This is a genomic window from Mesorhizobium sp. B2-8-9 (assembly GCF_006439475.1).
Taxonomy (GTDB): domain Bacteria; phylum Pseudomonadota; class Alphaproteobacteria; order Rhizobiales; family Rhizobiaceae; genus Mesorhizobium.
The window spans coordinates 1-55,650 of record NZ_VFTQ01000013.1; the positions used below are offsets into that span (position 1 = coordinate 1).

Sequence of the window (55,650 nt, forward strand, 5' to 3'; positions counted from 1 at the left end):
ACGACGTGGTTGTTGGTGACGAGATAGCCGTCCTCGGAGATGAAGAAGCCCGAGCCCTGAGCGATCGGACGCGGCTGGCCATTGCCATGGTCGCGGTGGTCGAAGCGGCGCATACCGAACTGGCCACCCTGGTCACCGAAGCCACGGAATTCCTTGAAGAAGCGGCGCAGCTGCGGATTGTCCGGCAGGTTGTCGAAACCGTCCTGGTCGTCGGAACCATCGTCGGCCGTCGGCTGGATCTTGGCCTTGACCTTGACGCTGACGACCGCCGGCGAGACATGCTCAACGACATCGGCGAAGCTCGGCACCTGCGGGGCTTCGACTCGCACGGCATCGGCCAGCACGGGGGCGGTGCCGGTGGCAAGCGCGCCCGCGCCGACCGCACCGATAACGGCCAGGGAAGCGACGGCGGCCAACAGGCGCTTGCGGGTGCTGGAAGACATGCTAGGGGAATTTTTCATGATCTCGTATCCTCTTCAAGATTGTGCCCTGAAGGGCGTCCTGTCTAAGAAGAATAGAGAGGGGAACATTACGATGTCATTTCCAGTGCATGAATCTTTAGTAAGGTTTGGCTGTACAGTACGGACCTTAAAATGGTCTGGTTGCTGTCATCCATGTAGGGATCGGAAGCTTCGATCTCAGACAAAGCCCGTTCATCAGCGGCTCTTACGCTCTAATCTCCTGCCTCTGGAATGAAACGTAGGCGATGGTGAACAGCACCAGAAGTGCTGCGATCATGCCGGCGAGCTGCGGCCAGATGAGGGCGACGCTCAGCGAAAAGGGCAGGGGGGCGCCCATCAGTGCCCCGCTCAACTGATCGGTAAACAGCAGACCGAGCGAACGCGTTGCCGGATTGAGCAGGGCCAGCGTGGTTTCTCCGTAGAGGGTGTTGGGCGAGATGCGTGCGATGGCCTGCTGAACATCGATCTGATGAACTGCCGTCAAGGGATCGAGCTGGTCGACCGGCGCGACGGCTCCGGCAATGAGCGGCGCCAGCATGGGCCAGAACACCGTGAACAGCAGCCATGCCGTGAGCGCGCAAAGCGCCGACGTTGCCGGCGATTTGACGATTGTGGAGAAGGCCATCGCTACCGCCAGCCAGACGCCGGCGTAAACGAATGTAGCGAACAGGAAGGCAAGACCCCGGGTGATCTCCTCACCGCTCGGTGGCAGCCCCAGCAGGAGCATGCCAAGACCGGTCACTAGCAGCCAGAGAGCCAGCAAGCATATGGCGATCACCAACAAACCGCCCATGAACTTGCCGGTAAGAAGCGCGTCACGATAGATCGGCTGTGACAGGACGCGCGACAGCGTACGGCGATTGTATTCGCCATTGATGGCGTCAAAGCCAAGCGCAATAGCCACCAGAGGCACCAGGAAGCCGAGGAAGAATACGAAGGATGGCAATGGTTGTTGCGCGGTGGTGAAAAGGCGCAGGAAGAGGAACTGGTCCTCACCGACTGTGGCCTTGATCTGCCCGATCGCGGCATAGACCGAGCCGATGGCGGTGAGGAGCACCAGGACCATTACCAGATGAATGCGAATGCTGTTCATATGATCGGCTGCTTCCTTGAGCGCGATCGTCGACAGGCCGGCAAATGGCGATCCTTCACGCCGCGACGTCATGGTTTTCTCCCTCGAAAAAGCGAACATAGACCTCGTCGAGAGTGGCCTGGCGCATGGATATGGAATGAAGTACTCCGCCGGCGCCAACGATATGATGCGCGACGTCTGCCCTCACATCCGCGTCGGCGTCGATGCGCCAGCGGCGGTCCTGCAAGGGCGTCAGGCCGGACACGTGCCGCACCCCGGCCAGGACCTTCACCAGATCCGCATTCTCGGTTTCGACTTCGATCCTGAACGTGCCGCCGAGGACGTTGGCGGTCAGATTTTCGACCCGGCCGACGAGGCCGACTTGGCCCCTACGGAAAAGGGCCACCCGGCCGCAGATCGTCTGCATCATCGCGAGTTGATGGGAGGACAGCACGAACGTCACGCCCTCGCCCGCCAGCTCGCGGATCAAGTCCAGCAGCTCCTGCGTCGACTGGGGGTCGAGACCGGAAGTCGGCTCGTCGAGAATGGCGATCTCCGCCTTTTTGACCAGCACCTCCGCCAGCCCGAGCCGCTGGCGCATGCCGCGCGAGAAGGTCGCGACGCGGCGATTGGCGACCTCCTCGAGCCGCACCCTGCCGAGGGCGCCGGCGATGCGCCCGTCGGCCTCTTTCGATATGACGCCCGCAAGCCTTGCGGTGTAGGCGAGATTTTCCCATGCAGTCAGATGATCATAAAAGCCGATCTGGTCCGGCAGGTAGCCGACCCGCGTTTTGACGGCCAGCGGCTGGCGCAACGGATCGAGTCCGAGCACACTGATCGAGCCCGCAGTCGGTTCCGTGAGACCGAGAAGCAAGAGGATGGTGGTGGTCTTTCCTGAGCCATTAGGGCCTAGCAGGCCGAACACCTCGCCCTTCTCGACCGCGAGGTCGATGCCATCAACCGCCGCGAAACGACCGTAGCGCTTAATAAGGCCGCGCGCTTCTATGACCGTCGTCATCGGCGTCCATACCGCGTTACGGCAAAGGCGAGCATCAGCGCAGAGGCGCCGATAACCCCGAGGCCAGTCACGCCCCACAGCGTGGATGTGCGCACCGTCACCCGGAAATTGGCGCTATCGGATGCGCCATCTCCATTGGCGCGGACCGAGACCATATAGTCGCCGGCGATCGCCTGGTTCGAAGGTGTCATTGAGACGCCGACATCGGATGTTCCGCCTGGTGCGATCTCGTCGACTTTCTCAGGATTGAAGGTGACTTTCCAGCCAGCTGGCGGGCTTGCGGAAAGCTTCAGATCGCGGGCAGGGGCCGACCCGCTGTTCGACAGTGTGAATGTGAAGGTGCGCTCCTGACCCGCCGTGGCATCGCCCGAAAGCCGGCCCTGGGGACCTGAAAGAGAAACGGATGGCCTGCCGCTGATGTCGAGCAGCAGTCTGGTATCGGCGCTGGCGGCGCCGCCACTGGCGGCTACGGCCACCGGATACTGGCCCGCCTGGGCGTTGTCGGGCGGCTGGACGCTGATGGACAGCGTTTTCGATTCTCCCGCCTTCAACGGCAAACTGGTCAGTTCCTGCGAGCCGTAGCCCTGCTTGAAGGTCACCTGGAAGCCGGGTGGCGCCTTCGAAAGCAGGTTGACGGTCGAATCCTCCTGGCCGTCGTTCTTGATGTCGACCTGGAAGTCGAAAGCCGATTTGGCGGTGCCGCGCAACGCCGGGAGCTTGGGTTCCAGCGTCAGCTTTGCAGGCTCGGTCTTGGTGAGCGTCATCGCCATCGGCAATTTCAAAGCCTCGGCGGAGGTCTTGCCGGACACGGCAAAATTGACCCCTTTGCCGATATCGCCTTCAGGCGGCGTCAATTTTAGCGTCAGGCCCACCGTGCCATCAGGATCTGCGATTGCCGCCGTAACGGGTTTGCCGCCGCCGTCGATCTCCCACTTCCAGCCACCGGGCAGGCCATCGACTCCGAACTCGACGCGTTGAGGCGGCAGTTCGCGGTTAGCCAGCTTCAAGGGCACGCTGACGTTCTTCCCGGCCTGGGCCGAGAACTCCGGATAGGGCGTGGTCAGCCATAAGCCGGTCGGCGACTGAGCAGCGGCACTCGCGGCGGACTGTGCGTGTGCCTGGGGCACAGTTGAAGCCAGGCCGATTGCCGTCAGGCCTGCTGCGATCCAAGTTGTTGGGGTCGAAAAGGGCGCGCGAATACCCGCAGGAATCATGCATACCTCCCGCTCATAAACCGAAAATTCTGTTTTCCTTGCAATGCCTTGGAGGCATTTCGCGGGGAGAAAATTGCAGCCGCCAATGTGGCGCGAGTTGGGCGATTTCAGCCGATCAGGCTGTGTTCACGCATTTGTGCCCTTTTGTAATAACTCGTGATGACGCGACCAGTGTCGCTCGCGGCGAAACGGCGGTCCAACCGGCCGTGAAGCAGATACTGCGCAATGACGAACGGCGATCTCGGGAATCTTGGCAACGTTTCCACGGACACGGCATAGTCGCGGGATATTCAAGCTGGGTCGCTCGACCGTCCGACCCATCGGTTCGGTCAAAATTGCGCTACGCAACACAAGGTAGGAACGTTCCGTTTCCCCAGGCATTTCTTTAAGTCTACGTATCATCCACTCCTACTCGCCGGGGCCCGGAAAATTGTCAGCCACGGAGCATAAGCTTGCGAACCCTGACGCCGGTGAGACCTCGATCGTCGCTCTCATTCCTGCCTTGCGGGCTTTTGCGCGAACGTTCTGTCGGGAGGCCTATGACGCCGACGATCTCGTCCAGGAGACGTTAACCAAGGGACTTGCCAACCTGGACAAGTTTGAACCGGGCACGCGCCTGAAGTCCTGGCTCTTCACCATCATGCGAAACACGCACTACACGCGTGTCAAGGCGGCGGCCAGGGAGGCGCCCGGGCTGCTCGACTGCGCCTCCAGCCGGCCGATTTCGGAACCGTCCCAGGATTGGTCCGTGCAAAGCAGGGAAGTGCATCAAGCCATCCAGAAGCTGCCGTCCCATCAGCGTGAGGTTTTGATGCTGATCGGCGTGCTGGGCTTCAGCTACGAAGAAACGGCGGAGATCTGCGGTTGTGCCGTCGGAACCGTAAAAAGCCGGCTTAACCGTGCCCGTGCCGGTGTTTTGGAATTCCTGGGGGAAAACTCGTCGCAGGAGCTGATCGAGCGACGACGTCAATTTTCGGAGCACCATTCGGATACTGGCGCGCAGGACGCCAAGACCGCCGAAGTCTACCTGCGCTGAGCTCCCCTCATTGCCTTCCCCTGTCTCATCAACGAGGCCCAGTTCAGGCCGAGCAGAGAAACAAGTTCGAGCGCATGCGCTTGGGTGATACCCGCCTTTGCGACGTAGGCACAGTGGCCCGGCAATGCCGTTCAAAGTTGTTCGTTGCCATCTCCAGCCGCCCAGGCATGGCGCAACGAGGCGGCGGACTGTATTGGGCGCCCAAATCCCCGCAGCCGCTGCGCCACGGTATCGACCAGAACCGCATTCGATGCCGCCATCGAACCGTCCGGCTGCAGGAGATTGTTTTCGAACCCGACGCGGACGTCTCCACCAAACAATGCTCCCCCGCATACGCAAGCAGCCTCGTCACGACCGAAGGCGCAGACCATGAACGACCGGAAACGCGGAATGCCGGGCGAAAGAAACGGCAGCAGATCGCTCGGGGCAGATTGCTGTGACGCCGTATAGCGGCCGAGAACCAAAAGCACGGGAATGTGATCCCAGGGGATCAGGCCGCGCCGGTGCAGGTCGAGCAGATTCAAAGCCTCGTCAGGCTCATAAAGGATGATCTGCGGCATTATGCTTTCACGCTTCAGCCAAGCCAGGAACGCCGCAAAATCTGACTCGCCATCTCTGCCGGGGACAAGCTCACGCAGCGCGAGCGACACCGCCTCGGGTCTGGCCTCGCGCACCACGTCCATCTGTCTTCCAGGCTCGTAGGCGCCAAGCGACTCGCTTGTGATCTGCACCACCATCGCGTCTCCGACTGCTTGGCGAACGGCAAGGATGGCAGCCCGATAGGCGTCAGGATCGAGAATGTGCTGGCCGTGCCGGTCTCGCACGTGGAGGTGGATCATTGCTGCTCCCGCCTCGAGGCACTCGGCCGCCGCTCGAGCGAGTTCGGCAGGCGTCATGGGCAAGGCCGGATGGTCGGCCTTGGTGCGCCGGCCGCCATTCGGCGCAACGGCAATGGCAACCGGCTTGTGCGAGGATCGGGACATCATGCCGTGATCAGACAATTGGATCATTACGATACCTTGTGAATCACTTGTTGCAAATAGGATTGAGGCGCGCCAGACTGCCTTGATGGGTCAGGGGCCTTTGACGGAACGCATCATCGCAGAGTTCGACGGCATGTCGACGCAGCTGCAGGCCGCAGCGCGCTACATGCTCGACCATCCGAGCGATGTGGCCCTTCTTTCGATGCGCGAACAGGCGCGGCAGGCAGGCGTGCAGCCGGCCACGATGACGCGTCTCGCCAAGCATCTCGGCTTCGAAGGTTACGACGTCATACGCGATACCTACGCGGCAGCGGTTCGGAACGGATACCAGGGCTTTGCCGGAAAAGCCGGGATCCAGGTGCTCAGCCAGAAGCTCAGGGGCGATCGTGGCCAGGCCGCCGAGATGATGGATGCGCTCGCCGCCCATGTCGACCGGCTTTCGAGGCCGGAGGTTCTGGATCAGATCGTGGCGGCTGCAAGTTGCCTCTCGTCGGCGCGGCGGATCTATTGCCTCGGCCTGCGCTCCAGTCACCCCGTCGCCTGGCACGTGCACTACGTCCTGTCGCTCGTCGGCAATCGATCGGTGCTGCTCGACGGCGTTGCCGCAACCGGCGCCGACGCGATAGGCCGCGCCACCCCCGACGACGTGCTGCTGGTGGCGAGCGTGCTCCCCTACACGCGCCAGACGGTGGAGATCGCCGAATATGCCGCCAGACGCGGTGTTCCGGTCATTGCGATCACGGACAGCGAGGTGGCGCCGCTCGCCCAGATCGCAACGAAGGTCATCCTCGTGCCGACGCAAAGTCCGTCCTTCTTCCACACCATGGCGCCGGCCTTTGCTGTCGCGGAAATTCTGGCTGCGCTCCTTGCCGGCCACGGCGGCGAGCAGGTCCTGGCGGAACTGCGACGTACCGATGAGCATCACGCAGCGCTCAACGTTCACCTCAAACCGCGCCTGGGCAAGAAATGACCCATCTGCTCCACCGCACCATCAAAGGCTCGCTCCCCTTCGCAGTGGGCGGCAAGGGCATCCGAATATTCGACAGCGACGGCCGCGCTTACATCGATGCATCGGGCGGCGCGGCCGTCTCGTGCATTGGCCATGGCCATCCAGATGTCATGGCGGCGCTGCGTGATCAGCTCGACCGCATTGCCTATGCCCATACCAGTTTCTTCACCACCGAGATTACCGAGCGGCTGGCCGACCGCCTCGTTGAAGATGCACCCGCTGGTATCAGCCATGTCTATCTCGTCAGCGGCGGATCGGAGGCCGTCGAGGCCGCGCTGAAGATGGCGCGGCAGTATTTCGTGGAAAAAGGCGAGCCGCAGCGCCGCCACGTCATCGCCCGCCGCCAGAGTTATCACGGCAACACGCTCGGCGCGCTCGCTGCAGGGGGCAATGAATGGCGGCGGCGGCAGTTTCACCCGCTGCTCATCGAAACGCACCACATCGATCCGTGCTTCGCCTATCGCTATCAACTGCCCGGCGAAAGCGACGCCGAGTACGCTGCGCGAGCGGCGCAGGCCCTGGAGGACAAGATACTCGAACTCGGCGCCGGCGAGGTCATCGCCTTCGTCGCCGAAACGGTGGTCGGCGCGACTGCCGGAGCCGTGCCGCCGGTGGCTGATTACCTGAAGCGCGTCCGAGCCATTTGCGACCGCTACGGCGTCCTGCTCATCCTCGACGAGGTGATGTGCGGCATGGGCCGCACCGGCACGCTTCACGCATGCGAGCAGGAAGGCGTCGTTCCCGATCTCTTGACCATCGCCAAGGGACTCGGCGGAGGCTATCAGCCCATCGGCGCCGTGCTGCTCGGCCGGCATATCTTTGACGCCTTCGCGAATGGCTCCGGCTTCTTTCAGCACGGCCACACCTATATGGGCCATCCGATGGCCGCGGCGGCTGGGCTCGCCGTCCAGGAGGTGATCCGCCGCGACCATCTGCTCGACAACGTCAGGGCAACGGGCCTGCATCTGGAGCGGCGCCTGAGGGAACGTTTCGGCAATCATCATCATGTCGGCGACATTCGCGGCCGCGGCCTGTTCCAGGCGATCGAACTCGTGGCGGACCGTGGTTCTAAGGAGCCTTTCGATCCGGCGCTGAAACTCAACGCGCGCATCAAGCGCGAAGCGATGAACAACGGATTGATGGTCTATCCGATGGGCGGCACGATCGATGGCGCCCGCGGTGACCATGTGCTGCTCGCGCCGCCGTTCATTTCCACCAGCCAGGACATCGACGCCATCGTCGAACGGCTCGGCGATGCCGTCGATGCAGCCTTGCGCGCTCCCGATTTTTCGGGACGCGCCTGACCAGAGCCCGGCGCAAGGCCGGGGCACCACCAGGAGGAAGTCGAATGCGTAATTTGCTGAAAACGTTAATAGCCGCCGGCACGGCGGGGTGCCTGCTTGCCGCCACACCTTCGTTTGCCGAGCAGAAGTTCATCACCATAGGCACCGGCGGTGTGACCGGTGTCTATTATGCCGTGGGCGGCGCCATCTGCCGGCTCATGAACAAAGACAGACAAAAGACCGGCATACGCTGCTCGACCGAATCGACGGGCGGGTCGGTCTTCAACGTCAACTCGATCAATACCGGCGACCTCGATTTCGGCCTTACCCAGTCCGACGTTCAGTTTCAGGCCTATAACGGCGTCGGCCCTTTCGACGGCAAGGCCATAAAGGACTTGCGCGCGGTCTTCTCGGTCCATCCTGAACCGTTCACCGTCCTGGCGCGGCCGGATGCCGGCGTGAAGGTCTTCGAGGACTTCAAGGGCAAGCGCTTCAACGTCGGCAATCCCGGCTCCGGCACGCGCTCCTCGATGGAAGAGCTGCTGAAACAGATGGGCTGGACGCTGAAGGACTTTTCGCTCGCCGCCGAGCTCAAGGCCGACGAACAGGGCAGTGCGCTTTGCGACAACAAGATCGACGGCTTCTTCTACGGCGTTGGCCATCCGTCCGCCGCCATCCAGGATCCGACCACGGCTTGCGGCGCCAAGCTCGTTCCGCTGACAGGTCCGGCCGTCGACGCGCTGGTCAAGGCACACCCCTATTATTCCGTCGCGACCATTCCCGGCGGCATGTACGCCAACAACCCCGATCCGACGACGACGTTCGGCGTGCGCGCTACCGTGGTGACCAGCGCCAAGACCCCGGACGACGTGGTCTACGAAATGGTCAAGGCGGTTTTCGAGAACTTCGACGACTTCAAGAAGCTGCATCCGGCCTTCGCCAATCTGGATCCGAAGGAGATGGTCAAGGCCGGCCTTTCGGCGCCGCTGCATCCGGGCGCCGAGCGTTACTACAAGGAGAAAGGCTGGCTCTGAACCTTCGGCATGGCCGGGCTGGCTTGGAGGGCAGCCCGGCCGCAAGCCGAGACGCCAAGATGAAAGAGTAGGGCCGAGGGAGAGCGATGACAGATCAGTTCCGCCAGGCGGATGCGCCTGAAGACGTCGACCTTGGCAAGCTGAACGAGATCGTGGCGGAGGCCGACACTGGTGGGCGCAAGCCGACAGGTCTCGCGGCGTATCTTGTTGTGGCTGCGTCTCTGGCCTGGTCGCTGTTTCAGCTTTGGTACTCCTCGCCGATCCCTTACGTGCTTGGCTTCGGCGTCGTCAGCGACGGGATTGCGCGCGCGATCCACCTGGCCTTTGCACTGTTTCTGGCACTCGTCACGTTTCCCGCCTTCAAAAGCTCCTCGCGCACTCGTGTTCCGCTGCCTGACTGGGTGCTGGCCGTCGCCGGGGCCGCCGCAGCGCTCTACCTCGTCGTATTCTACAGCGAGATTGCAACGCGGCCCGGGCTTCCCACGACGGCGGACCTCATCATCTCCATCGTTGGAATTGTCGTCCTGATGGAAGCTGCCCGGCGCGCCGTCGGCCCGGCAATCACCGTCATAGCCGGGCTGATGCTGATCTACATCTTCGTTGGACCCTATATGCCCGGCCTGCTGGCGCACAAGGGTGCCACTCTGTCGCGCGCTGCCTCGCAGATGTGGCTCACCTCGGAGGGCGTGTTCGGCGTCGCGCTCGGCGTCTCGACCAATGTCGTTTTCATGTTCGTCCTGTTTGGAACACTTTTGGAACGAGCAGGGGCAGGTGGCTACTTCATCCTGCTTGCCTTCTCGATCCTCGGGAAGTATCGCGGCGGCCCCGCCAAGGCCGGGGTCGTGGCATCTGGCCTGACCGGAATGATTTCAGGATCGTCGATCGCCAATGTCGTCACCACCGGCACCTTCACAATTCCCCTGATGAAGCGTGTCGGCTACACGCCGGTCAAGGCCGGCGCCATCGAATGCGCGGCGGGTGTCAACGGGCAGATCATGCCGCCGGTGATGGGGGCGGCCGCCTTTCTCATCGCCGAATATGTCGGTATTTCCTATGCCGAGGTAGTCAAGCACGCCTTCTTTCCAGCGCTGCTCACCTACGGCTCGCTCTTCTACATCGTCGACATCGAAGCGATGAAGATGGGACTGAAGGGACTGCCGTCGCGCAGCCGTCATCCCGCCTTGCAAGGCGCCGTGCGATCTCTGATGGGTATCTGCGCGTTCGTGATCCTCGCTGGCCTCGTCTATTACGGCATCGGATGGACAAAGACTTTCTTCGGCAGCGCCGCCACGTGGATGATCGTCGCGGCGCTCATCATCGTCTACGTCGTTCTCGTCGCCTACAGGGCGAAGCATCCCGACCTGCCCCTGGAGAGCCTCAAAGGCGACATTCGGGAAATACCCCATTTCGGCGAGACGGCACGAACCGGGCTGCATTTCCTGCTGCCGGTCGTCCTCCTCATCTGGTGCCTGATGGTGGAAGAGCTTTCGCCAGGGCTCTCCGCCTTCTGGGGTTCCGCCGCGCTGATGGCGCTGGTCGTCACGCAGCGCCCGTTGACGGCGTTCTTCCGCAAGGAGCGTCACCTTGCGCCGCGTTGGCGGGAAGGCTTCGTCGATCTCATCGAGGGACTGTCGGCCGCCGCACGCAACATGACCACGGTCGGCATCGCCACGGCAACGGCCGGCATCATCGTCGGCACGGTGCTCCTGACCGGCGTCGGTCTGGTAATGACCGAGCTTGTCGAATTCATCTCGGCCGGCAGCTTCATGATCATGCTGCTGTTCACCGCCGTTATCTGCCTCATTCTAGGAATGGGCATGCCGACCACCGCCAGCTATGTCGTCGTGGCGACGCTGATGGCTCCGGTGATGGTCAATCTCGCGGCGCAGAACGACCTGGCCGTGCCGCTGGTGGCGGTGCACCTTTTTGTCTTCTATTTCGGACTGATGGCCGACGTGACGCCCCCCGTCGGTCTTGCTGCATACGCAGCCGCCGCGATTTCCGGCGCCGATCCGGTGAAGACTGGCTTTCAGGGATTCAAGTACGAAATCAGGACGGGGCTGTTGCCGTTCATCTTCATCTTCAACAACGGCCTGCTTATGATCGACCTGCAGGGCCCGCTGGATTTTGTCCTCGTCGTAGGCACATCCGCGCTGGCAATGATCGCCTTCGTTGCAGCGACGCAGAACTGGTTCCTCGTTCGAAATCGCTGGTACGAGGCCATAGCCCTCTTGCTGATCTGCTTCACGCTGTTCCGGCCCGGCTACTGGCTCGATCTGGTCGATGAGCCCTTTGTTGAAAAACCCGTGTCGCAGTTGAACCAGATTGTTGATGCGACGCCGGCGGGGCAGGCGGCCCGCCTCAGGTTGAAGACGGTCAACATCAATGGGGACGAGATCGAAAAGCTGGTCAGGCTCGATCTCGCAAAAGGCAAGAATGCCACGGAGCGGCTGGAGAGCGCAGGACTGAGCGTCAGCGAGCTGGGTGATACCATGACGGTCGGCATCGTGCGGCTCGGAAGCCAGGCGGCGAAGTTCGGGCTACAGCCCGGTGACGAAATCACCGGGGTCATGGTGCCAAACGACCGTCCATCGCGCTACTGGTTCGTGCTTCCCGCGCTTTGCCTGTTCGGTCTGGTTTTCTGGCTACAGAGGCGCCGAAAGCAGGCCGCCTTGCCAGTTGGAGCCGTTCCCTGAGGTATTGCCCTGTGTTTCATTTCAATGGCCATACCTCAACCAGGCCGTGCGCGACAGAGCAGGGGACGTGCGAGATTTTGTCGATAGCGTCGCCCAGGTCAGCAGCTTCGATGACGGCAAATCCGGCGATCGGCAGGTCTGACGACATGAAGGCACCCTCCTGCGTTTTCACACCCGATGCATGCCAATGCGCAGGCGCTGCCGACCAAGCCAACTTTGGACGGCGATGCCGGAAAGACGAAGTCGCTCTTCGACATCTTCAAGCTCGACCACCTATATACGCTGGCCGGACATCGAGCCACAGCAGTCCCACAGCAGCCACAGTTCGCACTCCAGCCACAGGTCGTCGACGGGCTATTCCTATGTCCCGTCGGCGCCGAGCGAACCGGCTCCGTTGTATAGTGCCCCTTCAAAGCCCGCGCCGAGCTCCCAGGCGCCCGCGTTCGCCCCAACAACCGTGCCGCTCAAGACGCTTCCGGGCAACGCCTACAAGTTCAAGGAGATCGTCCAGGAGGTCCAGTTCGCCCTGCTCGCATTCGGCTACTACAGCGGCGAGATAGACGGCGAGAGGAATCCTGAATTGAGGGCCGGGCTGTTGCGCGTGCGGACTACTCGCTCAAGGTCACCGGCACGATCACGCCGGAGACGCTGACTACGCTGAGGATTGAAGCGCGCTAGTTCCCCGCACGTTGCAAGCCAGTCCGCAAAACCGTATCAACCGGTCGGTGCCTCCGCGAACCGGCCGCCGCCCGCGTTGCCGCCTCCCCGCCGCGTCATCTGGAGCCCGCGCGCGATGCTTGGCTGGCAACCACCCTTTGCCGGCTCGCCGTCCGGTATCCTTTCTGAAAGCGCCTTCTTCAGATCGTCCAGCAACCCGTTTTTGGCAAACAGATCCTGCGGATCGCCACCCGCGAGCAAACGGTCCAGAGGCTTACCCCTTCAAAGGTTGCGCAACGCGGTTCAAGCTGTAGATGGGGCTTGTTCGGCCCGGACGACATTTTCCTATTTCGCCTCAGGCTTGTTCAATTCGCAGGAGTCCGGCTCACGCCAAGTTGGCGCAAGTTGCACAGCTCCGCTCGACCGCCAACGTGGGGTCGCCAGCTGTGACCTTCCAGTGCGTGACGGAATTCTCCAGCCAGAATTGAATGTCGAGCCGGTGCTTTCCGAAACGCATGTTTTTCAGCCTGAAGTCAGGCATCCAATCTGGTAACCTGGGGTCGAGGTAGAGCTTGCCGTTAGGCGCGTCTGGCTGAAAGCCGATGATTGCCTGTAGAAATGCAAAGCAGGAACCCGCAGCCCAGGCCTGGGGCACGTTGGCCCTCTTATACTGCACTGGAAATGTCGTCGGGGTTCGCGATGATCCTGCATAAAGCTCGGGCATCCGATGTTGCATGAAATAGCTCGCTGCTCCGCTGACGTCGCCGGCGATACGGGCGGCTTCTTCCGAAAATCCATAGCGTCTGAAGCCCAGTGCGATCAAAGCGTTGTCGTGCGGCCAGACAGAGCCATTCTGATAGGAATTCGGATTGTAGGCAGGATGACGGTCTGAAAGTGTCCGAATGCCCCAGCCGCTCCACATATCTGGCTTCATCAGCCTCTTTACCACCTTCGCCGCTCGTTCCTGAGGGACAATGCCCGACCAGAGACAATGGCCAGGATTGGAAGCGATGCTTAAAACCGGCTTCTTGTCTCCATCCAGCGCGAAAGCATAAAACCCGAGAGCCTCGTCCCAGAAAATGTCGTTGAAACGATCGAACAATCTCTTGGCCTTAGTTCTCAGCTTGGCAGCCCGATCGTGGTCGCCTTTGACATCATAGATTTCAGCCATGCGTTGCCATGCGTCGTAGACGTATCCTTGCAACTCGCACAGGGCTTTCGGTCCCTTCACAGGGGTGCCATCTGGGTAGACCACTGCTTGGGACGCATCTTTCCAACTTTGGTTCTCGTACCCGAGCGTCGAGCGCGTTTCGTACTCCTGAAACCCATCTCCATCCCGATCGCCGTAGCGGTCGATCCAGTCGAGGCATCTCTCGGCAGTTTTCGAGTGCCGATCGATCAGGCTGGCGTCGCCCGTACAGCGCCAGGCATTGTGGAGGACGATTAGATAAAGAGGAGTCGCGTCGGCGGTGCCGTAGTACGGGGTGTGGGGAATGAGGTGGAAATGCGCGAGCTCTCCTGTCCGGAGCTCATGCATGATCTTTCCGGGCTCCGCATCTCGGTAGTCGTCGCGAGACGTGGCTTGAGATCGACCCAACACGTCCAGAGCACCCCGAGCAAAATCTGGATATACCAAGGCATTTTGCAACGAGGCGATCAGGCTGTCGCGGCCGAACAGACCCATGAACCAAGGCAATCCCGCAGCCGGAACATACTCCAATTCATCGGTGCCCTCGATCGGAAGACGCAGTGCCGCCATATCCTCGATCGCCTGGACGTAGAGCTGCCGAAATTCGTCGTTCGAACTACTGAGCTTGCAGGCGTTCCGGCCCCAGTCCATCACACGTTTGGCGGTCTTCGATTTTAGGGATCGGTCAACGCAGGTGCGAGGAGCATGAGACGTCGTCTGACCGTTTCCGAAGTCATATAGAAGGCACGCATGCCAGGTTGCGCCTGGTTCAACCTTGATGTCGAAGCTGATCCGCCCGTTGGCGTAGACAGGCTTCGTGAGCGTTCTTCGAATGGCAATTGCGATTTCGCGCCGAAAATCTCGGTTGACGTAAGATGTCCGAAGCCGCGAACTCCGGTCGTCCCATTCGGTGACGATCCTGCCGCGACGCACTATCGTGCCGGCCTTGACCTCGAAGAGGTCGGCGAAATCGCTCCGGATCCCGAGCTCCAGGTTGAACTGGATAGTGTCACGACCATAGTTCACAAGGTCCAGATCCTCGTGCAGTCCTCCATGGTCAATAGCACGGCCGACTATCAGCCCAAGGTCGCCGGCCGGCACCGGCCCGGCCTCAGTCGCGAAGGCGCGATTCACGAGATAAATCTTGGCTGCGAAATGGGCGATATTTCCGGAGTTGAGCAGATCCCAACTCTCTCCGTTTGCGAACAATTGCCAACTGGATATGAGCCGGGTGTCGGAGGCGTAGAGGCCTTGATGGGTGGGCCATTCGATCTGACCGTTCTGCTCTGTCACCAAAAAGTTGATACCGTGATTGATCGCCAGGCGTGGCGGACCGATCGCAATTTTAAGGCTCATCATAATGTGCACAATTGGAGTCGACAGCTATGTATCTGGTGCGACTCTCGTGCCCGGCAAGCGACCCTCTTTGAAGGTTGCGCTGATCGTTGGGCCCGTTTGGTGTTGAAGCGCATCGGAAGCGATCCGCAGCAAACGGCGGCGCGCCGGTATCGCGTCCAGCAACAGATCCGCGAGTAGGCCTTCGGTAGTCGGCGCCAGCGTTAGGCCGAGATGGCCGTGGCCGAAAGCGTAGTTCGCACCGGACGATTTGCTCGAAGCCCCGACTACGGGGGCGAGTCCGACGGCCTGAACGATGGCTGGCCAAGTTCGGGGAAGAGGTGGCCCGTGCCGGTCCTCATCCGATCAAAGCAGGAATGTCATCAAGTACATGATCGACGAACGCGGCGGGGTTCTTAGCCTCGTGCATGCTCCAACCATCAATTATCCAAAGCTCGCGGACTCGAGGCCAAATATGTTCCGAAGTCCAGATTTCGGGTTCATCAAGGCAGAACGCTGCGTTTACAACACTGAGAGCATGTCCGCGATGAACTGCTAACCAGGTTGGACATCATTGGTGACGAGTTCTGCCCCTGTCTTGCCTCCCATGAATTCATCAAGATGTGGCATGACGGAACAGGGCGGTACAAAGGCGCTGCTCGCCGGTGTGCGTGACCATTCCGTCCGTGAAAATACCCGCAACGAGTTCCCGATACTGAAAACGGCGGTTTGGAATCGATGCTACCGGGAGTGGATGTCCGATCACATCATAATTGATTGCGGAATTCACACCCTTGTCGCACTCTTCGCGCTTGGTAGCTTTCGAGGAGGAAAGGCTATGTTGTATCCGGGCCAATTCGTCATGAGTGACGAACTCGACATGCTCACGCGCGTCTACAAGACCATCAGCCAGGAGCGCGGTCTTCCGGCCGACAACCCGCGGTGCGAGAAAGTTGCCGCCCACATCTTCAAGCTCTTCATGAACGGGCTCACGGACGAGGATGAACTCCTGTTTGCCGTGCGTAATCGAGGCCCGCTTGTACCGGCCTACCGCATCGAGCACCGCGCGTGAATTAGCGGCTATCGTTTCGACACAGGATCTCATTCGACTCGGCACCGCTTACATTCCTGGCCAAAGTCGATGTGCTCGACGCGTGGGCCGGCACCTTATAGCTTCCTTGCCCCCGGCAGCGCCCGTGGATCAGGATGTTGCCTGCTTGAAACGTGTGAGGTGATTTGCCCTCACAGCATGAGCATCGTGAATTGTGCCAACGAAAGTGCCACCCAGCTCACAACGTGGAAATCGCAAAGGCGATGATCACGAAGGTGATTTCTTCCGGAGGAGGCTGATGAGCCCACCAAGTCCTATGAGTTCGCCCTTGGCGCTCGGAGATGGCTGACAGTCTGGCAAGGAACAATCCCTCCCGTTTGTGATCCAGGGACTGCGGTCGGGCTCGATCTTGATGTGGCTTATAAACAACTTTGTGGCGCCGCAAGGGGTATTCTGGCCGGGCTTCTGGTGACTCTGGGCTGCGTTGTCGGCGCCTTCACGGCGATGGATGGCCACCTGAATGTGCGGCTGTAGGTTGGAGTGCGGGGACGTCACCGGCAGCCGAAGGATCTCCGGCGCCCCGCCCCCGCTGGGCCGGGGCGCGGGAAGGTACAGCAACGCGGTCCTTGTTCGCCATTCTCGAGCAGCTGGTGCGGCCGCGCCCAGAAGAATCGGACCAAACAAGACTCGCTACCTGACCACAGTTGTCGGCTGGCAGCATTAGTTGCACCTCCGAGAATTGATCGATACTAATGGTAGGATTCAAACGAGGAGCATGGCGATTGCCCGAAGAAACCAATAATCTTGTCGAGCTTACTGCGGACATCGTTTCCGCCTATGTTCAGAAGAACGCCGTTCCAGTATCTGGTCTGCCAGATTTGATCGCGAGCGTGAATTCAGCATTGTCTAACATTGTCCAGGCAACTCCCGTAGAAGCACCAGCACCAAAGCCGGCTGTAAATCCTAGAAGGTCCGTGTTTCCGGACTACATCATCAGCCTTGAAGACGGTCGGAAATACAAGGCCCTCAAGCGCCATCTCGCATCCCGCGGAATGACGCCCGATCAATATCGTGCGAAGTGGGGACTGGCGAAGGACTATCCTATGGTTGCCCCAAACTATTCAGCCACCCGATCAGCGCTGGCTAGATCGTTAGGTTTGGGAAGAAAGGCCGCTCCGGGCAAAGCTACCCCGAAACGCAAGGCAAAAGCCTAACTGTAGTAGGCTCATCGGAGATCTTTGGCTTACCAGGAACCCACCGTGATCGTATCGGGGCATCGAATCTTGGTAGTCTAACGCTTTGCGCAGCGGAGCGGACGGTGGCGCTGTTGAAGTGACACCGTTCGTCCGTTTGTGATGAGCCGAGTATGGGAGATCCCTTAGGGCTTAAATTAGGCTGAGTGTCTGAACCAACACCCGGCTTCCGCCGCTTGCAAGGTCCGCATTTTGCCTGATTGGGCCGAGAGTCGACGTTCCGCTCTCGGCCCTCGGTCGTCCAGCGATGGGCCAGACAGCGTCAGCTACCGCATCCGGCAGGCACATCCTCCGAGCCCACCATTTTGTTACATATCAATGCTTAACGGTTTTGCAGCCACCAGTGAGCCAAGTCCTAGATGGCGAACCTGACTGACATCGCCAAAAGGTGCCGCCGTTCAAGCGCAAAACTATCAAATTCGATTGTTCCGGCGGCTTCGAACGGTCAAAGCCGCATCTGCCGCTCAATTGCCTCCGTACATGACCTTCGGCAGCCACACCACGATCGAGGGGAACACAATGCACAGGCCCACTCCGATCGCTTGCAGACATAAGAACGGCACCGCCGATCGGAAGATTGTCGCCATCGAGATCTCCGGCGGCGCAACACTCTTCAGGTAAAACAGCGAATAACCGAACGGCGGGCTCAGGAAAGCCATCTGCATGTTGACCATGAAAATGACGCCATACCAAAGCGGCACGTCTTCGCCAGCCACCCCGGCGAACCCGAACGCGCCGTCGAACTGAAGCGACTTAAGGATGGGTAGGAAGATCGGTACGGTCAGAAGGAGGATTCCCACCCAGTCCAGAAACATGCCGAGGACGAACAGGATCACCATCATCAAAGCAAGAATGCCGTAGGGCGCCAGACCCGTTCCAAGAATGGATTCGGCTACGAAGTTCTGCCCTCCCTTGAGGATGAAGAATCCGACGAACATGGTGGCGCCGAAGAATATCCACATGACCATCGCCGTCGCCTTCAGGGTCGCTATACTGGCTTCGCGGATCGTCTCCCAGATCAGGCGACGATGCGCGGCGCAGACGATGAAAGCACCGAACGTGCCGATGCCGGCAGCCTCGACAGGCGTGGCAATGCCCATGAAAATGACCCCGAGCACAAGCAGGATCAGCAGTATTGGCATGAACGTACGGCGCAAAAGCTTCAGCTTTTCGACGAGGGCGATGCGCTCGTTCAGGGGCAACGCCGGCCCGAGCTTCGGATTGATGTAGCAGCGAGCCGTCACGTAAGCGACATACATCCCGGACAACAGCAGCCCCGGAAAGACCGACCCGATCAGCAACTCGCCCAGCGATTGCTGCGCGACGACGGCGTAGACGATCGCCATGACGGAAGGGGGTATAAGGATGCCAAGCGTCCCCCCCGCGAGAAGCGAGCCGCAGGCGAGCTTAGCGTCATAGTTGCGCCGCAGCATCGCCGGCAGCGCGATCATGCCCATTGTCACTTCCGTCGCCCCGACCACTCCAACCATGGCGGCCAGCAGTGTGCAGGAGATTACCGTGGCCGAGGCCAGTCCACCTTTCAGCCCACCCAGCCATTTGTAGACGACATCGAACAGTTCCTCGATAATACCTGCCTTCTCGAGAATAGCGGCCATGAAGATGAAAAGCGGTACCGCCGAGAGCTGATAGTCCGTCATGAACGGGAAGACCCGAGACGGCAGCATGTTCAGCATGGCCGAGTTGCCGAACAGAAAAAGGAAAAGCACGGCAAGGCTGCCGGTGCAAAAGGCCATTGGCAACCCTAGCAGCAGAAGGACGCCCAGGCCCCCGAACATCAATATGCTCAGCCAAAGGATAGGGAGCTCGAGACCCATCGATCAACCGAACCTTCTGGTGGCGGTGGCGATGTCGCGCATCAGGCGTGACAACCCCTGAAGCAGCAGAAGCGCGGCCCCGACGGGGATCGCGAGCTTTACCGGCCAGTATTGAATGCCCCATTCGGTGAACGAGCGTTCGCCAACCGCCATCGCGTCGCTGGCAAAGCGCCAGCCGGTAACGAGCATGGTGCCCACGAACAGGAAAAAGAACGCCGAGGTGATGATATCGCAGATCGCGCGACCACGTTCGGAGAGATGGCTGTATACGATGTCGACTCTCACATGCGTCTCATCGCGATAGGCATAGGCACCAGCCAGCATGTATTGTATGCCGAACATGAGAAACATGCTCTCATGTACCCAGTTGGTCGGCGAGTTGAAGACATAACGGGCGACCACTTCGTAGTAGTACGCCATGACCGCGAGGACCGACCAGTAGGCGACGAACTCGCCTGTCACCCTGACAAGCCAGTCGACCGGCCTAAACGGCGCGAGAGGCTGCTTGACGGGTGTGGCGGGCACATCAACGATTATCTCATGGTCGGTCGCGGCGCGCTGGGTCTCACGAACGCGGGCGCGCCGCACGAGACCGGGTATGAGAAGCGCGTCGCCGACGATAACAAGACCGAGCAGGAGCCCGGCAATTCGGCTGATGCTGCCGGCCCGCCCGAGCTCGTGAACGGCCGCCGCCAGATTGGCGCGCGCCGCGGCGGCGTCCGCCTCGGCTTTCACAAGTCGATCGGCAGCACCCGCCTTGCCGGCTGCCACATCAGCCTTGGCACGCGGCATCAGCCTCTCGGCATGCTCGCTCTGGGATCGCGCGAGTGAAACGGCCTCGCGTCCGTCGCGCACCTGGGTGCTTGTCCAAAGCACCGCGATGAAGAACGGGATAAAAATGAATCCCCATCTGTTCTTCAGATAGAAACGGTGCATGCCCAGGAAGCCGACGGTGACCAGAAAGAAATAGGCGAGGAACAAGTTGGCTCGACCGGCATCGCGCCGTGCCCGCTCGCGATGGACAAAATAGACGGCAACCAGGGGAAAGACCGCGAGGCTTGACCAGTAGAGCCAGTGCGGCAGCACAAATGTAAGGGAAGGCATCGGCAAACGCCTGCAGCAGGAGAGAGCGCCCATCCGGCTCAGGATGGGCGCTAAGGGGTTCAGAGGTTGATAGTCAGTCCTTGATACATGTCCGAGGTGACGTAACCGACCGTCGGGTTTTCCATCACCTCGAGCTGCAGCTTGAAGATGCGTGCCGCGTCCTTGTCTTTGTTTGCCCACTCAAACCAGATCGGCACGGCGATTTCCTGGAATTTCTGGAGATCTTCTGGGCCAAGACGGTTTATCTCAATGCCTGCATCGATGAACTTTTGCCAAGCCTCCATGTCAGCCTTCTGGATCGCGCCGAAATGGATGTTCGAATAGACTTGAATTTCATCCTCGACGAATTTCTTGAGATTGTCCGGGAGCTGGTTCCAGACGTTCATGTTGACGGCGAAATCCATCAGGTCGACGGGCTGGTACACCGACATTAGTCCTGCCGGCCCCATGGAGATGTATTTGGTCACCTGCTGGAATCCGAGCGCCCAGTTGACCGCCGGCCCCGTGTAGTCGGCGGCATCGATTGTGCCTTTCTCCAAAGCGGAGAAAACCTCGCCGCCCGGAAGCAGCGTCGTCTTTGCGCCGGCCTTTGCGAACGTCTCGGCGATCATGCCGCCCGGCACCCGCAGCTTCAGGTCCCTGAAATCCTCGAACGAGCGAATCGGTGTCTTGGAGTGGATGATGTTCGGGCCGTGATGAATGCGGTTGACGTAGTAAAGTCCCTGCTTCGCGTACAGATCGCGCGCCGCCTGGAGACCGCCCTTCGAATAGAAGAAGATGTCCCATTCATGCGGATAACGCAGCCCCATCGTGTACGAGGACAGGAACGCCGCAGCAGGAAGCTTGCCGGCCCAGTAAAGTGAAAATGAGTTCATCGCTTCCAGGACGCCGTTCTTTACTCCATCGAGGAGTTCGAAATCACCAACGATGTCTTTGGCCTTGAAAGGCTGGAATGTGAGCTGGCCTCCCGTCTTGTCCTTGATGGTCCCGCACCAGTTCTGAAAGGTCTCAAGTCCGACGCCAGCCGGCCACGAGGTTTGGATCTTCCAGGTGATTGTATCAGCGGCTCCGGCCCTTCGAACCCAGGGAGCGGTAACCGCCGTCGCCGTTAGCCCAGCGACAAGTCCACTCGTCTTCAGAAATCTTCGCCTTGATTGGGAACGCGATTCTCCGTCCATTGTCTTTCCTCCCTATTCGGCAAGTGGACAAATGATGGGTCCGCCGCCGTTCTCAAAGACTCAAAACCAATGACACAAGGATTTCCCTTTTTGTGGCTCACAGCTGCCCCTTATCGCAATCGTTTCCGGCTGAATTGCCAGCGCCACAAACGAGAGCGAAAGGAACCGGCGCAGCTTGCGAGTAACATAGCGCGGCGCCAACATTTTCAACCACCACGTGCCCGACCATAGCATGCATGTGCGGCTTCGATAAATCCATCCCTTGAGCGGGTTATCCTTGGTAGGCATCGATCGAGACTTTACTTGTGCGGCTGAATCGCCGGAGCCCGTGAGCATGCCATGCAGCATAATCTCATTCGTTATCACATCGGCGTGTTTTGGCCCTCGGATGGCGGGCCAGCTCAATCGCGCCCAGACAAAATCCCATCCTACAGCCCGAGATATGCCCGCCGCACCGCGGGATCGTCGATCAGATCCTTTGCGGCACCCTGGTGGACGATGCGGCCGCTCTCCATGACGTAGCCGCGGTCGGCAACCGACAGCGCCAGGTGCACGTCCTGTTCGACCAGCAGGATTGTCACGCCTTGCGCGCGAATGGCCCCAAGCACCTCCATCAGTTGCTCGACCACCACCGGTGCCAAGCCAAGACTCATTTCGTCGATCATCAGCAGCACCGGCGCCGCCATCAGCCCGCGCGCCATGGCGCACATCTGCTGCTCGCCGCCCGACAGCGATCCGGCAAGCTGGCGCCGGCGCTCGCCGAGGCGGGGAAACAGCCCGTACATGCGTTCGAGATCGCGCCCGACCGCCTGGTCGTCGTCGCGCCTATAGGCGCCCATCAGAAGGTTGTCCTCGACGCTCATCCGATCGAAAAGCTGGCGCCCTTCCGGTACGTGCACGAGGCCAGCCGCGAACGCCTCGTCGGGCGTCATAGGCGCTATGTCGCGGCCGGAGAATGCGATCGCGCCGGTCGAGCCGATCACCCGCGAGAGCGCCCTGAGCAGCGTCGTCTTGCCGGCGCCGTTACCGCCCACCAGCGCGACGATCTCGGCCTTGCTGACCGCCAGCGAAACATCGCTCAGCACCGGCATGCCACCATAGCCGGCGCCCAGCCCGGCGACTTTTAGAAGAGCGCCCGCGCCGCTCGTCTTCCCCTCGGTGTTTGGCGCACTCATGCCCGCCTCTTGCCAAGATAGGCCTCGATCACCGTGGGGTCGGAAAACACTGCGTCCGGCACGCCGTCGGCGATCTTTTCGCCATGGTGCAATACCAGCAGGCGGTCCGACAGGTTCTTGATCGCCTTGATGACATGCTCGATCACCAGGATCGAGATGCCACGGTCGCGCAGCTTGCGGATGACGCCGATCACCTCGTCGATCTCGACATGGTTGAGCCCCGCCATCACCTCGTCGCACAGCAGAAGCTTCGGCTGCATGGCCAGCGCCTTAGCGAGCTCGAGCCGCTTGCGGCCCGGCCCGCCAAGCTCGTCGGCGCGCTGGCCGGCGAATTTGCCGAGCCCGACGAAATCAAGATAACCTTTCGCCCGGTCGCGCGCTTCCGGCAGGCCGCCCTCGTTGCGGCCGAACAGGGCGCCGACGGCGACATTGTCCAGCACTGAAAGGCCGGGAAACGGCCGCATGATCTGGAAGGTGCGGCCGATGCCGAGCCGGGCGCGGCGGTAGGCGGGCAGCTTCGTGATAGACTGTCCCTCGAAGACGATGTCGCCAGAGCTCGGCGCCAGCGTACCGCTGATCAGGCTGACCAGCGTGGTCTTGCCGGCGCCGTTGGGGCCGATGACGCCGAGGATCTCGCCGTCGTCCAGCTTGAAGGAGACGTCGTTGACGGCGATCAATCCGGCGAAGCGGCGCGTGGCGTGGCTGATTTCCAGGATCGTGCTCATATGCGGTGCGCCCGGATGTTCTCTGCAAAATAGCGCCAGCCCGATTTGCGGAACCGCCGCACCACGTCGGCCAGGCCGCGCGGCATCAGCACGACGGCTGCGACCACGACCAGGCCGAAGAACAGGCTGGCGAGGCTGGTCACTTGGCTGGACAAGAATTCCGACACCGCCGAGAGGCCGAGCGCGCCGATGACCGGCCCGAGGACCGTGCCTGGACCGCCGAACACCGCCATGATGATCATCTTGACGTTGAGGGTGATGTCGAAGGCGCTTTCGGGGTCGAGGAAGGTAATCCAGTAGGCGTGGATGCCGCCGGCCAGCGCGCTGAACACGCCTGAAAGTGCGAAGGCCAGCACCTTGTAGAGCGTGGTGTTGACGCCCATCACCGCCGCACCTTCCTCGTTCTCACGGATGGCGATCAGCCCGAAGCCGAAGCGGCTCTTCGTCAGCCAGTGGACGGTGAGCGTCGCCAGCACCAGCAGGCCGAGCGCCAGCTCGTAGAACAGCGGGTCGTTGTTGAGCGGCGGCAGCACCAGGCCGATGTTCTGGCCTGCGAGCTCGACGTTGGAGACGATGGCGATCATCACCTGCGCCAGCGCCAGCGTCGCGATCGCGAAATAATGGCCTTTGAGCCTCAGCACCGGCAGGCCGAGCAGGACGGCGAAGGCCACCGCCATTGCCACTCCGAAGGCGAGGCCCGCGGCGAAGGGCAGCTCCCACTGCACCATGGCGATGGCCACGCCATAGCTTCCGAGACCATAGAACACCGAATTGCCGAAGGAGGCGTAACCGGCATAGCCGCCGATGATGTTCCAGCCCTGCGCCAGCACCGCCAGCAAAAGCGCGTTGATGCCGAATTGCACCAGCACGTCCGAGCCGAACCAGGGCACCGCCGCCAGCACCACCACCGCGAGCGCGCATAGGCCGATGCGGGCCGCGTTCATGTCGTCTTGCCCAAAAGCCCGCTTGGCCGTGCGATCAGCACGGCGACCAGCACGCCGAAGCTCGCCACGTTGCCAAAGGTGGCGCCGATATAGAGCGCGGCGAGCGACTCGATGATGCCGAGCACCAGGCCGCCGACCAGCACGCCGAAAGGGTTGTCCAGTCCGCCGATGATGGCGATGGCGAAGCACTTGGCCGTCAGCGTCGCGCCGATATACGGGTTGATCTGCGACACCGTGCCGTAGAGCCCGCCGGCTGCACCCGCAAGCCCGATGCCGATGCCGAAGGTGACGGCATAGAGATGGCGCGGCTCGACGCCGTAGAGCCGCGCTGCCATCAGGTTCTGTGCCGTTGCCCGGATGGCGCGGCCGAGCCTGGTGCGCAGCAGGAACACCCACATCGCCACCGTCAGCGCCAGCGCCACGCCGAAGGCCATCAGCCGTGCCTGCGGCAGCACCAGTGGCCCGAGCGCGATGCTGTTGCCGGCATAGGGCGGATTGATGGTGCGGAAGTCGGCGGAAAAGGCGAACTGCGCCAGATAAGTCAGCACCACCTCCAGCCCGAAGGTGATCAGAAGCGTGTTGAACATCGGCGCCCGCACCACGAGGTTGAGCAGGCCACGCTGCATGCCATAGCCCAGCGCGAACATGAGAACCGCGGTGAGCGGCAGGCCGAGGAACGGGTCGATGCCGAGATAGGTGTAAAGGTGCCAGGATAGATAGGCACCCAGCATGATGAAGGCGCCATGCGCCAAGTTGAGGATGTTGAGCACGCCCCAGACCAGCGCCAGCCCAAGCGCCATGACGGCGTAGAGCCCCCCGAGCAGCACGCCGTTGATGAGGATTTGCGCGAGCAGGTCCACGATCGCCCCTCCGATGCCCGCTGCCGCCTGGCTATCGCGCGTTCCAGGCCGGCATCGGATATCTCGGCTTTTCGATCATGCCTGTGGCGCCATAGATCGCCTTGAGCTCGTTGTCCTGCACCTGAACCACCGTCTGCGGCAGGTCGATCTGACCGTTCTCGCCAAAGGCGATCTTGCCGTAGAGGCTGTCGAAATTAATTTTGGCCAGCGCATCGCGCACCTTGGCCGGATCAGTGTCGCCCGCGTTTTCGATCGCTTGCGCCAGCGCCTCGACATCGGCCGCGCCCGAAGCTGCGTGGTAGTCGGGGTCGTAGTTGTATTTAGCCCTGTAGTCCCTGGCGAAAGCGGCGGCGTCGCCAAACCATTTATCTTTCAGCTTTGCCGAGGGCAGCCAGGCGGTCATGCCAAAGGCGTAGTCGGCATCGGCGCCGAGCGCCTTGCGAAAGTCCTCGCTCGGCACGCCGACGGTGAAGGAATACATCTTCGGCGCCACCGCCAGGCTCTTTGCCTGGCGTACGAAGTTGAGGATCTCGGTCTCGTGGCCCGCCACCAATACCACTTCGGCGCCGTTGCTTTTGATCTGCGACAAGAGCGAATTGAAGTCGCTGGCGTTGGAGCTGTATTTCTCGTCCATGACGATGTTGAGCCCGGCTTCCTTGAGCAGCGGCCTGGTGCCTTCGGCGACCGACACGTCGAAGGAGTCGTCGGCATAAAGCAGAGCCACCGTCTTGGGCGCCGGCTCAAGCTCCTTCAGCATCTTGACGGTCGAACCGAAATAATTGCTGGCCGGCGCCAGCGTGCCGAATATGTATTTGAACTTGCGCGAGAAAATCTGATCGGAGGCACCGCCGCCCTGGACCATCGGGATCTGGTATTTTTCGGACACAGCCGAATCGGCAAGCGCGAAATTCGACGCGAATGGACCGAGCAGTAGTGCCACCTTGTCATTCGACACGAGCTGCGTGTATTGCCGCACGCTCAGGTTCACGTCCGACTGGTTGTCGTAAATCTTCAGCGCCAGCTTACGCTTTTCGCCGCCGACGCTGACGCCACCGGCCGCGTTGATTTTCTCGATGGCAAACTCGTAGGCGTCCTTGTAGTAGCGGCCGGTATTGGCCGAAGACCCCGTCAACTGCACGGATGCACCCAGCACGATGTCGTCTGCCGCTGCCGCATTTGAAGAAAGTGCGAGGGCCGCACCGGCGAGCATAGCGCCGAGCAGCGAAATCGTTCCGTTTGACATGGTGTTACCTCCCTACGAGTCGCGTATTTCTTACCTTCGGTAGCGAGCAATACCGCAGGCTGAAATTGTCAAAACGCTCGAACTGCCGAACGCCTACGTCAATCTCCTTAGCTGACATTGAAACCTGGAGCTTAGACGTTTCAAGGCAATAGAAGTGACGCGACATTCGATATGTGCAGCGGTCAAATGTGGTGCACTGCAACAAAAATTGCGCTGACATCGTTCTGGTGAGCGTCGGCTGTTGCACGTGCATCCGGCGATCTACTGCGCCTTGCTGGCGGTTGTGAAAGATGGTGCGCTTGTCGCGCGCAGCACATCGAGTAATCGGCAGCCACCCATAACGTTTCGAGTGGGCCCGGCTGGTGAAAGAGATAGGCGGAAAGGCGGCGCGATTTGCTGCGCATTATGGGCAGTGATGGAACACTTCAGCCTGTGGCGGTCGCCAGGTTAGTGCTGAGTTCGAAAGCGATTCCCGAACCTTCGGTATAGGACTGCAGCACGGGCGCACTTTCGCTCACGATGTCCTCCACGATGCGCTTGCGTTCCTGATCGCCCATTGCCTTGCCGGCAGAACTCATGCCGACCAGCGCCATCGTGTTCAATCGCAAGAGGGGCCTGCCGTCCTCGAAACCTATGGTACGCGACATCGCCCTTGACCGGACGTCGTGGAAGCCGGTGCCCCGGAGCAGCGCCTCGAGTGGCGCAGCGTCCCCAAGGCTGTGCCGCATATCCTTGATTGGGCCCAAGTGGCGCTCCGCGACGCGGCGCAGCGCCCGAAAGAAGGGGACCTCATCGTCAGAGCGCCAGGTGGTTACCGCCAATCTGCCGCCTTTCGCCAGCGCTTGCCGCATCTGCGATGCCGCCGCAGCTTTGTCCGGAAAGAACTGTAATCCTTGTTGGCAGACGACGATATCGAACTGCTCTCCGTCATGAAGAGGCAGGGCGCTGGCATTGCCCTCGCGCCAGTCGATGTCTGGTGCCACAGCGCGCGCAACGGCAAGCATGTCCGGATTGACGTCTATGCCGACAACGCATGCGGCTTCACCGAGCCGCTCCCTGGCAACGCGTGCCACGATTCCCGTTCCGCAAGCGATGTCGAGGACACGATCGCCTTGAAACAAACGCACTTCTTCGAGGGTCATGTCGGCCCACGGCCGGAAAAGAGGGCGTACGAGCCACCGCTCGTACATCTCCGGGAAAGTTGCCTGGTTCATCGCGTAGCTGGGCAGGGTCATGTTTGCCCCAACGGATCTCGGCAGCCCTGTCCTGCATTGACACTGCTGCCTTAGTGCAGCGCAAGTATACTCCCATGCTCAGCCGCCGGCGAGATTGTCGTAGGCGTGCACCGTTCGGCGTAATTCGGAAGCTGCAAGCGGGCGGGTGGACTCTCTGGCGGTTGAAATAGCTTGAGAACTCGGCAACTTCGGCGCCGCTCACGCCTTTCTCCGTACGGACCCGCGCCTGCGAAGGAGAGCGTCGGGTCGGGCGGCGCGCACCAGCATCATCTCGCCGATCTTCTCGGGCGTGATGAGCCCCATAAGCTGACCCGCCGTGTTCGCCACCGCCAGTGCCGGCGCTTGCCCGGCCTGCATCAATGGAAGAGCCTCCTCGAGCGGCTTCTTGTGATGAATGGTGGGCATATCGGTCCGCATTACTTCCGACACATGGGCGTCCCGGCCCTTATCTTCGAGGGCGCGGATCATGTCATCCTGAATCAGAAGGCCTGTCAGTCGGCCGGCAAGCGAGCGAACTGTGTCACCATCACGTCCCCGATCAGGAGACTGGAGGAAGCATCGCGGAGCAGCGCATCCTGAGCTTCTGCAGTGGCCGCTAGATAGACGAAGATGGCGATGAAGATGAGCGTCGGCCACGGCAATGACGAGTTCCTGGCCAGGTTCGTCCGGCATTCGCTCGAGGCGGGCAAGCCCGCCGATCGGCAGCAGGGTCACGTTGGGCGTGCTTATCCCGAAATAGCGGGCCGCGAAGACATGACCAAACTCGTGAAGCACGACGCAGAGGAACACGGCGAGGATGAAGAGCACCCCGTCCACGCCGCCTGGGATCCGCCGATCTGGTAGTGCATCAGCCAGATCCAGACCAACAGCAGTGAGAACGTGATGTGGAGGCGAACTTCGGTTCCGGCGATTGTCGCAATCCGCAGTGACCATGCCACTTCGCGTGCCTCCTTTACTCCAACCTCGAAGGCTCACCGGGGGATAATAGGCTGGCAGTTGATGTCTATCAGATTTTCCACTCGCCCGACACCCAGCGCCAGCCAGGCGACACGCGAAGATCTGCCGCATCGCGCCCGACCGCTGACGGCCAATCGGGCCTCGACAGCTTATAGGCATACGAACGTTCCGGATTGCGTTGAGGGCGATGGCGACAAGGTCCGGGGAGGAGTGAGTTCTAACGATCGGGTTGGCCAGACCGTACGAGATCATACGGAGGATATGGGTTGGCTAATGGCGGTTGTTCCACTAATTTGAGGAAGTGCGGCATTACGCGATTAGAGCGAAAGGCTGGCTTTCGATGGCGATATGCAAAGTAGAGTGAATGCGCCATCCGATGATACGATCGCGCGGCCCCAGCCGCTCTTGCTATGCAGTCTTGGGCTACTGCAAAAGTCGAAAAAATTCAGCAAAAACAACCCCGATCGCGGGCATACTTCATCCAGCTAAAGGCTTCGTGGATATAGCGAATGCTGAGGGTAGGCGATGGCACAGGTCAGTGAATTTCCGCCTGCACTACCGGGCACGTCAGGGCGGGGCCCGCCCGTTATTTCATTTCAATGGCCATACCTCAACGACGCCGTGCGCGACAGCGCAGGGAACATGCGAGATTTTGTCGATAGCGTCGCCCAGGTCGGCAGCTTCGATCACGGCAAATCCGGCGATCGGCAGGTCTGACGACATGAAGGCGCCCTCGCGTGTTTTCACACCCGATGCATCCGGATTACGCACCTGCACCGGCGTCCCCACCCTCCCTATCAGGGCGCCTTCCGAGCGCAACCTCGCGTCCTGTTCATGAGCAGCATCCCTGACGGGTTGGGGCGTGCGATCGTATCCAGCCCGATCGCCATATTGGATCGTAACGAATTTTGGCATTGTGAGGTCACCTTTCAGGGGTTTCGACGTGAAGCTCGGGTGACGGCCTCGTTCGGGTATGACGAGATGGGGCAAGCCTGCCTCGCGTGAGCCGTCTTGGCTTCGTGGCTAGGAGACCATCACTGCATGTCTTCACGGCCAGAGCCGTGCAAGAAGGACTGGATCTCATCCATGTCGATCTTCCCGTCGCCATTCTGGTCGATTGCAGAGAAGATGCGCCCGACAGCATCCTGAACCTCGTTCTCGGACAACGATCCGTCGCCATTCGTGTCCAAGAACGCAAACATCAGTCGCATTCCAGCTCCGCGCATCATACGCGGGCCATGGTGTGCAGCCATCCTGTGCTCACCAGCCGGACCGCCGTCACGGTCTTTACGCCAACGGTCGCCATGACGATCTGCATCGTCCCGAGCGTTGTCATCCTCTTCTAGACGATTGTTGACCATCTCGGAGCTTCGATCCTGTTGCATCCTCTCCCGGATGGCTTGGTCAACCATCTGGCGGATCATTTCACGCGTTGGGCCGCCCGCTTGCCCATTCGCATCCGGCAACTGCCCGGCGCCAGGCTGTTCGGTCGCCGGGGGAGGCACAGGGGTTCCGTTTGTCTGGGCGAAAGCAGGGAAAGTCGCGAATATAAGAACGGCGGCCGCAGCCGACGTGCAGCGAGGGAATCTCATGACATGCTCCATTGGTTGGCCGTGGTCTGCCTCAAGCGGATTGGGCTGCCCAAACTGGCGGTATGCTCGATTGTTCCGGCTGGTGTTTCTTCGGCAAGGAGGACATGAGTGACGGTTGGGCAAACATGGTCAGAGCCATCGAGATCCGGAGCATCAGGTGGCTCATTGTGGCGTCCTCGTTTGGAACGCTGATGCTTGAAACGGGTGTTATAGCGGACCTTGCACGGGCTGGAGCCGGGAATTCGAAAACCCGCAAGTGAGATCGATTCTGAAAGCGTTCCTCAAATATCCCGTTGATTGTTTATTCCGACCCGCGCATTATCTCCACGGGTGGGGACATGACGAAATTACCAGACGCTACTGATGTCGACTTTGTGGTGGAGATTCCGCCACAGTTCGAGAAATATGCCGATGCCGCGATGCTTCGGCTGCAGGTACTTTACCCTGCTTGCCGCATCGTGAGGCAAGACGGTGAAATATCAGTAAGGTCATCCGGCTGGCTTGCCGAAGATCAGTTTCGCAAAGATGTTCTGCACTTCCTCTATCGTGAGAAAATCTATACAGAAACTCTGGCGATGCGCCAGGCGCTCGTCGCCGCGGTCACGACGCGATGAACGTCTGGCCGCTGAAGTTCCGCGAGATGCCGGGCGGTTCGGTATTGTTGTGCGACGATGCGGGCGGATTTTTCAAGTCGAGCCATGGCTTCCTGGATCGCTACGCCGCCGATAGCCTGATTACCGTCGACGAAAGCTTTCTCAGGGAAGGCAATCACGGTTTCGATCGGGAGTTCGACCTCCCCTGGACATCGTTCGCCTACAGGTGGGCGAGGCGGCAGGCGAGGCCGGCGAGAATGAACTACGTCATCCTCGTGCCGACGCTCAGGTGCAATCTTGCTTGCGGTTATTGCCAGGTCTCCCGGGTTGCCGAGAAGGCTCGCGGCTTCGACTGGTCGGTCGAGACCCTTGCCAGCGTTCTTTCGTTCCTCGGCCGCTTGGACGGTCCGGACATCAAGATCGAGTTCCAGGGTGGCGAGCCCTTGCTTCGGGTCGATCTCCTGCAGGCCGTTCGCGATTTCTGCCGCGGAAAGTTTCCGCAATCTCAATTCGTCGTCTGCACGAACCTGCAGGCACTCGACGAGCGTGCATGGGCTTTCCTGGATGCGGATGACACATTCGTCAGTACGTCGTTAGACGGAGACCGGACCACGCATGAGCGTCAGCGGACCCACGGCAGTGCGGTCACCGATGTGTTCCTTCGAAATCTCGAGGCGACCGTTTCCCGCTATCCGGAAGGGAAGATCTCAGGCCTGCCCACGGTGGATGTGGCCAATCCGCCGGACTTCAACGCGCTGCTGGACAACTACGAGCGCTACGGACTCCGGTCCGTTTATCTGCGCCCGATGAACCATCAAGGGTTCGCGCGCAAGATTCAGCAAGGCGACAACGTCCTCGCGCGCTGGAATCGTCTCCATTCGGAATTCATCGACCTTCTCATCGCCCGCAACCATCGGACCGGGCGCTTCATGGAAGAGTACTACTTCAGCCAATGCCTGAAGCGCGTGCTCCGGTTCGATGCCGACAACCACGTCGACATACGCAACCCGAACTTCTTCGCCTCCGATTATGTCGTGATAGATCACGATGGCCGTTTCTATCCGACGGACGAAGCCCGGATGCTATCGAGGATCGGCCACATCGATCTCAGCATCGGCGATGTGAGGACAGGAATCGACCGTGAAAAGGTTGACGTTCTCAATTCCGGTGCATTCAACCACTTCGATCCGGATTGCATCCACTGCGCGTACCAGCCGTTCTGCGGCACTGACGTGATCGACGACATCTCCCGGTATGGCCGCATTGACGTTGCGCGGCCTGACACATGGTTCTGCGGCCGCCACTTGTCGCTCTTCGACAAGGTATTTGAAATCCTCTACCGGAATGACGAGCCGACGCGCGCCTCGCTGGCCGCCTGGCTCGGGCTGGGCCGATGGGACGACAGCATGGCGCCGGCACACCAATGATACCCTTGCGCATCAAGGTGGAGGCAAACGCTGACCAGCCTTTCGTGGTCCGGCTTCGCTCGTTTGAGGCCGTTGGCCGCGGACAAAAGACTGAACAACTGAGTCCTTTCGAGGTGGTGCTGCACCGCGTCGGCCCGGAAGGCGCCTACTACGTCGGCGAGGGCGGTCCGATACGAATTCTTGGCATTGATCCCGCCAAGGTCGATGGAGACGTGCTGCTCGTGAACCCGCGGCGCGGAACCGCGGATCGCCTCATCCGCAGCTTGTCGCGGCACAACACGTTTCTAGTGACGGAGCGCTGCGACCAAGTCTGCCTGATGTGCTCCCAGCCGCCCAAGAGGCATCATGTCGACCTGTTCCCATATTTCGAGACTGCGGCGTTGCTGGCTCCGGAAGGCGCAACGATCGGCATTTCCGGCGGTGAGCCAACCCTTTTCAAGGGACAGCTTTTCGATTTCTTGCAGCGGGTCTTGTCCGCACGTCCGGACCTTTCTTTCCATGTCCTGACGAACGGCCAGCATTTCGGCGAAGGAGACCGGGAAGCGGTGAGCCGTATCGATCGGGGCAGGGTGGTTTGGGGTATACCTCTCTATTCCCGCGATGCCGCCGTTCATGACCAGATCGTTGCGAAGGCCGGCGCGCACGAGCAGCTGTTGGAAAATCTCGCGCTCATGTGCCGCCTGGGTGCCCAGATAGAGCTCCGCACCGTGCTAATGCGTCCGAATGCGGACGGGCTGCCCAAACTCGCAAGCTTCGTCGCCGCGACTCTGCCGTTCATCCGGACGTGGGCGATCATGCAGATGGAGAACATCGGATTCGGCCGGATGAACTGGAAGACCCTCTTCTACGACAGTTCGGAGGGATTCGACGTCGTCGGCCGTTCCATCGATCTCGTCAGGAGCCGAGGGATAGATGCCTGGCTCTACAATTTCCCGCTGTGCACGGTACCGGAGCCCTACCGTCTCCTGGCGCCATCCACGATCTCCGACTGGAAGCGCGCTTACCGGGAGGAGTGTGACGGATGCTCGGTGAAGGATCGGTGCGGGGGATTTTTCGAGTGGCATCCAGCGAACCACGGATATAGCAACTGGGGGGCTATCCAATGACGAAACGGCTTTTCGCGATACCGTGGCTGCTCGCGGCGGGATTCTTGCCAGCCAATGCGCAGGCGCTGCCGACCAAGCCAACTTTGGACGGCGATGCCGGAAAGACGAAGTCGCTCTTCGACATCTTCAAGCTCGACCACCTGTATACGCTGGCCGGACATCGCAGCCACAGCAGTCACAGCAGCCACAGTTCGCACTCCAGCCATAGGTCGTCGACGGGCGGCTATTCCTATGTCCCGCCGGCGCCGAGCGAACCGGCTCCGTTGTATAGTGCCCCTTCAACGCCCGCGCCGAGCTACCAGGCGCCGGCGATCGCCCAAACGCCCGCGCCGCTCAAGACGCTTCCGGGCAACGCCTACAAGTTCAAGGAGATCGTCCAGGAGGTCCAGTTCGCCCTGCTCGCATTCGGCTACTACAGCGGCGAGATAGACGGCGAGATGAATCCTGAATTGAGGGCGGGGCTGTTGCGCATGCAGGCCGACTACTCGCTCAAGGTCACCGGGACGATCACGCCCGAGACGCTGACTGCGCTGAGGATTGAAGCGCGCTAGCTACCCGCAAGTTGCAGGGCCAGGCTGCATGAGCGAACCAGCTAGTCGGTGCTGCGGCCTTGAAAACATTCGACAGGCCTTGACGGAGGGCACGCGCGAAACCAGCCGCGACGTGCCGTCAAACAGCAGCGCCGCGCCGGTGTGCCTTCCATCGCTTTCCCCTGCAAGGAGAGCTGCTCCCAGGCTGGCGGACTGGTGGTGAGGATAGGAATTCCGTTCCCTAAGCCGTCAATCCTCGGCTGGTGGCCCGATCTGGGCGAGTTTAGCCCTTGCCCCAGCCGCAAGGAGCTTCGCCTCCCGCATCAGCGAATTCCAATTCAGGCCGATCAGGAGAGCAAGTTCGTGCGCTTGGGCCTCGGTAATGCCGGTTTGTTCAACGAGCCTCTGGGACGAGCGATGTCGTCTGGTCCTCACCTGTCATTGGCTGGTCCTCCAGCCCCCGATCTGCCGCAACATCTGAACCGTGGATTGGTTCCGTAAAAATTGATGGAAAGAAAAAGCCCGACAGGGGTCCGCCGGGCTTGAGCTTGGGCTTTGCAGCGGCGGGGACTAGACGCGGGGGGTGGGGTGCCGCTGCAACGAGGCTGATTGTGATCATATCGGAGGGTGGTTGGCAATCATCATCAAATCGGATGAGGGCCGAATCGTCTACCCTGCGACTCGGCCCTTACAGCCCGCAGCACTGTTCCAAGGAGTTTAGGGACACCTAAGTGCGCGCGCCGGCTGGTGGTCAGGATAGGAATTCCGTCGCTAGGACGTGAACAGAGAGGCCTAGCCGACCAAAAAGTGTCCCACTCTGGAACGAATTCACGGCGTGGCGATTTAGAAGATGCAGTCGATCCGCCGAGGTGTAGCTGCTCTCTCCGTCGCAGAAAAGCCCGTCGCTCACGCTCATTAACTGCGGCGGGCTTTGCTCTCGCTGGGCCGAGCCGGATTCAGTTCCTACGAGTTTGCGTCTTTCACTCTTCCTGCTCACCCAGCGCTCGTAGCAACTGAGTGACGGATTTCGGCAGCGTCGGTTTGACCATCTAGTCCAGCCGCTTGCACAGCCTCTCTCTTACGAAGTGGCTAACTGCCGAAAGATTTGGCCTGACTCGTCAAGGCTGGACCTTGTGCAGCCGCATCCAGTAGGGGACGGTCTCATGGGCGGAACTCGCCCGGAAGGCACGTTCCCAGATGGAATTTCCCTGCGAGAACGTCTCCCAGCCCAACTCCAGTCTAAACCCAAGCACCTGCCGTTGGGTCAAGGGTCGCGGGAACCTCCTCCCGAATGCGAGGGGATGGGCTTCGAGGCGATCCTCGGCCCAGCAAGCGCACGATGCCGTTCGGGCTCGGCCGACAGCGGCCTCCGGATCCCGCAACTCGGCGCCCGAAGCACTTGATTTCAGGGAGCGGAGAACGCTGCCACCCCGTTGGGCCAACAAGCAGGCCTGGGACGGCGGCGCCTCCATCGTCTGGCACGGGCGGCTCGGGGTCGAGACCGCTCCTGTGCTGTCACACGATTTTCCTGCCGATTGGCACGTTCAGCCTTCCACATAGACGATGCGGCGCGTCGAAGGCTCAACCAGCACCGGCCGGTTGTTCACATAGACATACCGGTACCGGTAGTTCGGGATCTTCTGCAGGGCTACCGTCGCAGGCAGGGTCGGGCCTGTCACAACCTTGCCTTGAAGGTAAACAGGCTTGACACGGTGCTCGGTGATGTAGGTGCGCACCTGTTCGGGGGGAGTGATCACGGTACCAGCCGCACCGCCGCCCACGATCCCCGCCGCGCCGCCCACGGCAGCGCCAACTGGACCACCGATGATAGCGCCGGCTATCGCTCCGGTGGCGCCGCCGGCGACGGCTCCAGCATTAGCCTGATCGCGAGGAGCTTTCACGACCGCGACGCCTGAATTGGCCGGCCGCTCGGTTAAGACGATCCGATTGCCGCCAAATTCTGCGGTGACGTAATCGGAATAGACCCAGCCTTGACCACCGGCCTCGGCGATGGTGCACCATTTCGAGTTTTGCAGACAGCCGTTCAGTGTGGCCGTCTGGCCCGCCCGCAGCACGCCGATCACCGGATACTGCGAGCCCGGACCAGCACGAACGTTAAGGTTTGTAGTGGCGGATACGGGAGTATCGGCAAAAGCTGCGCCCGACAAGGCGATAAGCGCGCCTGCCACTGTAGGTAACAAAAGCCTTCTCATGGTTCTGTCTCCATTTCATGATTCCCTTCAGAGCCAAAAACGAGGAAGAGCCATGTGCGTTCCGCTGGCGGAATTGCTGAACGGATATCATTGGGGTCGCTCTGCTGCCCCTTCTAGACATGTCATCGTCGAAGCGGTCGATCTCGCCGGATGCCATCGACATGGCTTCACACACCACCGGCGGAGCACAGACTCGTTGAGGTTCGACCGCTGGAACAGCCATCGTCGCGAGGAGAAGTGGCGCAGCTCTTGAAATGCCGGCACTACTGACGCTATATAGCGTCATAGTTTTTGGCACTGCACGGAGGTGCTGCGATGGGCCTGGCACAATATGCGCATGACGGGTTGTTCGCACCCAAGAAGATTGCGGACGCTTTCCGCACTACGAGCGAGGAGATCGCGCGTACCGCTGGTCTGGGCAAGGACGCGGTCCAGCGTCGGGAGCGAGTGCGCTCAGACAAGACGCAGCGCCGCCTGCGCGAAATGGTGGAAATCGTGAACAAGGTCGAGCCGCGATTTGGCTCCACGCTCATGGCGTACGCCTGGTATCGGTCCGAGCCGCTGCCGGGATTTTCGGGGCGGACGGCCATGCAGCTCGTGCGGGAGGGTCGAGCCGATGACGTCCTCGACTTCATCGACGCGGTCGATGCGGGGATTTACGCCTGACCATTGCCGCCATCACCTATTCGGGCCGGCTCTACCGCGCCCTCAATCCGGTGTATGCCCGCGAGCCTATGTCGGGACGCGGTGCCGAGCTCTACGGAGGGCGTTTCAACCCCAAAGGAATGCCGGCGCTCTATGCGTCGACCTCGGTGCTGACGGCTTTGCGCGAAGCCAACCAAGTAGGCGATCTGCAGCCGACGACGCTAGTCGCTTATCGTGCCGAGATCGAGGCCGTCTTCGATGCGGGCGACCCCACTGCTCTTGCAGCAATGGGCCTCGATGCGGCGGTCCTGGCCGATCCAACATGGCGCGATCAGATGAGAGACCATGGCGAGGCGCATACACAGCGATTTGCCCGTGAGCTGGTCGCGCAAGGCTATAATGGCCTGCTCGCGCCGAGCTTCGCCAAGCGCGCCGCACTCGGCGACTTGAATCTGGCTCTGTGGCGATGGGGTGACGCTGCCCCATCCAGGCTCGAGCTGATCGACGACGAGCACCAGCTCGGTTGATCTAGCCGGCCGCTGCCCGCGTTGCCAACTATACTGCCTTCGACAGGAGCCGGGAACTCAAGTCTGACGGAAAGAGTGCTTGCACTTTCAGCCCACTAAGGTACCGCTGTGCTTAAGCCATCCGGGTCATTTCGTCGCCACCTAGCGCGACCTTGTCGATCATCTACACCGATTGGGAAGTGCCATCAATTGGAGGTTGGAAGACGTGCCGGAGAGCGTAACGATTACGAAGCCGTTCGCCATGGTGCAAATCATCGCTGCTTTATCGATTCTGATCCTCACGGCCTTGCAGAAATCCCGGATAATGTTGGCCGCGGACCCCGCGTGCAGGTGCACGTTGCTAGCCCTGATCCTTTCGCCCCCTCCGATCAGGTCTCCGAGTGGTCGAACGGCGCGGCCAGGTTGCTAGATTATTCGCCATTCGAAGTCGGTCAGATTATATGGGCTCATGCGGAGCGTGAATCAGATATCGCCGCAGCTTGAAAGCCCTGACCGTAGCGATCGCGTTGGCCGAACGTCATTCCTCGGTGATTTGGCCCGAACGACAACATAGCGTGATCGGCGCTGGGCCGCGCATGTCGAACAAAGCCCATGCTGGATCTCCTTCGCTCGTCATGAACGAGGAAATGTGCAGGTCTCCGGAGAGCGAGATCATGACCTCCGGCAGTCGTGCAAACGTCGTCAGTTTGTCGACATTCTGTCCGAGAAGCTTGGCAAAGCTCGGTGCCCACAGGTCTTCGTCGCTCCAACTGCCACACAGAATGGAGCGCTCCTCCTCTATTCGCCAACTCCATCCGATCATTAAGCCCATCTCACCCTGTGGCTCGCCGGGGCTTCCATCTCGACGCGTTCGAGGCGTCAAATTGCCAAGCTCAACAAAGAGGGCCGATCCGTGGCCCCGCCAGACATGGGAAACGGGCATACCGCGAGCGGCGGCGGCGAAGTCGGCTATCGCATTTTTCATGTGCCTGATGATGGCGGAACTCTAAAGGCCCTGCAAACCATCTATTCTGTTCATCAGCATTTATGAGTTCACGCCCTAGTTGTCGGGTGCGGATGGCGCGTTGTTATCGGGCCGCCCATACTCCGAGAGCTTGCCATTCATCTCTCGCGGGTGGCGGACTCAAAAGCAAATCGATTTCTGGGAAGCTGAACGAAGTCGGAACCCCCGGCGGGCGCCGGTGTTCCTTCATGTAACGGAGGATGAAACATGGCAGCGCCGCGGGCGGTTTGGAAGGGTTTCCTGAAATTTGGATCGGTCGCATGCGGCGTAAAGCTGGTGGGAGCAACCACTGAGGCGGGGAGGGTCCATTTCAAGATTCTGAACCGCGAAAACGGCTTGCCGGTCAAGAGCGCCTATATCGATGAAGGAACCGGCGACATCGTTCCTTCAGAAGATCAGATCAAGGGCTACGAGGCCGAGAAGGGCGACTTCCTCGAAGTCGAGCCGGACGAGATCAAAAAACTGAAGCTTACGTCGCAGCATACGCTCGACATTGAGGGCTTCGTCGCGATCGATGAGATCGACACGAGGTATCTGGAAAAGCCCTATTACGTCATTCCGGCCGACGGTGCCGCTGTTGAGACATTTTCGGTGCTGCGGGAAGCAATGGCCAAGAAGCGGGTCGCGGCACGATCTTGTGTTGTGCTGTATCAGCGGGGCAGGGAAGTCATCATCCAGCCCTTCGGCAAAGGAATGCTATTGACCGAGTTGCGAACCAATAACGAGATGATTTCAGAAACGAGCGTCTTCGACCACGTGAAAAGCCCCAAATACGACAAGGATCTCCTCGAAATTGCTGGGCTGCTGATCGACAAGAAGGCAACAAAGTTCGACCCCTCGAAATTCGAAGATACCTATGAGGATGCGCTGATCGCCATGATCGAGGCCAAGCGCAAGGGCAAGAAGCCGCCCAAGCCGGCGCCGAAACCCAAGGAGAACGTGGTGGACCTAGCTGCAGTGCTGAAGAAGAGCCTCGCCGCGGAGGGCATCAAGGGGCGGCCAAACGCAAAGCCCGCGCGAAAATCCGCATAGCATGGCAACGGACGGCCCCGTTCGGATTCCTTTTGTGGGGACAGCATGTGCAACGACTATGAGCAGCATGTCGCCTGGGCCGAATATTGCCGGATGATGGCTTCGCTGGCGCTGAAGATCCCGGCTCATCAAACTGAACTCGATCTTCCCCAAGCTGATGATATCCGCATCAATGATCCGGCGCCGATTATGCTCGCTGCCGGAGACGGAGTTGAACTTGCGTCGATGACGTTTGGGTTTCCGCCGGCCGGCCCGAAGGGAGGGCCAGTGTTCAACTTCAGATCGGAAGGACGTCGTTTCGCTGACAGCAAACGCTGTCTGGTCCCGGCCTCGGCGTTCTTCGAATTCACTGGCACCAAATACCCGAAGGCGAAACACCGCTTCACTCTGAACGGCGCTCCTTTCCTGGCTATCGCCGGGCTCTGGCGGGAAGCGGCCGGCAACAAGCCGCCCACCTTCACCATGTTGACGACCGATCCCGGGCCGGATGTCTCGCCATATCACAATCGCCAGGTGGTCGTTCTTCAGCCCGAAAACTGGTCAGCGTGGCTTGATTTGTCGAGACCGGAGAGAGAGTTGTTGCGACCCTTGCCGGCGGGATCGTTGTCCGTTGAAACGGTACGGCCAGAGCGCGCCTGAGTTCAGTTGCGGAGAGGCTCCGGCACACTGAGCGGTCCAATCTCGAAAATCCGCTGATAGAGGCCCTTGCGGCGCCAGGCGCCACGTGCGCGTCCATTCTCCCTGTCGCGCTTGGGATCGAACATGATCCCGCCGAAGTGGTCAAGGAATGCGGCGGCGGCATCGCGATCAGCGAAACAATGCAGTCGCCATTGCTCCTGCTTGCCGTCTTCCCAGATCGCGATCACGGATCGCGTCCGGCAAGATAGCCGTTGCTCCTCAAGAAACCGCCGGATCAGCGTGAAATTGTGTGCCGTGCAGATGTCGTCGGGCAGCGCCACCTGGTGCGGCATATCGCGATCGATCATCGTTGGCGGCGGAATGCTTCGGCTGCGGGCAGCCATTAATTGCTCAATTTCCGTCGTCTGGTTTCAAAGGCTTGCTGCAAATCGATGTCGGTCTGGTCGCGCATCGCATCGGAAAGCGATATCGCCAGGTCAAGGCTGTCGGGGTAGATCGCCATGATCCAAGCGGCCGTCAGCTCTGTAATCGCCTGCTTCTGGCTGACATCTGACAGTCCACGCAGGTGCTTTGCCATCTTTTGAGCTGCTCGGTGGATGGCAGGCATTTCGCGCCTGACGGTTGCGTAGATTTCGGGCTGCTCGGCTTCGGTCGCACGCGTCGGTTTCATGGTTCTGTCTCCTTTCGCAAACAGTGAACGAAAAGAGAACAAAAAGTCAAGACTCACCTTGACCGCATGAGAATATGTTCCTCAATTCAGAGGATGCCGGAACAACCTGAAAAGTGGCCACGAGGCCAGGCTTGGACGCTGATGCATGCCCATGAGGCAGGGCAGATCGCACGCATCTCCTGCGGTCATTGCCACATAACACGACATTACAAACCGATCGAGCTGCGCGAGGTGATCGGCAATGTCACCATAAACCAGGTGCGAGAAAAGGTACGTTGTCAGGCCTGCGGCAAGCGGGAGTGGATGTCGGCGGAACTCTTCCATCCCTACGGACAGGAGCTTGTGAGCATCCGTTTCCGGCGCCTTAAGGAAATACGATGGGAAAGGCGTGTGATTTGGCGCGACGAGTAAAGTCTATTTGAGAACCGTCAAGTTATGAAACTCTTCGAAACGACCAGGGAAATTGCGTGCGAGATACCGCACCACCCTGGAATTATCCATCAGCCGGTCAAAATAGCGGCAGGCGGCCACGAGTTCCAGGGTCGCTGGTCCGCGCCGGTCGAGCGCATTCAAAAATGCGCGGCTAAGGTTGGCCAAATCGCACTCCATTTCTCCCCTCCGGTCTTCGGAAAGGCTGGCGAGCTCAGGTTGCGGATGGAAATCTTCAACCAGGAGCGACCGTTGCGTGAGGGCGACGAGCATCTTCACATAGTTGAGACTGACCGGCCCCCTGGCAATCATCAAGCGCGCAATCTCTATTTGCCGGACCGGAAGCACCGTCCGCAGCAATGCGAAAAGCCCCGCGGGCCCGGTGCAGTCCCTCAGCAGATCGAGGACGTCCGGGCAGATCTCGCCGGCTGAAATCGGATTGGCGTCGGCGGAGATAAGTTGCGATGAGGTCTGCGCAGGCGGCGAGCCGCTGATTCTCCGCGCCAATGTATTTGGCATTGTGGCAAGGCCTTCGGATGCCAACAGGTCGCGGAACTGCCCGTCGCCTGCTATCAGGCGTACCGCCACTGCGATCGTGTCCAAACGCTGCTCCAGTTCTTCCACCTCTGCGATGAAGGCACGCTTGCGGCTGCATTCGGCGTCGTAAATCCTAAGGAACTCGGGAGTGGAACGGCGCATCTTCGGGCGTAGCTGATCGGAGGCCAACGCCCCGGCATGTCGGCGGTCGTTGTTGAGGAGAATCTTGTGGGCAGCTTCCCGGCTCAGCCGCTTCGGCCTCATGTTGCGCTCTCGACAGCGACCCGCTCCGCCAGAGCAAGCAGCGGCATCAATGTGGGGAAAACATAGGAATCCAGAAACGCTCCGTTGTGGGCGTGCAGATCACGTTTGCCGGCGATCTCACGGGCGGGAGCAATCAGGTAGTCTCGAATGGTGAGGTCGCCGGGATTCATCCGGATCAGGACATAGATGTCCGCCAACGGTTGCCGATCAGTCTTCACAAACCATCGTGGATAACCGAAGTAGGAGGCTCTGCAGCGCGCTATTGCGATCGCAACAGTGACTTCCTCGTTGATCTGCACGATGCCTGTCTCCGCGTCATAGGCCGCAACCGCGCCTCGCGCTTCAACTGCGGCCACGAAATCCTGAATCGCCTGCAGCCTCACGGCATCCAGTCGTCGGTTGACGTGGATGTAGCGGTAGTTCTTGGGCGCCTGGTATCCGATCAGCTCATAGGCTTTGACGAGTGTCCCAAAGCGCCACCAGTATCGTTGGGCGGGCGGGCAGTCGGGTGCGGCGTCGATGATGAAGGTGGACAGGGCACCACGGCGTGCCAGCAGCGCCTTGAGGGCGTCCAACATCTCCTGATCGGACATGTGGCGGTGGATAGTCTTAAGCAAAATCTGCGCGCGTCTGAATAGCTTGCGATCGACGATCGGCTCCAGGACGTTCTCCACCCGAAGCCACTGTTCAGGAGGATTGTGGACTCGATGGCTTTTGAGCCTGGTCGAGCCCCTGTTCCAGACGCTGTTGCCAATGTAGTTCTCGTTGGTCAGCAGCGAGTGGACAGATTCTCGCGTCCAGCGGCGCTCCAGGTCGGTCAGCAGGCCGCGGTTGTTCAGGGTTCGGGCAATCTCAAGCTGTGACTTTTGTGTTCTGACAAAGTGGTTGAAGATCCATCTCACGGTCGCAACCTCGTCGGGCGGTCCATGGATCAGAACGATGCGATCCGTCTGCAGGTTCTTGTACTCGTAGGACGACAGGATGCCTTTGGGACGCCCATGTTGATCGACAAGCAGTCGCCGCAGGCCAAACCCTGCCTTGCCGCCTTGTCGAAAACCCATCCGGATTAGCCTCGCCTGGCCAATGAAGACTTTCTGCGACAGCATTCTGCTGTGCTCAGCAGCCATGCTGCGCTTGATCGCCTTGAGCACATCGGATCCAATGCTGCCGTCATTTGCGAACTGTTCAGCGCAGAACTCGATCCGCACACCTGCCATCTGACATCGATACTCGTATGCGGCGCTCTCATCGATATTCTGGAATCGTCCCCATCGGCTTACGTCGTACACCACGACGGTCTCGAAATCGGCTCTCCCGATTTCGACATCGGCCAGCAACTGCTGAAGGCCGGGGCGGCCTTCGAGGTTGAGCCCACTGCGGCCCGCGTCCTCGTAGGTGGCGACGATGTCGTAACCCATGAGATCCGCATAGTCGCGGATGGCATCCCGCTGATTTTCGATCGAGTAGGCCTGATACTCAGTCGACATGCGCAGGTATTGCGCAGCGCGAACCCTTCGCCTCCCGGCAGGCGGATTGCCATCCTCTGCAAACTTGTCCATCGCCTTGCACCTTGGTGCCGGCAATTTAAACTAGCGGTCGATCGCCCTCCAGCAAGGCAAACTGAGATGCAGCAATATGTCGGGCTGATCCATCAGGAAGGCGCCAGCGACTACGGCTTGTCATTTCCCGACTTTCCCGGGCTGATCACGGCCGGCGCCACTGTTGACGAGGCGCGCGAGCTCGCCGAGGAAGCCCTGGCCTTTCACGTCGCAGGGATGATCGAGGACGGCATAGCGGTTCTGCAACCTACGTTGCTCGAGCACATAGAGGCAGATCCGGACCATGGCACGCAAGCTTCCATATTGGTGCGCTTGAAGATCGCCTGAACGCGCGGCTGGTTGCCATCGCCCGCCAAACTTTCCCATTTGGCAACCATGGCGTTCAACCGGCAGGAAACCGTGATTCACTTCGTGAGCGGGCTCTGCCGCCGTTCCGCCGCAATGCGACCGCACTCGGGCTCTGTTCGCCCCAGCCTGTCAGTCACCCGGGGCTTCAGAGGAGTTCTAGTGATGATCATCAAGAAGGCTATTCTGGCGGTGCTGATGACCGCGGCTCTTGCCGGCTGCGAGACACAGACCGAAGGCCAGCAGCGGGCCACCACCGGCGCGTTGATCGGCGGCGCCGGCGGCGCGCTGGTTGGTCAGGCGATCGGCGGCAACACCAAAAGCACGGTGATTGGTGCGGCGAGCGGCGCGCTTCTCGGCGCCGTGGTCGGCTCAGCCTCCACACCGCAGCGCCGTGGCGAGCAGCTCTGCCGCTATCAGGACCGCTACGGGCGCATCTACACCGCGCCCTGCGACGACCGCTACTACAACGGCAATTATTGATCCTGTCGGGTCTTCCTTCTCCCCGTTAACGGACGTCGTTACGGGGAGAAGGTACCCTCCCGTTTCCGGGCCAGGGAGCCGGGGACGCATACCAGTAGCGTGCGCCGCAAAAGGTTCTTGTGCGACGCAGCAATCAATGCGTAGATTGATTTGGGCGACTTTGGCGGGTTCGGGATGACCGGAGATCGGTTTGAGACCGGAGACGACCCACTTCGACGCGCTTCACGGTTTGCGTGGCATCGCCGCTGTTCTGGTGATGCTTGGACATTTTCGCGAGCTGACGGCGCAGCACCTTGACCTAGCGCCGTCGGGTTTCCTCGCAGTCGACTTGTTCTTTCTGCTGAGCGGCTTCGTGATTGCCCACGCCTATGACGAGAAGTTCCGAAAAGGGATGTCTTTCCGGGAATTCGCGGAAGCCCGCATCGTCAGGCTCTACCCGTTATATTTCGCCGCCATAGGTATCGCCATGGCCGGCGTGGGCGTGTCCATCGCGATGCACGGGCTAGGCTCGTATTCGCGGCTGGATTTGCTTGCGAGCCTTGCCTTTTCCCTGCTTTTCCTGCCGACGCCGCCGACGCTTTCGATCGTTCCAAGCGTGCTTTTTCCGCTGAACGGTCCGGCTTGGTCGCTTTTCTACGAACTGGTCGCGAACGCTTTTTTCGCCGCGCTGGCCTTGAGGCTTACCGGCCGCTCGCTCATCGCTATTTCCGGCCTTGCTTTCCTGGCGCTGGCGGTAATGGCCTGGGACGGCATGATGATCGGCGGCGGCGCCCATTGGCACAGCACAATCGCTGGTCCCGTCCGGATCGCCTTTTCCTTCTTCCTCGGCGTTTATCTGCGGCGATACGCGATGGGGGAAAACCGGGACGGCAATCTCTACATGCCGTTTCTCCTGGCGCTTTGCGCCGGGCTGATGATCTTCCGTCCCGCCACAAATGCGCAGTTGTACGATCTGGCAATGATAGTGCTGGTCTGGCCTTGGCTTGTTCTGACGGCTTCCCGCTTGCGGCTCTCGGGCTTCTGGCGCGCAATCGCCCTGTTCGCCGGCAACATCTCCTACGCCATCTATGCGCTCCACACGCCGCTGACCTGGATGGTGAACGTCCTGGACGAATTCGCCACCGGAACGCCTTGGAACCAGCACGGCCTGCCATTCGTGGTGGGGACATCCATCCTCGTCATCGCGGTTTCGACATTCGCGCACTATGTCTACGACAAGAATGCCCGGACCCTGCTGCGGCATCTGCTTTCGCTGCGGCGCGCACGCGAAGAGGTGACGCAGTTCTAGCCGAAGGCCTGCCGGCATGGCTGGCGATCGGACCACCCGCTAGTCGGTGCTAATGCTACTCGGCGGGGCTCGGCTTCAGCACCGGCTTCCTCCGGGCGAACAAGCGCAAGACCGTGCGCCCGAGTTGCTGGCCAGGCATTTCGACCACCCTGTAGGTGACGAACGACAAAAGACAGACCACCGGCAGCACGATCGCCAGCACGATGGCGAAGCGCAGCGGCGCGTCCATCTCCTGGCCGTAGCGGGCAATGACGAATGCCGCGACCGGCTGCAGCACCAAAAGGTGGATGAGGTAGATGCTGTAGGACAGCTCGCCCAGAACATGAAAGACACCGCCGCCCAGCGCCACGGCGATCTTTCTCGACACCGTGCCCGCCACGCCCGGCAGCATCCGATAGAGGACAAGGGCAAAGAAGCCCAGCACGAGCGTTTCGCGTATCAGGAATTTCGAAAGCCCGTAGCCGTCGCCAAAGGGAATCGCAGCAAGCGCCATGGCCAGGGCGAGATGCAGCAGTGGCCTCGGTTGGCTTTGTGCCAGCACGCCCGCCAGCAGCATGCCGCAAAGAAACACCTGGATCTTCAGGGGCAGGAAGGATGGCATCGGGAAATGGATCGACAGCGATTTGAGGATCATCACAGCCAGGCCGCCGATCGCCGCCACGAGTATGGCGCTCCATATCCAGTCGAAGCGGCGCACCAAAAGCATCAGCGCCGGGAAGACTGCGTAGAACTGCATTTCCAGGCCAAGACTCCAGTCTGGCAGCGGCGTCCGGTAGGCGAGATTCGGAGAAAGGCCGAACAGGAATGTCAGGTGGGCGACGATGTTCTTCAGGCTGCCGTCGAGAAAGCGTTCGGGCGCCTGGGGCGAGCGCTGCAGGTAGGCATCGATGACCGTCCGTGACTCATAGAGATACGGCCCGAGCGCCAGCGCGAAGAGCAACATGACGTAGAACAGCGGCGCAATGCGAAAATAGCGCCGCGTCCAGAATTTGAGCCAGGTTTCAGGCCTTTGCCAAGGCTCCTTGTCCTGGCGCAGCTGATAGTGGAACACCATCAGGAAGCCGGACAGCATGATGAAGAGATCGACGCCCAGCGCAGGGTCGCCAAGCACCGGAATATGCCAGCCGGTCAACAGCAGGCAGTGACCGACCAGCACCCACAGCGCGGCGGCGGCGCGAAGGCCATCCAGGCATTCGATGCGCGATGACTCGGTCATGCTCTCTCCATGCTGCATTGCAGCATGGCGAGCGAGCCACGAATGTCAACCCGCGATGTGACCAGAACAAGCCGGCGGCAACGGCTGGGTTGGCGCTCTACAACAATCTCGTTGCGAGACGGGAATTGGCCGGACGCCCGCTCGGACGTTCGATGCTAAGGCCGAAGCGCTGCGGCTACACGCCGAGATAAGCCACTCGCTGCTGGATATCGTCCTGGATGCCGGACATATGGTGCATCAAAGCAAGCCGCAGGCGGTTCTAGCCATGATTGATAACATTGCGGCTCTCGCGAGCGTTGCCGACCCTGTCTTTGGAACCACTCGATGATGCGACAGCTCCAAGCGCGCACCGTCGGGTTTCGACCGGTGGCGGCTGCGAGCCCACAGGGGCGGCCGCCAAATAGGTAGTGAAGATATTTGTGTATTTTGTAATGACGTGCTCGCGACACCCAGAGTTGTGGCAGCGTGGGTTTTCGCTGCCACGAGATCAGTGTGGATTGCCGGCTTTTGGACGGTAGCAGCAGCACTGCTTTGCAAGGGGGTACTTCGGGCTGCTTATGGGCTGAGATCCCAAGGACCGCGCGTTGGCCAGCCGGGCGCACAGGCCGAGATAACACTTCTAACGACCTCCCTGGCGCTCGTCCCCATTGATCGTAAGATCAGCTCTGCGAGAGCTATTGCCAGTCCTCCAGGCCGCCTCGCGCTATGGCTGGAGAAGTGCGCCACCATATTGCGCCCAAAGGTGTTCGCAGTCCCATATCCTCAAGCTTGGCGCTCCTGGTTCCCCATATAAGACCATTGCACCGCGAACGTCGTATCCAAGCACCGAGGCATTGGCGACGAACTGGATGGCGCGCCCTAAGCTGATGGCGCCGATCCGGGCTTCAATTTTGCTGGTGAGGTCGATCACTCCGAAGATTTCCGCGTCCGTGCCTCTGCCGGCCAAAACAGCCATCGAGATCGCATCGTCCAGGGCAAGGAGCATCGCGTGAGTCCCCGTAAGCAGCGCTTGCTAACTTCGATAAGCGAAATTGGTTCCGCGTCCTGCATGAACCTGAGATCAACCTTCAGTTTCCGTCGCCTGGTGGATATCCGTTAGGGGGAGCGAGTGATCTGGCGCTATGAGTAAATGAACAGCGGGAGCGGCTGCGACACTCTGCCCGGTGGGCCAGAACGAGTCGGGGCCTAACAGTCAAGGACGCGACTCAGCGTTATCGCGGAGAACGCTTTTTACCCTTGTCCTTCGCCGGCTTAACTCCCCGGCTTGCGGCCAAGATTTGCTAGCCGGGTATCATTTGACGCCGGCGTCGGAAACGGTCCTGGACGCCGACAGGCTTGCTTACAACAACGTCCGAACACCATAAAAGGTGACCAGGTCTCGCGGGCTACGCCATCCTCGCTATGGGAATATTGTGAAGCATTTCAGGCTTCAAATGGGTGTATCGTTTCAACATCTTCCAGTCCTTGTGCCCGGTAACCAGTGCTACTTGTTCAATCGTGAAACCCGCCTCGAAAAGGCGGCTTGTGCCCTCATGACGCAAGTCATGGAAATGGAGGTCGTGGATGCTCAGGACAGCGCATCCCCGACGGAAGGCGGTCCCGACTGATTTGTGATTGAATGGGAAGATTCGATCATCGTCATTGCTTCGCTTTGCGCGCTGTTCCTCAACGATGGCCCATGCGTCGTACCCAGTTGCCGCGAATAGCGGTATGCGCTGATTATTGCCATTCTTGTTGCGCGGGTCTTTCCGGTCGCGGATGAGAAGCATCCGCGTGCGAGAATCGACGTCAGACCACCGCGCTTTGCAGATCTCCTCCTGCCGCATGGCCGTAGCGACGGCAAAACGTATGATGCGACCGACGGGCGCTATCTGCAAAGGGTTTGAATTGAAGTGGGCGATGAGCCTGTCGAGTTCATCCTGGGTAGGCCGCCTGTCGCGCTCACATCCCTTGCCGACAAGGCCGAGGCGCTTAAGTGCGATGCGCGCGAGATCCACGGGTTCGACCTTGACCGGTAGGCCATGGACGGCCGCAGCATGAGACAGGACAAGCTTTATAAAGCCGATGTCAATGCCGAGAGTCATCGGTCCAGCACCTTGCGCGGCCCGGTCACGACCAAAACGAATGAGCCGTTCGCGATCGAGCCCCGCGACATGGCACTTCCCCAGATCTCTTTTCAGCATCGCGAGGGCCGCAGCCTTGGAGCGGCGAGGGGACTTGCCTACATCGCACATGTCGTCGATATGAAGGTCAATGAGTTCGCCGAAAGTCTTCAGGCGCGCTATACGGGACTTGGTCGGCGTCTCACCGCGATCAACTTGGCGCTCGGTTTCGGTTGCCCAGCGCCGCGCGTCATCCCGGCGCAGGAATGTCTCGCTGGCGTAGCGACCTTTGCGACGGACCTGGACACGCCATGAACCGGACGAGAGCTTGGTGTAGGTGGCCATTTTTCGTGTGCGCTCCGTGTGCACTGAGAGATCGAAACCTGGCGAAAAGGGTCGTATTCTGGCGTAAATTCGTGTGCACTCGGCACCATCTAACGATTTGATGTTAAAGAAAAAATGCTGAAAAATCAAGAGCATAGGATAGCCGTTGCGCCCATGATGGACTGGACGGACCGGCATTGCCGGTTCTTCCACCGTCAGCTGACGCGCCGCGCGCTGCTTTACACCGAGATGGTGGTGGCGGATGCGGTCATACATGGCGCGCGCGAAAGACTGCTCGGTTTCGACAATGTCGAGCACCCGGTTGCGCTACAACTTGGCGGATCGGATCCCGCAAAGCTCGCCGAGGCAGCGCGGATCGGCGAAGCCTTCGGCTATGACGAGATCAACCTCAATGTCGGCTGTCCGTCCGATCGCGTCCAGTCGGGGACGTTCGGTGCCTGCCTGATGAAGACGCCGGTTCTGGTCGCCGAGTGCGTCGCGGCGATGAAGGCCGCGGTGAAAATCCCCGTCACGGTCAAATGCCGCATCGGCGTCGACGATCAAGACCCAGGGCCTGCGCTCGACACGCTCGCCGACGGCGTGCTCGCCGCCGGCGCCGATGCGCTCTGGGTGCACGCCCGCAAGGCTTGGCTGGAAGGGCTGAGCCCCAAGGAAAACCGCGAGATCCCGCCGCTCGATTACCCGCGCGTCTATCGGCTGAAGGCCAGAAAGCCGGACGAATTCATCGGCATCAACGGCGGCATCCAGTCGCTCGCGGAGGCGTCGGCGCATCTTTCCCATGTCGACGGCGTGATGCTCGGCCGCGCGGCCTATCATACGCCGGGGATCCTGACCGGCATCGATGCCGCCTTCTATGGCGAGGCGCCCGCCGCCTTCGATTATTCGGCGCTGATCGATGCCATGGCCGGCTATGCCGCGCGCCATGTCGAGCGGGGCGGGCGGCTCGGCCACATTACCCGCCATATGGTCGGACTGTTCCACGGCTTGCCCGGCGCGCGCCGCTTCCGGCAGATCCTCTCCACCGACGCGAACAAACCCGGCGCCGGGCCGGAGGTGCTGAAGACCGCGTTTTTGGCAATCGATTTCGCGGCGGCAGAAGCCGAGGCAGCCTGACTGTCGGCTGATGCGTGTCGCGCCGCATACTGCCGCGCGACACGCATCAGTCCCGCAGGATCATGCGGTCGCCGCGCACGTCGAAGCCCGACAATGAGCCGATGAAGTTCATGCCGAGCAGGCTTTGGTCAAGCATGCCGGGCGCGGCGACCATCACCGACATGTCCTTGCGCACGATGCCGCCGATCGCCACCTCGTCGGTCCTGACCGTCGCCGCGCGCGCCCTGCCGTTGGCCGTGGCGACATCCACGCTGTAGCTGAGCGCCGCCGGATTGAATCCAGCGGCTTGAGCATCTTCGGACGTCAGCACCGTGCTGGTCGCGCCGGTGTCGACCACCGCGCGCACCGGCGTGCCGTTGACCAGGATGCGGGCTTCGAAATGGCCGTTGTCGGCTTTGTCGAGCGTGACGGTCGGGCGGCCATTCTCCACGCCTAAAGCCAACGGACTGCCCGGGACAAAGCCGGCGGTGACGCGGCTCGCCACATCCTGCAACTCGTAGCGATACTGGTAGCCGGCGATCAGCACGAGCACGAATGCCGCCCAGACGCCCAGATTGCGCGCCATGTCGCCCAGCGGTCGGCCGGAGCGGAGCAGGCTCGCACCGATCACCATCACCAGGACGCCGACCCAGATAAGCCGGCCGAAATCATTGTTGTTCATGCCGAAAGTGCGGCCGGCCGAATTGTTGAGCATGAGCAGCACGACCCCGACCCCGATCACCGCCATGACGATCCAGAACAACCGGTTCATCGGTTTCTTCTCACAGAACGCCACGCTCGCGCGCCATGCGGGTACGCCGGGTTTCGCGGCGCGGCCGCCGCTCGACCGTTTCGATCCGCGCGGGCAGTTCGGCCATCACCGCCCGGCGCGTTTCAGGGGTCATCGCGAGCCAGGCGGAAATCTCGTCGCGTGTGCGGCCGCAACCAAAGCAGAAGCCGGTTTTCATATCGATCGAACAGACCAGGATGCAGGGAGATTCGATGGCGGTCATGCTGTTCTCTTGGCTTTATTCCACATGGTGCAACCGCCGGAGCAATGCAAGCCCTCCGCATTGCGCCGCAAGGCGACGCGTTCGCGGCATCGCCAGGCAGTTGTGCCGGATGGAGAAGGCGGCTATGCCGCCTGCGACTTCCGCAACGAACTGCGACTGACATAATGCCTGCTAAGCCTTTCGACGATTTCCGAAACCTTCTGGCGGCCCTGCCGCCGGCCGACGATGCGGCGAGCGCCCGCGTCCGGGCGCTTTTCGCCAAAGCCGAAAAGCCGAAGGAATCGCTCGGCCGCGTCGAGGACATCGCGGCCTGGATTGCTGCCTGGAGCGGGCGCGCGCCGCCGGCGATCAATCGGCCCCTGGTGGCGATCTTCGCCGGCAATCACGGCGCCGTCAGGCACGGCATCTCGCCGCGGCCGGTGGCGGCGACCGCAAATGAAGTCGAACTCTGCGCCGCCGGCGGGGCCGCGATCAACCAGGTCTGCATCGCCAACGATCTCGGCCTGAAAGTCTTCGACCTCGCCTTGGATATCCCCACAGGCGACATCACCGAGGAGGCCGCGCTCGATGAACGCGGCTGCGCCGCAACCATGGCCTTCGGCATGGAAGCGGTCGCCGGTGGCGCCGACCTCCTTTGCCTGGGCGATCTCGGGGTCGGCAATTCCACGATCGCCGCCACGCTTTGCGCCGCCCTGTTCGGCGGCGAAGGAGCCGACTGGGTCGGGTCGGGTTCAGGCGCCGATGCGGCGATGATCGCACGCAAGGCCGAGGTCGTCGATCGGGCGCTGGCATTCCATGGCCCGGGTCTGGGAGATCCGCTCGAGGTTTTGCGCAGGGTCGGGGGGCGCGAATTCGCGGCCATCTGCGGCGCCATTCTCGCGGCGCGCATGGAGAGGATTCCCGTCCTGCTCGACGGATTCGCGGCAACAGCGGCGGCCGCCGTCCTTTATGCCGCCAATCCAGGCTCGCTCGATCATTGCCTGCTTGCCGGCCTAACGCCGGAGCCAGGCCACGCCAAGGCCACCGAAAGGCTCGGATTGCGGCCGCTGCTCGATTTCGGGATCAGCCATGGCGAAGGGGTAGGGGCTGCTCTCGCCGCCGGTATCGTCAAGGCCGCGGCACTGACCAGCTCGGGCATGGCGCTGGCTGTGCGGCTTTAGCGCCCGGCGAATCAGCGGCGTCCGCGCGCGGCGACCGTCTTGGTCGGCAAGGCCGGCAATTCCTCCATCACCCGGCTCAACGGGAAGATGGCGATCGCCTCGGTGCCTTCGCGCAGCTTGGAATGAAGCTCGAACTCGCCGCCATGCATGGCAAGCAGCCCCTGCACGATCGGCAGCCCGAGGCCGGTTCCCTGCTCGGCGCTCTTGATGGCGATCGAGCCCTGGCCGAAGGCGGAAAGCACCACCGGGATTTCTTCTTCCGGTATGCCCGGGCCGTTGTCCTTGACCGAAATGTACTGGCCGCCGCCGGCAGTCCAGCCGACACGCACGCGCACTTCGCCGCCTGACGGGGTGAACTTGATCGAATTGGACAGGAGGTTGAGCGTGATCTGCCTGACGGCACGCTCGTCGGCGAAGAGGCGCGGCAGGGTCTCCTCGAACTCCTGAATGATACGGATGTCCTTGTTGCGGGCGCGCAGCTCCATCATATGGCAGCAGTCCTCGACGATGGTCACCAGCACGACCGGCTCCTCGTTGAGCTGGTAGCGGCCGGCCTCGATGCGCGACAGGTCGAGGATCTCGTTGATCAGGTCGAGCAGGTGCTGGCCGGACTCGTGCACGTCATGGGCATAGTCGCGGTAGGTCGGATTGTTCATCGGCCCCAGCACTTCATTGGCCATCACTTCGGAGAAGCCAAGGATGGCGTTGAGCGGCGTCCTGAGCTCGTGGCTCATCGAGGCGAGGAAACGCGATTTCGCCAGATTGGCGTCCTCGGCCCGCCGCCTCGCTTCGTCCGACATCGATTTCGCCGTCTCCAGCTCGGCGATCAGCGCGTCCTTCTCCGAGCGGAAGGACAGCACCATCAACGAAGCCTGGTTGAGATGACGCGCGACGTAACCGAAGAAGGGAAGCGCCGCGATGAGCAAGGCCGCCATCGTGGCTTCGATCGGCGTCCACAGGCGCATGACGGTGTAGACATAAACGGCAACGGGAATGGCAAAGGTCGCGAACAGCGCGCCGCCAAGCGAGGAGGCCATCACGGCGGTCGTCGCCATTGCGATCAGCAGCACCATGGCCTTGGCCACATGGAACTGGTCGATCTGGCATGTGGCGCAGCCGAACCAGGCGAACCATGCCCACCCAAGGCCGCAGAGGAAATGGCCGATCAGGAAGTCGCGACGTGTCTGCACCGGGTCGAGTTCGGCCGCCTCGGTCCGCTCCACGCGACGCGCCATGAAAGCGACGATCGTGTAGCAAAGCAGCGTCGACAGGGCCCAGATGGCGATCTGGCTGTCCAGGCCCGCCAGCCGGCCGATGGCTGCCACGGCGAGCACGAGCAAGGGGATCGCGACCGCGCTGACCACCATGGCGCGCGCATGCAGCTTCAGCAGTTCACGGTCGAAATCGAGGCTGCCCGCCTGCTGCGAAAGGCGGTCGCGCGTCTTGCGCACCGCGCGCGCCACATCGCTGTTGCGGTGCGGTTTACGGCGGTCCACAATAAACTTATCCGCTGTGTTCGAGCGTTGCAAAGGCATACAGACTTCAATTTCTGCGCGCAGCGACTTCCGGTTCGTTAAGCTACGTTCGAATGATTAAGAGACTGTTTGCCATATGAGCCGTTTCGGGCCGCGAGGACCGCGCCGACGCTATGTGGCGAGCCCGCCGCGCAGCCACTGGCGCAAGCTGCTGGACTACGGACTTGCCATTCTTCTGCTTGGTTTGCTCATCCTGGTGGCGGCACGCCTCGACCGCTTCGAGAGGCGCCAGGAGCAAGGCACGGCGATCGTCAATGACGGCGATTCGATCACAATCGGGGCCGAGCGCATCCGCATGCGAGGCATCGATGCTCCGGAGTATCAGCAGACCTGCCAAAAGGCCGGCGCCGACTATCCCTGCGGCAAGCTGGCGCGGCAGTCGCTGGTGCGCCTGATCGCCGGCAGGCCTGTTGTCTGCAGCGGCTGGCGGCGCGATCGCTACGGCCGCCTGCTCGGCGATTGCAAGGCAGGCGATACCGACCTAAACCAGGCCCAGGTGCAGGCCGGATGGGCGGTTGCCTTCGGCGATTTCGAGACCGAGGAAGCAGCGGCGAGAGCGGCCAAGGCCGGCATGTGGGCAGGCACCTTCGCGGAGCCGCAGGACTGGCGCGACAGCCATCATGGTGCGCCGGTCGAGCGAAAGCACGGCGTGCTGGCCTCGTTCGGCGATGCGTTGCGCGAATTTGTTCGCTTCTGGTGATGGGCTGACCAGCGCCTTATAATCCGGTGGAGAAGCTGGAGGATGGAATGAAGCTGTTCGATGGCGGCCGCGCCCCCAATCCCCGGCGCGTGCGCGTCTTCCTCGCCGAGAAGGGGCTGACGGTGCCGCTGGTGCCTGTCGACATGGGCGCGCTGGAGCATCGCGGCGGGCAGGTGGCTGAGCGCAATCCGCTTCGGCGCCTGCCGGTGCTTGAGCTCGACGACGGCACCATCATAACCGAATCGATCGCCATCTGCCGCTATTTCGAGGAGTTGCATCCCGAACCCGCGCTGTTCGGCAAGGGCGCGCTCGGCAAGGCCGTGGTCGAGATGTGGCAAAGACGTATGGAACTGAACCTGATGAGCAGCGTCGCCGCCGCTTTCCGGCACATCCATCCGGCGATGAAGGAATGGGAAGTGCCGCAAATTCCGGAATGGGGCGAGGCCAACAAACCGAAGGCGATCGAATTCCTGCACCTGCTCGACGACGAACTGGCGGATCGCGAATTCGCCGCCGGCGATGTCTATTCGGTCGCCGACATCACCGGCATGATCGCCATCGACTTCATGAAACCAGCGCGTATCAAGGTGCCGGAAGAGTGCACGAACGTACTGCGCTGGTATGCGGCACTTGCAAGCCGGCCAAGCGCGGCAGCCTGAGCGACAGAAATTGGATAATCTGCCCGATACGAGACAAGCGCTGCAGCGCCTCACCGAAAGGGTGCGGGCCTGCCGCATCTGCGTCGACCAGCCGCTTGGCCGGCCTTTGCCGCATGCGCCGCGGCCGGTGCTGCAGCCGTCCTCCACAGCGCGGGTCCTGCTTGCCGGCCAGGCGCCGGGGACAAAAGTGCATGCGTCGGGCATGCCCTTCACCGATGCCTCGGGAGACCGGCTGCGAAACTGGCTCGGTGTCAGCAGCGATGAGTTCTACGACGCTGAAAAATTCGCTATCGTGCCGATGGGCTTTTGTTTTCCTGGACAGGACGCCAAGGGCAGCGACCTGCCGCCGCGTCGCGAATGCGCGCCGGCCTGGCGCTCGGACCTGATGGCGCTGATGCC

At 61.0% G+C, this 55,650-nt stretch carries 54 protein-coding genes and 2 pseudogenes (1 of these 56 only partly in view); 24 read left to right on the forward strand and 32 right to left on the reverse strand.

Going from position 1 to position 55,650, the window contains the following annotated elements; genetic code table 11:
- From FJ423_RS16685 to FJ423_RS16700, 4 genes and pseudogenes are all read right to left on the reverse strand, one after another.
- Window positions 1-461 (reverse strand): annotated as a pseudogene (locus tag FJ423_RS16685) (S1C family serine protease); the annotation flags it as partial.
- 205 nt (window positions 462-666) lie between these two features.
- Window positions 667-1,653: an ABC transporter permease gene (locus FJ423_RS16690; RefSeq protein ID WP_246680182.1), complete on the reverse strand. Its 987-nt coding sequence runs from the start codon at window positions 1,651-1,653 to the stop codon at window positions 667-669.
- A complete protein-coding gene (locus FJ423_RS16695; protein ID WP_140843187.1) occupies window positions 1,610-2,551 on the reverse strand; it encodes an ABC transporter ATP-binding protein in 942 nt (313 codons plus the stop codon). The genes FJ423_RS16690 and FJ423_RS16695 overlap by 44 nt, the downstream gene beginning before the upstream one ends.
- Window positions 2,548-3,678, reverse strand: a complete 1,131-nt coding sequence (locus FJ423_RS16700) for an NEW3 domain-containing protein (protein WP_246680183.1) — start codon at window positions 3,676-3,678, stop codon at window positions 2,548-2,550. The genes FJ423_RS16695 and FJ423_RS16700 overlap by 4 nt, the downstream gene beginning before the upstream one ends.
- 517 nt (window positions 3,679-4,195) lie before the next feature.
- Here FJ423_RS16700 and FJ423_RS16705 point away from each other — a divergent pair.
- Window positions 4,196-4,801 carry a sigma-70 family RNA polymerase sigma factor gene (locus tag FJ423_RS16705; RefSeq protein WP_140843191.1) on the forward strand — a complete coding sequence of 202 codons (606 nt, stop codon included), beginning with the start codon at window positions 4,196-4,198 and terminating at the stop codon, window positions 4,799-4,801.
- 131 nt (window positions 4,802-4,932) lie between these two features.
- Here FJ423_RS16705 and FJ423_RS16710 read toward each other — a convergent pair whose 3' ends face one another.
- Window positions 4,933-5,787: a 3-keto-5-aminohexanoate cleavage protein gene (locus FJ423_RS16710; RefSeq protein ID WP_140843450.1), complete on the reverse strand. Its 855-nt coding sequence runs from the start codon at window positions 5,785-5,787 to the stop codon at window positions 4,933-4,935.
- A gap of 82 nt (window positions 5,788-5,869) precedes the next feature.
- Between FJ423_RS16710 and FJ423_RS16715 the strand changes: the two genes are divergently transcribed.
- From FJ423_RS16715 to FJ423_RS16730, 4 genes are all read left to right on the forward strand, one after another.
- The gene (locus tag FJ423_RS16715) at window positions 5,870-6,754 is read left to right on the forward strand and encodes a MurR/RpiR family transcriptional regulator (RefSeq protein WP_140843193.1); all 885 of its coding nucleotides are present in this window, start codon (window positions 5,870-5,872) and stop codon (window positions 6,752-6,754) included.
- On the forward strand, window positions 6,751-8,097 hold the full coding sequence (locus FJ423_RS16720; RefSeq protein ID WP_140843195.1) for an aspartate aminotransferase family protein: 1,347 nt from the start codon (window positions 6,751-6,753) through the stop codon (window positions 8,095-8,097). The genes FJ423_RS16715 and FJ423_RS16720 overlap by 4 nt, the downstream gene beginning before the upstream one ends.
- Window positions 8,098-8,141: 44 nt before the next feature.
- Window positions 8,142-9,110 carry a TAXI family TRAP transporter solute-binding subunit gene (locus tag FJ423_RS16725; RefSeq protein ID WP_140721008.1) on the forward strand — a complete coding sequence of 323 codons (969 nt, stop codon included), beginning with the start codon at window positions 8,142-8,144 and terminating at the stop codon, window positions 9,108-9,110.
- 86 nt (window positions 9,111-9,196) lie between these two features.
- Window positions 9,197-11,806, forward strand: coding sequence for a TRAP transporter permease (locus tag FJ423_RS16730; RefSeq protein ID WP_140843198.1), 2,610 nt, complete (start codon window positions 9,197-9,199; stop codon window positions 11,804-11,806).
- A gap of 16 nt (window positions 11,807-11,822) precedes the next feature.
- Here FJ423_RS16730 and FJ423_RS34615 read toward each other — a convergent pair whose 3' ends face one another.
- The 3 genes from FJ423_RS34615 to FJ423_RS16745 form a co-directional block, all read right to left on the reverse strand.
- Window positions 11,823-11,954: a hypothetical protein gene (locus FJ423_RS34615; protein WP_281408983.1), complete on the reverse strand. Its 132-nt coding sequence runs from the start codon at window positions 11,952-11,954 to the stop codon at window positions 11,823-11,825.
- Between the two features lie 566 nt (window positions 11,955-12,520).
- Window positions 12,521-12,724 (reverse strand): hypothetical protein, encoded by a 204-nt coding sequence (locus FJ423_RS16740; protein ID WP_140843200.1) that lies wholly within the window; start codon window positions 12,722-12,724, stop codon window positions 12,521-12,523.
- Between the two features lie 124 nt (window positions 12,725-12,848).
- A complete protein-coding gene (locus tag FJ423_RS16745) occupies window positions 12,849-15,008 on the reverse strand; it encodes a glycogen debranching N-terminal domain-containing protein (RefSeq protein ID WP_140843202.1) in 2,160 nt (719 codons plus the stop codon).
- A 607-nt stretch (window positions 15,009-15,615) separates the two neighbouring features.
- Between FJ423_RS16745 and FJ423_RS16750 the strand changes: the two genes are divergently transcribed.
- Together FJ423_RS16750 and FJ423_RS16755 are read left to right on the forward strand one after the other, a co-directional pair.
- A complete protein-coding gene (locus tag FJ423_RS16750) occupies window positions 15,616-16,059 on the forward strand; it encodes a hypothetical protein (RefSeq protein ID WP_140843204.1) in 444 nt (147 codons plus the stop codon).
- Window positions 16,060-16,790: 731 nt separating this feature from the next.
- Window positions 16,791-17,252: a MucR family transcriptional regulator gene (locus FJ423_RS16755; RefSeq protein WP_140843206.1), complete on the forward strand. Its 462-nt coding sequence runs from the start codon at window positions 16,791-16,793 to the stop codon at window positions 17,250-17,252.
- A gap of 503 nt (window positions 17,253-17,755) precedes the next feature.
- Here the strand turns inward: FJ423_RS16755 and FJ423_RS16760 are convergent.
- The 12 genes and pseudogenes from FJ423_RS16760 to FJ423_RS16815 form a co-directional block, all read right to left on the reverse strand.
- Entirely contained in the window at window positions 17,756-19,087 is a 1,332-nt protein-coding gene (locus FJ423_RS16760) for a TRAP transporter large permease subunit (RefSeq protein WP_246680184.1), read from the reverse strand.
- A gap of 42 nt (window positions 19,088-19,129) precedes the next feature.
- Entirely contained in the window at window positions 19,130-20,230 is a 1,101-nt protein-coding gene (locus FJ423_RS16765; RefSeq protein WP_140843210.1) for a TRAP transporter small permease subunit, read from the reverse strand.
- A gap of 59 nt (window positions 20,231-20,289) precedes the next feature.
- Window positions 20,290-21,408 (reverse strand): TRAP transporter substrate-binding protein DctP, encoded by a 1,119-nt coding sequence (gene dctP, locus FJ423_RS16770; protein WP_140843212.1) that lies wholly within the window; start codon window positions 21,406-21,408, stop codon window positions 20,290-20,292.
- A gap of 428 nt (window positions 21,409-21,836) precedes the next feature.
- A complete protein-coding gene (locus FJ423_RS16775) occupies window positions 21,837-22,583 on the reverse strand; it encodes an ABC transporter ATP-binding protein (protein WP_140843214.1) in 747 nt (248 codons plus the stop codon).
- Complete coding sequence (locus FJ423_RS16780; RefSeq protein WP_140843216.1) at window positions 22,580-23,308, reverse strand: ABC transporter ATP-binding protein; 729 nt, start codon at window positions 23,306-23,308, stop codon at window positions 22,580-22,582. The genes FJ423_RS16775 and FJ423_RS16780 overlap by 4 nt, the downstream gene beginning before the upstream one ends.
- Window positions 23,305-24,252, reverse strand: coding sequence for a branched-chain amino acid ABC transporter permease (locus tag FJ423_RS16785; protein WP_140843218.1), 948 nt, complete (start codon window positions 24,250-24,252; stop codon window positions 23,305-23,307). Before FJ423_RS16785 ends, FJ423_RS16780 begins: the two co-directional genes overlap by 4 nt.
- Window positions 24,249-25,112 carry a branched-chain amino acid ABC transporter permease gene (locus FJ423_RS16790; RefSeq protein ID WP_140843220.1) on the reverse strand — a complete coding sequence of 288 codons (864 nt, stop codon included), beginning with the start codon at window positions 25,110-25,112 and terminating at the stop codon, window positions 24,249-24,251. Before FJ423_RS16790 ends, FJ423_RS16785 begins: the two co-directional genes overlap by 4 nt.
- A 31-nt stretch (window positions 25,113-25,143) precedes the next feature.
- A complete protein-coding gene (locus tag FJ423_RS16795; protein ID WP_246680185.1) occupies window positions 25,144-26,355 on the reverse strand; it encodes an amino acid ABC transporter substrate-binding protein in 1,212 nt (403 codons plus the stop codon).
- A 425-nt stretch (window positions 26,356-26,780) separates the two neighbouring features.
- Window positions 26,781-27,590, reverse strand: coding sequence for a methyltransferase domain-containing protein (locus tag FJ423_RS16800; RefSeq protein ID WP_140843222.1), 810 nt, complete (start codon window positions 27,588-27,590; stop codon window positions 26,781-26,783).
- 198 nt (window positions 27,591-27,788) lie between these two features.
- Window positions 27,789-28,528 (reverse strand): annotated as a pseudogene (locus FJ423_RS16805) (site-2 protease family protein).
- A gap of 610 nt (window positions 28,529-29,138) precedes the next feature.
- A complete protein-coding gene (locus tag FJ423_RS16810) occupies window positions 29,139-29,462 on the reverse strand; it encodes a transcription initiation protein (RefSeq protein WP_140843224.1) in 324 nt (107 codons plus the stop codon).
- 119 nt (window positions 29,463-29,581) lie between these two features.
- Window positions 29,582-29,971 carry an EF-hand domain-containing protein gene (locus FJ423_RS16815; RefSeq protein ID WP_246680186.1) on the reverse strand — a complete coding sequence of 130 codons (390 nt, stop codon included), beginning with the start codon at window positions 29,969-29,971 and terminating at the stop codon, window positions 29,582-29,584.
- A 506-nt stretch (window positions 29,972-30,477) separates the two neighbouring features.
- Here FJ423_RS16815 and FJ423_RS16820 point away from each other — a divergent pair.
- Genes FJ423_RS16820 through hxsA form a run of 4 tightly spaced genes read left to right on the forward strand, consistent with a single transcriptional unit; the run spans window position 30,478 to window position 33,816 of the window.
- Window positions 30,478-30,753 (forward strand): hypothetical protein, encoded by a 276-nt coding sequence (locus FJ423_RS16820; protein ID WP_140843228.1) that lies wholly within the window; start codon window positions 30,478-30,480, stop codon window positions 30,751-30,753.
- The gene (gene hxsB / locus FJ423_RS16825) at window positions 30,750-32,159 is read left to right on the forward strand and encodes a His-Xaa-Ser system radical SAM maturase HxsB (RefSeq protein WP_140843230.1); all 1,410 of its coding nucleotides are present in this window, start codon (window positions 30,750-30,752) and stop codon (window positions 32,157-32,159) included. Before FJ423_RS16820 ends, hxsB begins: the two co-directional genes overlap by 4 nt.
- Complete coding sequence (gene hxsC, locus FJ423_RS16830) at window positions 32,156-33,265, forward strand: His-Xaa-Ser system radical SAM maturase HxsC (RefSeq protein ID WP_140843232.1); 1,110 nt, start codon at window positions 32,156-32,158, stop codon at window positions 33,263-33,265. The genes hxsB and hxsC overlap by 4 nt, the downstream gene beginning before the upstream one ends.
- Window positions 33,262-33,816 carry a His-Xaa-Ser repeat protein HxsA gene (gene hxsA, locus FJ423_RS16835; protein WP_140843234.1) on the forward strand — a complete coding sequence of 185 codons (555 nt, stop codon included), beginning with the start codon at window positions 33,262-33,264 and terminating at the stop codon, window positions 33,814-33,816. The genes hxsC and hxsA overlap by 4 nt, the downstream gene beginning before the upstream one ends.
- A 1,523-nt stretch (window positions 33,817-35,339) precedes the next feature.
- On the opposite strand, the gene FJ423_RS16845 is transcribed toward hxsA, so the two are convergent.
- Window positions 35,340-36,008 (reverse strand): DUF1236 domain-containing protein, encoded by a 669-nt coding sequence (locus FJ423_RS16845; protein ID WP_140843239.1) that lies wholly within the window; start codon window positions 36,006-36,008, stop codon window positions 35,340-35,342.
- A 315-nt stretch (window positions 36,009-36,323) separates the two neighbouring features.
- Here FJ423_RS16845 and FJ423_RS16850 point away from each other — a divergent pair, with 315 nt between their 5' ends.
- A complete protein-coding gene (locus FJ423_RS16850; RefSeq protein WP_140843241.1) occupies window positions 36,324-36,674 on the forward strand; it encodes an antitoxin Xre/MbcA/ParS toxin-binding domain-containing protein in 351 nt (116 codons plus the stop codon).
- 11 nt (window positions 36,675-36,685) lie between these two features.
- A complete protein-coding gene (locus tag FJ423_RS16855; protein WP_140843243.1) occupies window positions 36,686-37,180 on the forward strand; it encodes an RES family NAD+ phosphorylase in 495 nt (164 codons plus the stop codon).
- 517 nt (window positions 37,181-37,697) lie between these two features.
- On the opposite strand, the gene FJ423_RS16860 is transcribed toward FJ423_RS16855, so the two are convergent.
- Window positions 37,698-38,144: a hypothetical protein gene (locus tag FJ423_RS16860; protein WP_140843245.1), complete on the reverse strand. Its 447-nt coding sequence runs from the start codon at window positions 38,142-38,144 to the stop codon at window positions 37,698-37,700.
- Between the two features lie 246 nt (window positions 38,145-38,390).
- On the opposite strand from FJ423_RS16860, the gene FJ423_RS16865 reads away from it, so the two are divergent.
- Complete coding sequence (locus FJ423_RS16865; protein WP_140843247.1) at window positions 38,391-39,215, forward strand: Ku protein; 825 nt, start codon at window positions 38,391-38,393, stop codon at window positions 39,213-39,215.
- A 45-nt stretch (window positions 39,216-39,260) separates the two neighbouring features.
- Window positions 39,261-39,854, forward strand: a complete 594-nt coding sequence (locus tag FJ423_RS16870; RefSeq protein ID WP_140843250.1) for an SOS response-associated peptidase — start codon at window positions 39,261-39,263, stop codon at window positions 39,852-39,854.
- 2 nt (window positions 39,855-39,856) lie between these two features.
- Here FJ423_RS16870 and FJ423_RS16875 read toward each other — a convergent pair whose 3' ends face one another.
- The gene (locus tag FJ423_RS16875) at window positions 39,857-40,237 is read right to left on the reverse strand and encodes a hypothetical protein (protein ID WP_140843252.1); all 381 of its coding nucleotides are present in this window, start codon (window positions 40,235-40,237) and stop codon (window positions 39,857-39,859) included.
- Window positions 40,237-40,524, reverse strand: a complete 288-nt coding sequence (locus FJ423_RS16880; protein WP_140843254.1) for a hypothetical protein — start codon at window positions 40,522-40,524, stop codon at window positions 40,237-40,239. Before FJ423_RS16880 ends, FJ423_RS16875 begins: the two co-directional genes overlap by 1 nt.
- Window positions 40,525-40,665: 141 nt before the next feature.
- Here FJ423_RS16880 and FJ423_RS16885 point away from each other — a divergent pair, with 141 nt between their 5' ends.
- On the forward strand, window positions 40,666-40,935 hold the full coding sequence (locus FJ423_RS16885) for a hypothetical protein (protein ID WP_140843256.1): 270 nt from the start codon (window positions 40,666-40,668) through the stop codon (window positions 40,933-40,935).
- 3 nt (window positions 40,936-40,938) lie between these two features.
- On the opposite strand, the gene FJ423_RS16890 is transcribed toward FJ423_RS16885, so the two are convergent.
- Complete coding sequence (locus tag FJ423_RS16890) at window positions 40,939-41,754, reverse strand: plasmid partitioning protein RepB C-terminal domain-containing protein (protein WP_246680187.1); 816 nt, start codon at window positions 41,752-41,754, stop codon at window positions 40,939-40,941.
- Entirely contained in the window at window positions 41,751-43,313 is a 1,563-nt protein-coding gene (locus FJ423_RS16895; RefSeq protein WP_140843258.1) for a recombinase family protein, read from the reverse strand. Before FJ423_RS16895 ends, FJ423_RS16890 begins: the two co-directional genes overlap by 4 nt.
- Before the next feature lie 66 nt (window positions 43,314-43,379).
- Here FJ423_RS16895 and FJ423_RS16900 point away from each other — a divergent pair, with 66 nt between their 5' ends.
- The 3 genes from FJ423_RS16900 (at window position 43,380) to FJ423_RS16910 (ending at window position 45,429) form a co-directional block, all read left to right on the forward strand.
- On the forward strand, window positions 43,380-43,640 hold the full coding sequence (locus FJ423_RS16900) for a type II toxin-antitoxin system HicB family antitoxin (protein WP_140843260.1): 261 nt from the start codon (window positions 43,380-43,382) through the stop codon (window positions 43,638-43,640).
- Window positions 43,641-43,823: 183 nt separating this feature from the next.
- Window positions 43,824-44,141 carry a YMGG-like glycine zipper-containing protein gene (locus FJ423_RS16905; protein WP_140843262.1) on the forward strand — a complete coding sequence of 106 codons (318 nt, stop codon included), beginning with the start codon at window positions 43,824-43,826 and terminating at the stop codon, window positions 44,139-44,141.
- 190 nt (window positions 44,142-44,331) lie between these two features.
- Window positions 44,332-45,429, forward strand: coding sequence for an acyltransferase (locus tag FJ423_RS16910; RefSeq protein ID WP_140843264.1), 1,098 nt, complete (start codon window positions 44,332-44,334; stop codon window positions 45,427-45,429).
- Between the two features lie 55 nt (window positions 45,430-45,484).
- On the opposite strand, the gene FJ423_RS16915 is transcribed toward FJ423_RS16910, so the two are convergent.
- From FJ423_RS16915 to FJ423_RS16925, 3 genes are all read right to left on the reverse strand, one after another.
- Window positions 45,485-46,645, reverse strand: a complete 1,161-nt coding sequence (locus FJ423_RS16915; protein ID WP_140843266.1) for an acyltransferase — start codon at window positions 46,643-46,645, stop codon at window positions 45,485-45,487.
- A gap of 703 nt (window positions 46,646-47,348) precedes the next feature.
- Window positions 47,349-47,630, reverse strand: coding sequence for a hypothetical protein (locus FJ423_RS16920; RefSeq protein ID WP_140843268.1), 282 nt, complete (start codon window positions 47,628-47,630; stop codon window positions 47,349-47,351).
- A gap of 400 nt (window positions 47,631-48,030) precedes the next feature.
- Window positions 48,031-49,092, reverse strand: coding sequence for a site-specific integrase (locus FJ423_RS16925; protein ID WP_140843270.1), 1,062 nt, complete (start codon window positions 49,090-49,092; stop codon window positions 48,031-48,033).
- A 114-nt stretch (window positions 49,093-49,206) separates the two neighbouring features.
- On the opposite strand from FJ423_RS16925, the gene dusA reads away from it, so the two are divergent.
- A complete protein-coding gene (gene dusA / locus FJ423_RS16930; protein ID WP_140843272.1) occupies window positions 49,207-50,205 on the forward strand; it encodes a tRNA dihydrouridine(20/20a) synthase DusA in 999 nt (332 codons plus the stop codon).
- Between the two features lie 46 nt (window positions 50,206-50,251).
- On the opposite strand, the gene FJ423_RS16935 is transcribed toward dusA, so the two are convergent.
- Window positions 50,252-50,956, reverse strand: coding sequence for a TIGR02281 family clan AA aspartic protease (locus FJ423_RS16935; protein WP_095765387.1), 705 nt, complete (start codon window positions 50,954-50,956; stop codon window positions 50,252-50,254).
- Window positions 50,957-50,966: 10 nt separating this feature from the next.
- Window positions 50,967-51,197, reverse strand: a complete 231-nt coding sequence (locus tag FJ423_RS16940; RefSeq protein WP_140843274.1) for a DUF1289 domain-containing protein — start codon at window positions 51,195-51,197, stop codon at window positions 50,967-50,969.
- A gap of 161 nt (window positions 51,198-51,358) precedes the next feature.
- Here FJ423_RS16940 and FJ423_RS16945 point away from each other — a divergent pair, with 161 nt between their 5' ends.
- A complete protein-coding gene (locus FJ423_RS16945) occupies window positions 51,359-52,357 on the forward strand; it encodes a nicotinate-nucleotide--dimethylbenzimidazole phosphoribosyltransferase (RefSeq protein WP_140843456.1) in 999 nt (332 codons plus the stop codon).
- Window positions 52,358-52,368: 11 nt separating this feature from the next.
- Here FJ423_RS16945 and FJ423_RS16950 read toward each other — a convergent pair whose 3' ends face one another.
- Window positions 52,369-53,892 carry a HAMP domain-containing sensor histidine kinase gene (locus FJ423_RS16950; protein ID WP_095765389.1) on the reverse strand — a complete coding sequence of 508 codons (1,524 nt, stop codon included), beginning with the start codon at window positions 53,890-53,892 and terminating at the stop codon, window positions 52,369-52,371.
- Window positions 53,893-53,968: 76 nt separating this feature from the next.
- On the opposite strand from FJ423_RS16950, the gene FJ423_RS16955 reads away from it, so the two are divergent.
- The 3 genes in view from FJ423_RS16955 to FJ423_RS16965 are tightly spaced (at most 47 nt apart) and all read left to right on the forward strand, a layout consistent with a single transcriptional unit that may run on beyond the window.
- The gene (locus FJ423_RS16955; protein ID WP_140843276.1) at window positions 53,969-54,592 is read left to right on the forward strand and encodes a thermonuclease family protein; all 624 of its coding nucleotides are present in this window, start codon (window positions 53,969-53,971) and stop codon (window positions 54,590-54,592) included.
- A 47-nt stretch (window positions 54,593-54,639) separates the two neighbouring features.
- Window positions 54,640-55,251, forward strand: coding sequence for a glutathione S-transferase (locus tag FJ423_RS16960; RefSeq protein ID WP_140843278.1), 612 nt, complete (start codon window positions 54,640-54,642; stop codon window positions 55,249-55,251).
- A 10-nt stretch (window positions 55,252-55,261) separates the two neighbouring features.
- On the forward strand, window positions 55,262-55,650 hold the 5' portion of the coding sequence (locus FJ423_RS16965; protein WP_224547763.1) for a uracil-DNA glycosylase family protein. Its footprint extends 247 nt past the window's final position; 389 of the gene's 636 nt are visible here — the first part of the coding sequence; its start codon is at window positions 55,262-55,264; its stop codon lies beyond the right edge, outside the window.

Coding starts and splice junctions, on each gene's coding strand:
- FJ423_RS16690 (WP_246680182.1), bottom strand. CDS start 1,653: ATGTTCGCTTTTTCGAGGGAGAAAACCATGACGTCGCGGCGTGAAGGA.
- FJ423_RS16695 (WP_140843187.1), bottom strand. CDS start 2,551: ATGACGACGGTCATAGAAGCGCGCGGCCTTATTAAGCGCTACGGTCGT.
- FJ423_RS16710 (WP_140843450.1), bottom strand. CDS start 5,787: ATGATGTCCCGATCCTCGCACAAGCCGGTTGCCATTGCCGTTGCGCCG.
- FJ423_RS16715 (WP_140843193.1), top strand. CDS start 5,870: ATGGGTCAGGGGCCTTTGACGGAACGCATCATCGCAGAGTTCGACGGC.
- FJ423_RS16720 (WP_140843195.1), top strand. CDS start 6,751: ATGACCCATCTGCTCCACCGCACCATCAAAGGCTCGCTCCCCTTCGCA.
- FJ423_RS16725 (WP_140721008.1), top strand. CDS start 8,142: ATGCGTAATTTGCTGAAAACGTTAATAGCCGCCGGCACGGCGGGGTGC.
- FJ423_RS16730 (WP_140843198.1), top strand. CDS start 9,197: ATGACAGATCAGTTCCGCCAGGCGGATGCGCCTGAAGACGTCGACCTT.
- FJ423_RS34615 (WP_281408983.1), bottom strand. CDS start 11,954: ATGTCGTCAGACCTGCCGATCGCCGGATTTGCCGTCATCGAAGCTGCT.
- FJ423_RS16745 (WP_140843202.1), bottom strand. CDS start 15,008: ATGAGCCTTAAAATTGCGATCGGTCCGCCACGCCTGGCGATCAATCAC.
- FJ423_RS16750 (WP_140843204.1), top strand. CDS start 15,616: ATGACGGAACAGGGCGGTACAAAGGCGCTGCTCGCCGGTGTGCGTGAC.
- FJ423_RS16755 (WP_140843206.1), top strand. CDS start 16,791: ATGGTAGGATTCAAACGAGGAGCATGGCGATTGCCCGAAGAAACCAAT.
- FJ423_RS16760 (WP_246680184.1), bottom strand. CDS start 19,087: ATGTTCGGGGGCCTGGGCGTCCTTCTGCTGCTAGGGTTGCCAATGGCC.
- FJ423_RS16765 (WP_140843210.1), bottom strand. CDS start 20,230: ATGCCTTCCCTTACATTTGTGCTGCCGCACTGGCTCTACTGGTCAAGC.
- dctP (WP_140843212.1), bottom strand. CDS start 21,408: ATGGACGGAGAATCGCGTTCCCAATCAAGGCGAAGATTTCTGAAGACG.
- FJ423_RS16775 (WP_140843214.1), bottom strand. CDS start 22,583: ATGAGTGCGCCAAACACCGAGGGGAAGACGAGCGGCGCGGGCGCTCTT.
- FJ423_RS16780 (WP_140843216.1), bottom strand. CDS start 23,308: ATGAGCACGATCCTGGAAATCAGCCACGCCACGCGCCGCTTCGCCGGA.
- FJ423_RS16785 (WP_140843218.1), bottom strand. CDS start 24,252: ATGAACGCGGCCCGCATCGGCCTATGCGCGCTCGCGGTGGTGGTGCTG.
- FJ423_RS16795 (WP_246680185.1), bottom strand. CDS start 26,355: ATGTCAAACGGAACGATTTCGCTGCTCGGCGCTATGCTCGCCGGTGCG.
- FJ423_RS16800 (WP_140843222.1), bottom strand. CDS start 27,590: ATGACCCTGCCCAGCTACGCGATGAACCAGGCAACTTTCCCGGAGATG.
- FJ423_RS16810 (WP_140843224.1), bottom strand. CDS start 29,462: ATGCCAAAATTCGTTACGATCCAATATGGCGATCGGGCTGGATACGAT.
- FJ423_RS16815 (WP_246680186.1), bottom strand. CDS start 29,971: ATGATCCGCCAGATGGTTGACCAAGCCATCCGGGAGAGGATGCAACAG.
- FJ423_RS16820 (WP_140843228.1), top strand. CDS start 30,478: ATGACGAAATTACCAGACGCTACTGATGTCGACTTTGTGGTGGAGATT.
- hxsB (WP_140843230.1), top strand. CDS start 30,750: ATGAACGTCTGGCCGCTGAAGTTCCGCGAGATGCCGGGCGGTTCGGTA.
- hxsC (WP_140843232.1), top strand. CDS start 32,156: ATGATACCCTTGCGCATCAAGGTGGAGGCAAACGCTGACCAGCCTTTC.
- hxsA (WP_140843234.1), top strand. CDS start 33,262: ATGACGAAACGGCTTTTCGCGATACCGTGGCTGCTCGCGGCGGGATTC.
- FJ423_RS16845 (WP_140843239.1), bottom strand. CDS start 36,008: ATGAGAAGGCTTTTGTTACCTACAGTGGCAGGCGCGCTTATCGCCTTG.
- FJ423_RS16850 (WP_140843241.1), top strand. CDS start 36,324: ATGGGCCTGGCACAATATGCGCATGACGGGTTGTTCGCACCCAAGAAG.
- FJ423_RS16860 (WP_140843245.1), bottom strand. CDS start 38,144: ATGAAAAATGCGATAGCCGACTTCGCCGCCGCCGCTCGCGGTATGCCC.
- FJ423_RS16865 (WP_140843247.1), top strand. CDS start 38,391: ATGGCAGCGCCGCGGGCGGTTTGGAAGGGTTTCCTGAAATTTGGATCG.
- FJ423_RS16870 (WP_140843250.1), top strand. CDS start 39,261: ATGTGCAACGACTATGAGCAGCATGTCGCCTGGGCCGAATATTGCCGG.
- FJ423_RS16875 (WP_140843252.1), bottom strand. CDS start 40,237: ATGGCTGCCCGCAGCCGAAGCATTCCGCCGCCAACGATGATCGATCGC.
- FJ423_RS16880 (WP_140843254.1), bottom strand. CDS start 40,524: ATGAAACCGACGCGTGCGACCGAAGCCGAGCAGCCCGAAATCTACGCA.
- FJ423_RS16885 (WP_140843256.1), top strand. CDS start 40,666: ATGCATGCCCATGAGGCAGGGCAGATCGCACGCATCTCCTGCGGTCAT.
- FJ423_RS16890 (WP_246680187.1), bottom strand. CDS start 41,754: ATGAGGCCGAAGCGGCTGAGCCGGGAAGCTGCCCACAAGATTCTCCTC.
- FJ423_RS16895 (WP_140843258.1), bottom strand. CDS start 43,313: ATGGACAAGTTTGCAGAGGATGGCAATCCGCCTGCCGGGAGGCGAAGG.
- FJ423_RS16900 (WP_140843260.1), top strand. CDS start 43,380: ATGCAGCAATATGTCGGGCTGATCCATCAGGAAGGCGCCAGCGACTAC.
- FJ423_RS16905 (WP_140843262.1), top strand. CDS start 43,824: ATGATCATCAAGAAGGCTATTCTGGCGGTGCTGATGACCGCGGCTCTT.
- FJ423_RS16915 (WP_140843266.1), bottom strand. CDS start 46,645: ATGACCGAGTCATCGCGCATCGAATGCCTGGATGGCCTTCGCGCCGCC.
- FJ423_RS16920 (WP_140843268.1), bottom strand. CDS start 47,630: ATGCTCCTTGCCCTGGACGATGCGATCTCGATGGCTGTTTTGGCCGGC.
- FJ423_RS16925 (WP_140843270.1), bottom strand. CDS start 49,092: ATGGCCACCTACACCAAGCTCTCGTCCGGTTCATGGCGTGTCCAGGTC.
- dusA (WP_140843272.1), top strand. CDS start 49,207: ATGCTGAAAAATCAAGAGCATAGGATAGCCGTTGCGCCCATGATGGAC.
- FJ423_RS16935 (WP_095765387.1), bottom strand. CDS start 50,956: ATGAACCGGTTGTTCTGGATCGTCATGGCGGTGATCGGGGTCGGGGTC.
- FJ423_RS16940 (WP_140843274.1), bottom strand. CDS start 51,197: ATGACCGCCATCGAATCTCCCTGCATCCTGGTCTGTTCGATCGATATG.
- FJ423_RS16950 (WP_095765389.1), bottom strand. CDS start 53,892: ATGCCTTTGCAACGCTCGAACACAGCGGATAAGTTTATTGTGGACCGC.
- FJ423_RS16955 (WP_140843276.1), top strand. CDS start 53,969: ATGAGCCGTTTCGGGCCGCGAGGACCGCGCCGACGCTATGTGGCGAGC.
- FJ423_RS16960 (WP_140843278.1), top strand. CDS start 54,640: ATGAAGCTGTTCGATGGCGGCCGCGCCCCCAATCCCCGGCGCGTGCGC.